Below are 55,692 nucleotides of genomic sequence, written 5' to 3' on the forward strand. Positions count from 1 at the left end.
CTGATCCACAGTTGCGGGAACGTTGGCCAATTGGCGTATTTCGGCAGTTCGGCACGGATGTCCGGATTCTGCAGAATGTCCACGTAGGCGAACTTCTGGCCGCAGCTCATCAGCGCCTGCACCGCCCGCGCGGAGAAACCGCACTGGGGCGCGTTCGGCGCTCCTTTCATGTAGATGAGAACCGGATGGGTAGTGATTTGCTCTTGAATGGTTTCAATGGTGCTCATGGAGGGTCCTCAATGACGTTGGTTGCCCGAAATGCGGCCAGTGTACCGCAAACTCCGGCGCCTTGCGCAATGACTGGCGCCGGGAAACTGAGCTGATTTGCGTTGCAGCGGATTTTCCCTATAAGATCCCTGCTTCTCACTTTTTCGGATATGGCTTTTACCGGTCGTCAGGTCACGGTAAGGCCCACTGTTTCCGGTCGACAGCCGACCGATGTAACCAGGTAGCACAACATGACTGTACGGCATTTTCTCTCGTTGATGGATTGTACCCCGGCAGAACTGGCTGGACTGCTGAAACGCGGCATCGAGCTCAAGTCTCTGCATCGTCAGGGGGTCATCTACGAGCCGTTGAAGAACCGTGTGCTGGGCATGATCTTCGAGAAGGCCTCCACTCGTACTCGGGTGTCCTTTGAGGCCGGCATGATTCAGTTGGGCGGTCAGGCCATCTTCCTGTCGCCGCGCGACACCCAGCTGGGCCGTGGCGAGCCGATCGAAGACAGCGCCCGGGTGCTGTCGCGCATGTGCGATGCGGTGATGATCCGAACCTTCGCCCATGCCACCCTGGAAACCTTTGCTGCCCATTCCCAGGTGCCGGTGATCAATGGTCTGAGCGATGACCTGCACCCTTGTCAGCTACTGGCCGACATGCAGACCTTTCTGGAGCATCGCGGCAGTATCAAGGACAAGGTCGTGACCTGGATCGGTGATGGCAACAACATGTGCCACAGCTACATCCATGCAGCCATCCAGTTCGATTTCCAATTGCGCATTGCCTGCCCTGAAGGCTTTGAACCGGATCAGGTATTTCTCGACAAGGCCGGCGAACGGGTTACTCTGGTACGCGACCCCAACGAGGCAGTGGCGGGTGCCCATCTGATCAGTACCGATGTATGGGCATCAATGGGCCAGGAAGACGAGGCCGAGGCGCGCATGCAGCGCTTCGCCCCCTATCAGGTCAACCCGGCGATGCTGGATCGCGCCGACGAGTCGGTGCTGTTCATGCATTGCCTTCCGGCCCACCGCGGCGAGGAAGTCTCCGCCGAACTGATGGATGATCCGCGCAGCGTGGTCTGGGATCAGGCGGAAAACCGCCTGCATGCCCAGAAAGCACTGGTTGAATTCCTGCTGACTGCTTGACGGTAACCCGATGTCCGATATTGTTCTAGAGCTGAATACCCTCGCCTGCGGCTATGGCGGACACAAGGTGGTGCAGGATCTGAGCATCCATCTGCGCGCCGGCGATATCGGCTGCCTGCTCGGCCCTTCGGGCTGCGGCAAGACCACCACATTGCGCAGCATTGCCGGTTTCGAACCGATCAGCGATGGGGAAATTCGTCTGGGCGGCAGGTTGCTGTCGAGCCAGACGCATAACGTACCGCCGGAACAACGGCGGATCGGTATGGTCTTTCAGGACTACGCCCTGTTTCCACACCTGACGGTGGCGCAGAACATCGCCTTCGGCATCAATAAGCATCCCAAGCGCAAACAGATCGTGGGCGAATTGCTGGAGCTGGTCAAACTCGGCAAGCTGGGCCAGCGTTATCCGCATGAGCTGTCTGGCGGCCAACAGCAGCGGGTGGCCCTCGCCCGGGCTCTGGCGCCTGAACCCGAGCTGCTGTTGCTGGATGAGCCCTTTTCCAATCTGGATGGCGAGTTGCGTCGCCGCCTGTCCGGCGAGGTGCGCGATATCCTCAAGGCGCGTGGAACCAGCGCCATGCTGGTGACCCATGATCAGAGCGAGGCCTTCGCCGTGTGCGACCAGGTCGGCGTGCTGCGCGAGGGCCGTCTGCAGCAGTGGGATACGCCCTATAACCTGTACCACGAGCCGGCCACGCCTTTCGTCGCCAGTTTCATCGGTCAGGGCTATTTCATCCGCGGGCAGTTACTGACCCCGGACACGGTACAGACCGAGCTGGGTGTGATTCGCGGCAACCGCGCCTATCAACTCGCGGCCGGCAGTGCGGTGGATGTGCTGCTGCGTCCCGACGACATTGTCGGCCAGGAAGGCAGCAGTCTGACGGCGATCATCACCGGCAAGGTATTCCTCGGCGCCAGCACCCTGTACCGCCTGCAGTTGCCCACCGGCAGCACGCTGGAAACCATCTTTCCCAGCCATGACGATCACCCCTTGGGCGAAGTACTGGGTATTCGCATCTCCGCCGACCACCTGGTGGTGTTCGCCGCGCAGGGCAGCGTCAATGTCAGCGCCCAGTTGCCGCTCGAACAGGTGCTGGAGATCAGCTCTTCGTCCTGAATGCCTGGATGCCCGCTTGGCAAGAGCCTGATGGCCCCGGATAATGATCGCCCCAACCAACCTGACGAGTCGCTTCATGCAGATTGCAAAAAATTCAGTGGTCGAATTCCACTACACCCTGTCCGATGCCAGCGGAGAAATTGAGAGTTCACGCCAGCATGATCCTGTCCTCTATCTGCATGGTCAGGCCGGCCTGCTTGATGGTCTGGTCGAGGCGCTGGAAGGTCGCGAAGCGGGTGATGTGTTCAGCATCGATCTGCCAGTCGACAAGGCCTATGGCCCGCGTCAGGAGAATGCCACGCAGAAGGTTCAGGTGAAGCATCTGCAGGGCGCAAAGAAGTGGAAGCCAGGCATGCTGGCAGTGATCCAGACCGAACAGGGTCCGCGCCAGGTCACTGTGATCAAGGTTGGCCTGTCCCAGGCCGTGGTGGATTCCAACCACCCGCTGGCTGGCCGCGATCTGACCTTTGACGTGGAAATCCTGTCGGTCCGCGCAGCCACCGAAGAAGAGCTGGCCCATGGTCACGCCCATGGCATTGGTGGCCACCAGCACTGATTAGCGCTGGCAGGCATCTTCTACCCGTTTCCGCCCGTTTTTGTACAGGGCGAAAACGGGTAGAAAAAAGCAACCAAGCATTATTGACAGATAAAGTGTATTATGGTTGTTTTTCCTGCCCAAAGGTGCAATTCATGTCGACCAAACCCGCCGCCAAGATCGTAGCCAAACCCAAAACCGCCCCCGCCAAACGCAAGGCCGATGCCGCTGTAGCCACCAGCGAATCGATCAATGATCAGATCAGCGCGTTCCTCGCTTCCGGCGGTGAAATTCAGAGCATCCCCAACGGCACCAGCGGCCAGACCTATGGCAAACCTGCCAGCAAGGCGCCAGCCAAGACCTGAACAGTCTGATCTCGGACGCAGAACCTGACGGCGGTCTCCACGGAGCTTAGCGGCGATTATTGCCCAGCAACTCCAGTTCCTCGCTATAGAGTGAGGTGAGCAGCGCAGTGCCGTCAGCTGCTACCCGAAAACCACCCCAGCGCGCGTTTTCATACAGCGCCGCCTGCCCCTCCTGAAAGAAGAATGCATTGGGCCCGAGACTAGCTCCACGCACTCCCGGCCGGATCCGCATGGACACCCTGCCCGGCTCAGTGGTCAGCGCATCGCCCATACCGGCAAAGCTTGTCCGCGATCCCGCGCCCAGTTGCAGGTAGGCATATTTCGGCCACTTGCCGTCTTCGGCACGCAGCTGCGCGTCCACCTCGAATCGCAATGCCATGTAGTCTCCCTGCATCAATGAACGCGGGTCCACCGGGGCCAGACGCAGCAGCACCAGTTGACCGTCGTGCAGAGTCTTTTCATGGTCCTGCACGGCATATACAGCCACTGCCATCACCAGCAACCAGGCGGCGATAATACCCACACGCGCCCTGCTCATGACGCTCTCCTCAACGGCGCTATCACCGCTGCGCGCAACACCAGCAGCAACAGACCGCTGGCCGCCAGCAATACGGATTTGGCCAGCAAGGTGATATGCAGGCTGTAATACAGATCCCCCAGATACAAGACAACACCCATGCCTACCAGCACACACCATAGGCGGTCGCAGGCATGAAATACCGCCAGCCACAAGGCTGCACCTATCAGCAACCCGGGGGCCTGAATGCATAACGCAATGAGGACCAAGGCGCCAGCCAGTGCAGCCACCCGAACCGCTAGCTGCACGTCCCGCAGCAACCGGACCAACGTCGCCAACAGCACGATCGCAGCGCCGGCAGGGTACAGCCACACCAGACGACCGGCGTCCGTTGCCACTGTACTCAACCAGGATGCAACATGCGCATAAGGCTGCCCGATAACACCGAGAACCAGCGCCACGAGTGTCGACGCGCCGGCCACAGCCCGAATCAATGCAGCTCGACGGGACGCAGCCCAACAGGCGCGTGCGAGCCACAAACAGACAGCGACCGCGGCCAGGGCTACGCCGTACAACGACAGCAGCGGGTTGTTGCCTACCAGTACTGCCAGGCTCACCAGAGCGATCAATGCACAAAAGAATCGATGTGCGGCACCGGCGATGGCCATTAACATGCCGCAGCTCAGCAGCAGGGCCGCCACTGCCGCGCTTCGCTCATTGGCACCCGTGTGCGGTCCCAGCTCGATAATGGCAAATACCAGCATGGCCTGTCCGAGTAGAGACAACGCCAACCCCAGCTGCATCACGAAGGCGCCCGAGCCACGCAACAACCAGATAGCCGACAACAGCAGGATGGCCGCAGCGAGCATGCTGGGGAGCGGGCTGGCGTCCGTCATGATCGTCCAGGCGCCCAGCAGCATCATTGCCGCAAACCAAGCCGCAATGGCGGACAGGATCATCACATACCACGGCGCATCTTCCTCAAACTGCAGCCGGGCCTGTGCGTCTGGCTGCAGTACTTGCCGTTGCACCAGCTCGTCCAGCAAGACCTGCTTCCATGGGACGCTCATACGCCCTCCTCCCGGTGCCAGCGCTGCAAGCAGACCGAAACCACGGCACTACCCAGCAGCAGGAACAGCCCCAGAGCCCAGAACTGCACGAAGCCATCGGTACCGTCCAGCAGGCGCGCCAATCCCGCGGCAAGCACGCCGACCAATGAGTACAGCTGCAAGGCAAGCATCAGCAAGTCGCGCCGCAGCCGCCGATAGATAGGTATGCCCAGTAGATAGGTGGCGCCCAGCACGCCCACCGGATAGATCTGCTCTGGATGCCACCAGGCAATCATCGCAGCCAGCGACAGAGCACTGAGCAACCCAGCGCCGGCCAGACGCTGCATGACCCGGGCTGTCTGCGGTAACCAGCTACTGCGAATCTCGAACAGCAGCAACAGCGCGATATTGAAAACAGCGATACCCATCAACGCCACCAGAGTTGTTGCGCCATCCCCGCTGAACCAGCCATTGCCCATCGCCAGATAACGCACCAGCGCCAGGTTGGCGACACCCCAGAACAACACCCAGCAGGCAACCGAGCGTGACAGCCATGCCCATGGCAGGATCAGTACCGCCCAGACCGCGAACAGTTGCCAGATATCGGCACCGGTCTGATAGGTCTGTCCGATCAACGCCAACAAACCACCGGTGGCCAGTGACGCCCCGAGCAGCGCGGCACGATAGGCCAACGAGCCGCTGGTAACAACCAGCGCTGCGCCGGCAAAACCGCTGAGGGCGAGCATTGCCAGACCCAGCTTGGCAAACCGGTGCAACTGCTCCCAGTTGAATGCAAAGAAGAAAATCACGCCGAGCGCCAGTAACAGGCAGCCGAAGAAAGCCAACACTCGATCAAGGACCTGCAGCCAATGCTGCGCAGTCGGTTGCGGCTGCTCGGGGGCCAGCGCACTATTCAGCTGGCCGGGCGTCAACAGCCCTCGCTCGGTCCAGCTGAGCAGTTGGTCGCGCCGACGTATCTCGTTCATCAGTTCCATTGGTTCACCCATACTTTCAGGCGCTCGGTGAATTCCGGCACAGCCAGGAAGAGATACAGACTGACCAGTACGTTCAGCACAGAGACCACCAGGAACAGCTGCGGAATACTGATCCCCACCACACCCAGCATCAACATGGCGAACACCGCCGATATCACCATCAACAGCGAATTGAGAATATTGTTTGCGGCGATGACTCGCGAGCGTTCACTGTCCCCGGTGCGGGCCTGAATCAAGGCGTACAGCGGCACTATATACAAACCGCCGAACATGCCCAGCCCAAGTATGCAGACCATGACTGCCCAGGCGGCCGGCTGCAGTAACAGCTGCAGCCAACCAAGCTGCCCGGCCTGCATATCGATGAAGCCCGCACCTCCCCATAGTAATAGCCCGAACAGCGTCAGGCCACAGGCGCCAAGCGGCACCAGACCCAGCTCCACAGTCTTGCGGGACAAGCGCTCGCAGAGCAGCGAGCCGGCGGCAATACCGATGGAAAAGACGGCGAGAATCAGCGTCACCACGGTTTCGTCACCGCCCAGGTAATCCCGGGTGAAGCCGGGAATCTGCGCCAGATAGGTCGCTCCGAGAAACCAGAACCAGGAGTTGGCCAGCAACGAACGGGAAACCGGTCTGGATTGCTGCACCAGCCCGAGATGAAGAATCCGTGCCGATTGACGCAGGATATTCCAATCCAGCTGCAGTCTCGGCAGCGCAGCGGCGGTTGGCGGAATCGCCAGACTGGCGAAAAAACCCAGCAGGGCCAGGCTGACGACGGCAATAGACACCCAGCTCGCCCACGCCTCGCCCGCCATCAACACACCAGCGAACAGGGTACCGCCGAGAATCGCCAGAAAGGTGCCCATTTCCACCAGCGCGTTGCCGCCGATCAGCTCCCGCTCCGCCAGATGCAGCGGCAGTATCGAGTACTTCACCGGACCGAACAGTGACGATTGCGCGCCCATGGCAAACAGCACCACCAGCATCATCGGCAGGCTACCCAGCAGCACGCTGGCGGCGCCCGTCAGCATGATGATGATTTCAGCGAACTTGATCAGGCGAATCAACACGTGCTTGGGAAATTTCTCCCCGAACTGACCACCCAGCGCGGAAAACAGAAAGAACGGCAGGATGAACAACAGCGCGCTGAGATTGATCAGCACATTGGGGTCGGCAGCCACCCCGATCTTGAACAGGATAGCCAGTACCAGCGCCTGCTTGAACACGTTGTCATTGAACGCACCCAGAAACTGGGTGATGAAATATGGCAGGAAACGCCTGCTGCGCATCAGGCTGAACTGAGACCGCTCAGACATTGCTGTCACCCTTCCCTTAACCTTCGCTGAAGAATGACAGCATAACGGAACAGGCCTTAATCCGCCTCGACGATCTGCAAGCGCACGTTGCGCCGCTGGATCCATTGGCGGATGCGTTCCTGCCGGTCGGAAGTCAGAGGGTACTTGCGAGCCAGCATGAAGGCGGTCATGTACATGAGCACCGGGCCGACGATGTAGAGCACCCGCAGGGACATCAGCTGTTGCTCGGTATGCACCGTCTGGGTGGCATCGAACCCGACCAGCGACAGCATGCCCAACGACAGTCCGAGGCCGATAGCCATGGCCATCTTCTGCGCCATGCCGGACATGGCGAAGAACAGTCCGGTGCGGTGCTCCTTGCTGCGCGCCGTATCCAGGTCAACGATATCCGCCAGCATCGACAACGGCAGAAACTGGAACGCAGCGAAGCAGAACCCCTTGATTGCGAACATGATGGCAAACGGCAGCAGCTGACCGGCCTGCAGGAAAAACATGCCGAGAATACTCAGGCTGGACAGGCTGACCGCCACACAGAAAGCCCGATGCTTGCCGATCTTGCGACCCAGCGCCAACCAGAACGGAATACCGGCAATACCTATACCGAAATACAACAGGTACATCATGCCGATGTGCGCCTGAATCTGGATGACATGCTGCATGAAGAACACTGACATGGCATTGCGAAACGACTCGCCGGTGATTACGATCAGCAGAATCAACATCAGCCGCTTGAACGGGCCGTTGTTCTTCATCACCCGCCATCCCTTCTTCCAATCGGTACGCTGTACCGATCGCGGCGGCGCCTCACGCACCCGTGTGACGACCAGCAGCACGGTAATCGGCAATAGAATCAGCAACAGCCAACCCATGGAAGCCAGAATCGGGCCGTAACCGATACCCAACTCACCATCACGCCCCACCAGCCAAACAGCGACACGCATCAACAGACTATCGGTGTCACCCGCGGCATAACGCGCGCCCAAGGCCTGGACGACCGCCGGTGCCAGCGCCGCAATGAACAGTCCCAGCAGAATGAAACCTTCGCGCGAGGCGGTCACCCGGCTGCGTTGATGATACTGCGTTGACAATTCAGCTCCCCAGGCGCCGTAGGGCAAGGTCACCATGGTCCAACCGAAGTACATCAACACAGTCCAGATCAACAGATGCAGGATGCCGGCCCCGTCCGGCGGCATGAAAATCATCACCGTGCCCAATAACATCAACGGCGTGCCCATGACCAACCAGGGCTTGCGCCGGCCAAAGCGCGTCTGCCAACGATCACTGAGCATACCGATAAGGGGATCGGTAAACACATCGGAGAACCGTGCGAGCACCAGCACCAGCGCCATCAACGCCATGTTCAGGCCCATTTCCTGGGCATAGAACGGCGGAAGATAAACCGCCAGCGGGTACCCGATGATGGCCAGGGGTATGCCCACCGAGCCGTGGATCAGGATGGTAGAACGCTTCAAAACACCGGACTGACTCATGGGGCGACTCCATTGGTCACGCAGGGACTCAGCCCCCGCCTCTGTTCTTGTAATTGTCGATTCGAGTCTATGCCAGTGGACTGCCGATATCCGAGCGCGATTTCATCCAGATGTAACCACAAATGACCAGCCCGCCGACCAGCACGCTTGCGCTTCAGGCACGGTGCGGCGTCCAGACATCATCAGGGTGGAAGATAGCGGATATTCAGCGCGCTGATGACCTTTTGATCAGCATCGCAGCCGGGAGCAAGCGGACCATTCGTCCCCTTGATGCGAATAACATCGATAGTTGTTTGACAACTATTCTCGTTACGATTAGCGTATAGCCATTCCTGACCGATCTTGGAGTGGCGCCGATGTATGTATGTCTTTGCAAGGGGATTACCGACACCCAGATTCGCGATGCGGTGACTGATGGCGCCTGCAGCATGCGTGATTTGCGCGAGCGCCTGGACGTGGCCAATCAGTGTGGTAAATGTGGCCGAGACTGCAAATCCATCATCAGCGAATACCGCGTGGCCGCTTCTGCCAGTTTCATCAACGCCGGTCAGTTCGCAATGGCCTGAATGCGTCTTGTATTCTGCCGAGAAACGTTTCTATCTATTTGATTTTCAAGGGCTGTATTTGACAGTCCGCCTTTCAAATAGCAAACTCAGTGGATTGATCCCGCACTGAGGAATTCCGTCATGAAAGGCGACGCACAGGCAATCCGCCATCTCAATATTCTGCTCGGTAACGAGCTGGTTGCCATTAACCAGTACTTTCTGCATGCGCGTATGCTGCAGGATTGGGGTCTGGATAAGCTCGGCGACCACGAATACCATGAATCCATCGATGAAATGAAGCACGCCGATGCCTTGACCAAGCGCATCCTGTTTCTCGAAGGCCTACCCAACCTGCAGGACCTCGGCAAGCTGATGATCGGCGAGAACACCCGCGAGATCCTCGAATGCGACCTGCGACTGGAAATGCAGGGCATCCCCGACCTCAAGGAGGCCATCGCCTACTTCGAGAGCATCGGCGATTACGGCAGCCGTGAGTTGGCAGAGGACATCCTGACGTCAGAAGAAGAGCACGTCGACTGGATCGAGACTCAGCTGGGCCTGATCGACAAGGTAGGTATCGAGAATTATCAGCAATCGCAGATCAGCTGATAGGTTTATGCTGGCACTGACTCAGGCCGCTTCACGTTTTGAGCTACCTTTGCAGCGGGAGCGGCCTGCGGGTTTAAATTCATCAGCCACACAGAGCATCGCAGAAGAGGTTGGCCGGCAGGGCCGTGCCGACCGTCGTGTCGCCATGGATGGCGACCGCGAGCTTACATGGATGTACTTGCAGCGTGTCGGCACGGACCTGCCGGCCAACCTGTTCCCAGCAGGCACCAGCAGACCCCAACAATCTTCTATCGCTTTCAGCTATTCAAACTTTCCAAAATAGCGGATAACACCGCAGCCGGATCCTCAGCGCGAGTGATGGGCCGGCCGATCACCAGATAGCTGCTGCCATTGTCCATCGCCTGACGCGGCGTGACGATACGCTTCTGATCATCGGCACTGGCATCATCCGGGCGGATACCCGGCGTCACCAGTTTGAAATCCTCATTCAGTGCGCTTCTGAGCGCCTTGGCTTCACGGGCCGAACAGACCACACCATCCAGTCCACAGTCCTGCGTAAGGCGTGCCAGGCGCTGTACCTGCACCATGGGTTCGATATCAATACCTACCTCCTGCAGATCCTCCTGCTCCAGGCTGGTCAGCACCGTGACCGCCGTCAGCAAGGGGCGCGGGCCCGAGCGGCGCTCGAGGATCTCGCGGCAAGCCTCCATCATGCGCCGGCCACCACCGGCATGCACGTTCACCATCCACACACCCAGCTCCGCAGCTGACCGCACCGCATTGGCCGTGGTATTGGGAATATCATGGAATTTGAGATCCAGGAAAACCTCGAACCCTTTGTCCTGAAGCGCCTCCACAACAGCCGGACCCGTTGCGGTGAACAACTCTTTGCCCACCTTGAGGCGGCACTGTGCCGGATCGAGACGGTCGGCCATCGCGACTGCTGATGCTGCGTCGGGGAAATCCAGAGCAACGATTATCGGGGTATTGCAGGGCATTTATCTTTCCTGTATCAAATGGGTCGCAGCGACGGATTGGCCACAGCCAAATCCCGCCCCTTTAAAGGTCGTATCGTCGACCATCCATGGCAAGTCGGGCATTGCCAGTGCAACTGCTTGCCGGAAAAGCCACAGGCCTGACAACAGAACCTGGGTTTATCGATCAACAGCGCTTCAACAATCCCGCGCAGAATCATGAGATTGGCATGACCTCGCGGCTCGACATTATCCTTGTGCAGATCGATCAGGTACAGCAATCCGCTCAATGATGGTTGCTGCTGCAGATGGGCAAGCACATATTCGCTGGTCGCAGCGAGCCCGGCACGCTTGTACAACTCATCGGCGCGCGCCAGCACCGTCGCCACTACCGGCGGATGTTTATTTGCCAGCACATCGTCAAGATAGGCCAATAGATCCAAGGCTCCGCTCTTGGCCAGCTGCCGGAGCAACGGCAGCGCCTGTGAAACGAAATCCGCATCGTGCGTTGCCAGCCGGCGCAACCACTTGAGTTCTTCCCGCTCACGCCCCTGCCCCGCCTCCAGCTCTGCCAACATCAACATGGCGCGGACACTGTCACGTTGAATGGCCAGGGCGTCCAGCAAATGGCGGCGCGCCTGCGGCCACTCCTTGCGTGCCTGCGCCTCGCGAGCCAGCTCGCAGTGATAATGCGCCAAGGTGACGGCGAAGGCCCCCCGCTGCTTGACCAGGCGCTGCCCGACGGCCACAGCACGCTGCCAGTCGCGCTCACGCTCATGGATGCGGACCAGGTCGGCCAGCGCGTCGGCGCCCAGACTTGACCCTGAATCTACCAGCTCATCCAGCAGGCGCTCGGCGCGGTGATGCAGACCCACTGCAAGATAATCGCGGGCCAGCTCGAACTGTACCCGGTCCGCCTGCAGGGAGGTGAGATTAGGCCGCGCCAACAGGTTCTGATGAACCTTGATGGCACGCTCCACATCACCGCGCTGACAGAACAGCTTGCCGATGGCTATGTGCGTTTCGACCGTTTCAGGGTTGACCTCAAGGGCCCGGATAAAGGTTTCGATCGCCTCGTCCGGCTGCTCGTTGAGCAGGTAGTTGAGACCGATGAAGTACTGCTTGTCGAGGGCACTGCCATGGGGAGCCAGCATGAAACCGACCTTGATGGCTTCCCGTCGCCCGAGGAACCAACCAATACCCAGCGCCCCCATGAATAGCCCGAGGAACAACAGCTCCTGCATAGTAATCAGCCTTTTACAGCCTGGGTACGCAGCTTGTCGACTTCCTTGCGATAGCGATTGAGCTCATTGCTCTGAACCATCATGCGCAGTCGCAGACGGGCCGTCAGCAGCCAGCCTATGAAGATCCCCAGCAGACTGCCGAGAATGAAGGCAATGACGATGAAAAGAGACACAGGCAATTCGGGGGAGGATATTTCGAGAAACTGCAACGCGATGTTCTGCTGATTCTCCAGCATGAAATCAATGGTTGCCAGTGCCACCAGTAATAGAACGATGATCAGCACCGCGCGTTTCAGCCATTGCATGCCACCACTCCCATCATTAAGCAGAGGGGCAGTATAGCGCAGCCTGACGATCAGTCATACCGCTTGAGTCAGGCGGTTTCCAGCGAGTCGTTGACCCGGTCGCGCAATTCCTTGCCTGGCTTGAAATGCGGAACGTATTTACCTTCCAGCTGTACCGAATCACCGGTCTTGGGATTACGGCCGATACGCGGCGCACGGTAATGCAGTGAAAAACTGCCAAAACCCCGTATTTCGATACGCTCGCCCGTCGCCAGCGCAGTAGACATGTGCTCCAGCATGGTCTTGATGGCCAACTCCACGTCCTTGGCTGATAACTGGCCCTGTTGCTCGACGATGCGTTCGATCAACTCCGACTTGGTCATGATTTTTCCCTTTTTATTCAATCGGCTAGGATCCGTTTTTATTGTTTGTACCATGCAGTCGCAGGGCGGGGCAAGCGGCACGCTCAAGCGGTTTTTACCAGGCAAAAAAAAGGAGCGACCGAAGTCGCTCCTTTTTCACTGCAAGGGCTGCTTAGTTGCCCTTGTTTTCCATCTGCTGCTTGATCAGATCACCAATGGTGGTCGGACCAGCGGCCAGCATTTCCTGCTTGCGCAGGTCCTGGATGGCTTCTTTCTCGTCTTCAACATCTTTCGCCTTGATCGACAGGCTGATGACGCGGCTCTTGCGGTCAACGCTGATGATCTTGGCTTCGACTTCGTCACCGACGTTCAGCACGTTACGCGCATCTTCAACGCGGTCACGGCTGATTTCGGAAGCTTTCAGAGTACCTTCGATCTCTTCAGCCAGGGTGATTACCGCGCCCTTAGCGTCAACTTCCTTGACGGTACCAGTGATGATGGTGCCTTTCTCGTTCAGAGAAACGAAGTTGGAGAACGGATCGTCTTCCAGCTGCTTGACGCCCAGGGAGATGCGCTCACGCTCTGGATCAACAGACAGGATGACGGTTTCGATCTCGTCGCCCTTCTTGAAACGACGTACGGCTTCTTCGCCAACTTCGTTCCAGGAGATGTCGGACAGGTGAACCAGACCGTCGATGCCGCCGTCCAGACCAATGAAGATACCGAAATCGGTGATCGACTTGATGGAGCCGGAGATCTTGTCACCCTTGTTGAACTTGCTGGAGAACTCTTCCCATGGGTTCATCTTGCACTGCTTGATGCCCAGGGAGATACGACGACGATCTTCGTCGATGTCCAGAACCATGACTTCCACTTCGTCGCCAACCTGAACGACTTTGGAAGGATGGATGTTCTTGTTGGTCCAATCCATTTCGGACACGTGAACCAGGCCTTCAACACCCTCTTCCAGCTCGGCGAAGCAGCCGTAGTCGGTGAGATTGGTGACCTTGGCGTTGACACGAGTGCCTTCTGGGTAGCGACCAGTGATGGCGACCCATGGATCTTCGCCCAGCTGCTTCAGACCCAGGGAAACGCGGTTGCGCTCGCGGTCGAATTTCAGCACCTTGACGTCGATTTCGTCGCCAACGTTGACGATCTCGGAAGGATGCTTGATGCGCTTCCAGGCCATGTCGGTGATGTGCAGCAGACCATCTACGCCGCCCAGGTCAACGAACGCACCGTAGTCGGTGAGGTTCTTGACGATACCTTTGACAACCTGGCCTTCCTGCAGGGTTTCCAGCAGGGCTTCGCGCTCGGCGCTGTTCTCGGCTTCGAGGACGGCACGACGGGAAACGACAACGTTGTTGCGCTTCTGGTCGAGCTTGATGACCTTGAATTCCAGTTCCTTGCCTTCCAGGTGCGCGGTGTCGCGAACCGGACGAACATCGACCAGAGAACCCGGCAGGAACGCACGGATGGTGTTGACGTCGACGGTAAAGCCACCTTTGACCTTGCCGTTGATGACACCCTTGACGATTTCTTCTGCGGCGAAAGCTGCTTCGAGGACTTTCCAGGATTCGGCGCGCTTGGCCTTCTCACGGGACAGTTTGGTTTCACCGAAACCGTCTTCAACGGCTTCCAGTGCAACGTGTACCTCATCACCCACGCTGATGGTCAGCTCGCCCTGATCGTTCAGGAACTGCTCGCGCGGAATGACACCCTCGGATTTCAGGCCGGCGTGAACGGTGACCCAGTCGGAGTCGATGTCCACAACAATACCGGTGATGATGGAGCCTGGCTCCATATCAAGGGTTACTAGGCTTTCTTCAAAAAGTTCGGCAAAGCTTTCGCTCATTTGGATTCCTGTCAATGTTTAATAAGGCAGTAACCGCCTGGCCGCTCTACTGCGCGCCCTGCAGCCAACTTGCCCGCCACGCCACCAGCTTGCGTGGGTTGATTATAAATACACCTTTGCCGGTGGTGCTGGTTACCCGGCAAAAGACTCGCCTGATCAGCCCAGCAGGTTGCGTTTGCGCGCTTCCAGCTGAACTGTTTCAAGTACATTTTCGATGCTCATATGCGAAGAATCGATCAGGATGGCGTCCTCAGCCGGCCGCAATGGCGCGATGCTGCGATTCATATCCCTTTCGTCCCTGGCGGTAATCTCATCGAGAAGACCCGCAAGATTAGCAGTTTCGTCCTTTTCGAGCAACTGCCGGTAGCGGCGCTCAGCACGGATTTCCGGGCTGGCGGTCAGAAAAATCTTCAGCTGGGCATCCGGAAACACCACGGTACCCATGTCACGCCCATCCGCCACCAGCCCGGGCGCCTCGCGAAACGCCTGCTGGCGTGCCAGCAACGCCTGACGAACGGCAGGCAGCGCAGCGATCTGGGAGGCGCCGGCACCGGTGGCTTCGGTACGGATTCCCCGCGTCACATCCTCACCTTCGAGAATGATGCACTGCTCCCTGTCACTGTCCCCGGCAATAAAACGCACATCCAGATGCGCCGCCAGGTTGGTGAGGATTTCCTCGTTGGTCAGGTCCGCTCCGTGGTTGCGGGCGGCGAAGGCCAGCACCCGGTACAGCGCGCCGGAATCCAGCAGATGCCATCCCAGGCTGGCAGCCAGCATACCGGTCAGTGTGCCCTTGCCGGAGCCACCGGGGCCATCGATGGTAATGACCGGGGCTATCTCTATATCAGCACTCACGCGTTATCCTCCTGACGGATATTGATGCCCACCGAACGCGCCAGGTCGATAAATCCGGGGAACGAGGTGGCCACATGGATGCAGTCGGTGATGCAGATGTCGGCGGTGGCGCGCAACGAGGCGATGGCAAAAGACATGGCGATGCGGTGATCCATATGGCTGTCGACGGTAGCGCCGCCCATGACGCCACCCTCGATGATGATGCCATCGGAAGTCGGCTCGGCCTTGATGCCCAGCAGCTGCAGACCATCGGCCATGACCTGGATACGGTCGGATTCCTTGACCCGCAATTCTTCAGCGCCGCGCAGAATGGTGCGCCCTTCGGCGCAGGCAGCAGCAATAAACAGGACCGGGAATTCGTCGATCGCCAGCGGCACCTGATCTTCTGGAATCTCGATCCCCTTCAGCGGCGCATAGCGCACTCGCACATCCGCGACCGGCTCACCGCCCACTTCGCGTTCGTTGCTCAGGGTGATGTCACCACCCATGGCCCGCAGGATGTTGATCACGCCGATACGGGTGGGGTTGATGCCTACGTGTTCCAGGGTCAGATCCGAGCCTTCGGCGATGCTGGCGGCGACCATGAAGAATGCCGCTGAGGAGATATCTGCCGGCACGTCGATCTTGCAACCGGTCAGCTTGTGGCCGGAGTCAACGGTGGCCGTGGCCCCCTCGACCTGTACCGGGTAACCAAAACCCTTGAGCATGCGCTCGGTGTGATCGCGCGTCGGCGCCGGCTCGGTCACCGAGGTGCTGCCTTCGGCATACAGGCCAGCCAGCAGCAGACAGGATTTGACCTGGGCACTGGCCATGGGCATGACATAGTCCATACCCTTCAAATGGCTCTCGGCACCCTTGATATGCAACGGCGGACGACCCTCCTCGCCGGTATCGATATTGGCGCCCATCTCGCGCAACGGATTGGCGACACGACCCATGGGCCGCTTGGTCAGGGACGCATCACCGGTCAATTCGGTGGTGAACGTCTGCCCCGCCAGCAAACCGGCCAGCAGACGCATCGAGGTGCCCGAGTTACCGACGTAGATGGGTCCCGGAGGAGCCTGCAGACCATGCAGGCCGACACCGTTGATGGTGACGCGCCCATGGTCCGGCCCCTCGATAACCACGCCCATGTCGCGAAATGCCTGCAAGGTGGCCAGGCTGTCCTCGCCTTCCAGGAAACCCTCCACTTCAGTCACGCCTTCGGCCAACGAGCCGAGCATGATCGAACGATGGGAAATAGACTTGTCGCCAGGTACACGAATACGGCCTTGTACGCTGGCACCGGGATTGGCAATGAAGTTGATCGATTGAGTCTGCATGGGTTCCATATAAGCCCTGCGGGCCAAAATCTTGCTGAAATGCTCGCGTGCGGATCGGGCTCGGGTGAAGACGCCCAGCAGAGCGTTGGCATCACCTTCCTCAACCGCCGCACGCAAGCGGCTTAAATCATGGGTGAAATCATCCAGGCTGCGCAGTACCGCATCACGGTTGGCCAGGAATACATCCCGCCACATGACGGGGTCGCTGGCAGCGATCCGGGTGAAATCTCGAAAACCACCGGCAGCATAGCGGAATATCTCCAGATTTTCGCTGCGCGAGGCCAGCGTATCCACCAGCGAAAAGGCCAGTAGATGCGGCAGATGGCTGGTAGCAGCCAGGACCTCATCGTGATCAGCCAGTCGCATATCCTCGACATCCGCGCCCACCGCCTGCCAGGCACGACGCACAAGCGCCAGCGACGTTTCAGCGGTTTCTTCCAGCGGTGTCAGGATTACCTTGTGATTGCGAAACAACCCGGCGTCCGCCGCTTCAACACCACTGCGTTCAGAGCCGGCAATCGGATGCCCGGGCACGAAGTGTGGCGGAATCCGGCCGAAGGCGTTGCGCACCGCATCCACTACTGCACTCTTGGTACTGCCGGCGTCGGTGATCACCGCCTGCCCGATATCCAGTGTCGCGAGCTGACCCAGCACCCGTTCCATGGCCAGCACCGGAACCGCCAGCATGATCAGATCTGCGCCCTGCACTGCCTCGGCCAGGTCATCGGTCATGATATCGACGATACCCAGCGACACAGCCACTCGGCAAGTCGCCGGGTCGGGATCGCAACCCACCACCTCATGACACAATCCCGACTGGCGCAGCCCCTTGGCAAAGGAGCCGCCAATCAGGCCAAGACCGATTACCGCCAGGCGACCAATTATCGGCGCCTTGGATGACATCGTGGTTACATCCCTATTCACCGGTCAGAACCCGCCCCAGGGCTTCGAGGAAGCGCTTGTTTTCCTGGGGCAGGCCGATGGAAACGCGCAGATGGTTGGGCATGCCGTAGCCCGCTACCGGACGAACAATCACACCTTCGCGCAGCAAGCCCTGATATACCGGCGCGGCTTCGCGCCCCAGGTCCACCGCGACGAAGTTGCCGCGGGAAGCAATCCAGCCCAGCCCCAGCGCACGGAAACCCTGCTCCAGCTGCAACATGCCTTCGCGGTTGGCGCGCCGACTTTCCGCCAGATAGGCGTTGTCCTGCAGGCTGGCTACCGCAGCCGCCAATGCCAGACTGTTGACGTTGAAGGGCTGACGCACGCGATTGATCACATCGGCTACCTGTGGATGGCTGATGCAATAGCCGACCCGCAACGCTGCCAGGCCATAGGCCTTGGAAAAGGTACGTGACACGATCAGATTGGGGTAACGCGCCACAAAGTCAAAACCATTGAGCGCGTCTTTGGCATCCACGTACTCGGTGTAGGCCTCGTCCAGTACCACCAGCACCTGCGCCGGCACGCGCTCCATGAAGGCCTCGAAATCAGCCCGCTCGATCCAGGTGCCGGTCGGGTTGTTGGGGTTGGCGATGAACACCAGCCGTGTCGCCGGGGTAATGGCCGCCGCCATCGCCTCCAGATCATGCCCCCACTCCCGGGCGGGCACTTCCACTGCGGTGGCGCCCACCGCCTGGGTGACGATGGGATAGACGGCAAAGGCGTGCTGACTGAACACAACCTCATGCTCAGGCAGGACAAAAGCGCGCGTCAGCAGTTCGAGAATGTCATTCGAGCCGTTGCCCAGCGTGATCATCGTCAGGTCGAAACCGAAGTGCCGGGACAGCGCCTGCTTCAGGGTGAAGCCGTTGCCATCGGGATAACGGGTCAGTTCCGGCAGAGCTGCCTGAATGGCCTTGAGCGCCATGGGTGCTGGACCGAGGGGGTTTTCATTGCTGGCCAGCTTGATGATCTCATCCGGATCCAGGCCGAACTCCCGAGCCAGCTCTTCCACCGGCTTGCCGGGAACGTAAGGGGACAGTTTTTGCACACCCGGCAGCGCCAGGCTCAGAAAATCGCAACTCATGACAAAGCCTCAAGCTTCGAGCACAAGCCACAAGCAACACCTACTCTGCTGAACCGCTTGCAGCTTGCCGCTTGCAACCTGTCGCTACAGTTAAAGAACCGCCTTTGGGTAAGAACCCAGTATCTTCAGCGCCACCGCTTCCTCGCGAATCTTTTCCAGCGCGCCTTTGATCAGCGGATCATGCTGATGGCCGAAGAAGTCGATGAAGAATACGTAGGTCCATTTGCCGCTGCGTGAAGGACGGGTTTCAATACGGGTCAGGTCGATGCCGTTCTCGTGGAACGGCTGCAACAGATGGTGCAGCACCCCCGGACGGTTGTTCATCGAGACGATGATCGAGGTCTTGTCGTCGCCGGTCGGCGGCACTTCCTGGTTGCCGATCATCAGGAAGCGCGTGGAGTTATCCGGGCGGTCCTCGATCTTCTCGGCAATACGGGTCAGGCCATAGAGCTCGCCGGCGATATCACCGGCGATGGCTGCGGAGTTCCACTCGCCTTTGACCCGGCGCGCCGCCTCGGCGTTGCTGGCCACCGCGACCCGCTCGACGTTGGGATAATGCGCATCCAGCCACTTGCGGCACTGAGCCAGTGACTGCGCATGGGAGTAAACCCGGGAGATTTTGTCGGTACGGGTATTCTCGCCCACCAGCAGATGGTGATGAATACGCAGCTCCACCTCGCCGCAGATGGCCAGGTCGTGTTCGAGAAAGCTGTCGAGGGTATGGTTGATGGCGCCCTCGGTGGAATTTTCCACCGGGACCACACCGAAGTGCACCGCACCGGCTGCCACTTCACGGAAGATTTCGTCGATCGCCGCCATCGGCACGCTGACCACCGAGTGGCCGAAATGCTTCAACGCAGCCGCTTGGGTGAAGGTGCCTTCCGGCCCCAGGTAGGCCACCCGCAGGGGCTCTTCCAGCGCCAGACAGGCGGACATGATCTCGCGGAACAGTCGCGCCACCTCTTCGTTGTCCAGCGGCCCCTTGTTCAGCTCCATGATGTGCTTGAGCACCCAGGCTTCCCGTTCGGGCCGGTAGAACACCGGCTTCTCGCCCTCGGCCAGCGTCTTCTGCTTGACCTCGGCCACCGTCTGGGCGCAGCGGGCGCGCTCGCTGATCAGCTCCAGAACCTTCTCGTCGATCGAGTCGATCCGGTTGCGCAGAGCTTTGAGTTGCGCTTCATCTGACATGATTGTTCAACCGTGCTGTTTCTCGAATTCGGCCATGTAGGCCACCAGCGCATCCACTGCCGCTTCCGGGACTGCGTTATAGATGGAGGCACGCATGCCGCCCACCGAACGATGCCCCTTGAGGTTGAGCAGTCCCCGTTCCTCGGCACCCGCCAGGAAAGGCTTGTCCAGACGATCATCGGCCAGACGGAAGGGAATATTCATCCACGAACGATCTGCGACGTTGATCGGGTTGCTGTACAGCTCGCTGGCATCGATCGCCGTATACAGCTTGCGCTGTTTGGCGTCGTTAATGCGCTCCATGGCATCGAGACCACCCTGCGCCTTGAGCCACTTGAACACCAGCCCGGACAGGTACCAGGCAAAGGTCGGCGGTGTGTTGTACATGGAGCCGTTCTTTGCCGCGACGCTGTAGTCGAGCATGGTCGGACACTTGCTGTGTGCCTTGCCGAGCAGGTCTTCGCGAACGATAACCACGGTCAGGCCGCTGGGGCCGATGTTCTTCTGCGCACCGGCGTAGAGCAGACCGAAGCGCGACACATCCAGCGGACGCGAGAGGATGTCGGATGACACGTCCGCCACCAGCGGCTTGTCACCCACCTCAGGGATCCAGTTGAATTCCACACCACCGATGGTTTCATTCGGTGTGTAGTGGACATAGGCCGCATCAGCGGACAAGGTCCATTCGTTCTGCCCGGGAATGGCGAAATAATCGTATTCCTTGCCCGAGGCAGCCGCATTGACGTGGCCGTAACGGGAGGCTTCTTCCATCGCCTTGCGTGACCAGATGCCGGTATCGATATAGTCGGCACGGCCATCCTCGCCCAGCAGATTCAGCGGAATCTGGGCGAACTGCTGGCTGGCGCCACCTTGCAGGAACAGTACCTTGTAGTCCGACGGAATATTCAGCAGCTCGCGCAGGTCCTGTTCGGCCTGCTCGGCGATGCCGACAAACTCGTCACTGCGGTGACTCATTTCCATGACCGACAGGCCTTTGCCATGCCAGTCCGTCAGCTCGTCCCTGGCCGTCTGCAATACTGCCTCCGGCAATGCGGCCGGACCTGCACAGAAGTTGAACAGTCGCTTGCTCACCTTAACCTCTACTCTTGATCGTCAGTGGTCCCGGTGCTGTCATCAGCCGCCCCGGTGTCGGTCTCGCCAGCCTCATCGGCGTCGTCTTCACCTTCCTCGTCGGAAGGCTCCTGCACCCGCTCCAGACCCACCAGCTTCTCGCCATTGGCCAGCTTGATGAGGGTCACACCCTGGGTGTTGCGGGACAGGCTGGATACTTCGGAAACACGGGTACGCACCAGGGTGCCCTGGTCGGAAATCAACATGATTTCCTCGCCATCGACCACCTGCACGGCGCCAATCAAAGGCCCGTTGCGCTCGCTGGTGACCATGGCGATAACGCCCTGACCACCGCGCTTGTACTGCGGGAAGTCTTCTACCGGTGTGCGCTTGCCGTAGCCGTGCTCGGACGCCGTGAGGATCTGGCTGCCCTCCTCGGCAATCAGCATCGACACCAGGCACTGCCCTTCGCCCAACCGCATGCCGCGCACACCCCGAGCGGTACGACCCATGGCACGCACGTCGGTTTCATTGAAGCGGGTTACCTTGCCACCATCGGAGAACAGCATGACCTGCTTGTTGCCATCGGTCAGGGCGGCGCTGATCAGCGTATCGCCCTCGTCCAGATCCAGCGCGATCAGGCCGACACTGCGCTGACGACTGAACTGCGGCAGCGGGGTTTTCTTCACGGTGCCGTTGGCGGTGGCCATGAAGATGAACCAGCCTTCGGTGTATTCCTCGATCGGCAGCATGGTGGTGATGTACTCACCTTCATCCAGCGGCAACAGGTTGACCAGCGGACGGCCGCGCGCGGTACGCGAGGCTTCCGGAATTTCGTAGGTCTTCAGCCAGTACACCTTGCCCTTGCTGGAGAACAGCATCAGCGTGGTGTGGCTGTTGGCGACCAGCAGATGCGATACGTAATCTTCATCCTTGACGCCGGTGGCGGCCTTGCCGCGACCGCCGCGACGCTGGGCGTTGTAATCGGCGAGCGGCTGGCTCTTCGCGTAACCACCGTGGGAAATGGTCACCACGCGCTCTTCTTCGGTAATCAGATCGGCAATGCTCAGATCCATACGTGAAGCGACAATTTCGGTGCGCCGCGCGTCGCCGAAATTGGTTCTGATGTGCTCCAACTCCTCGACGATGACTTCCATCAACCGCTGTTCGCTGTTCAGAATCCGCAGCAGCTCGCCGATCTGGGTCAGGATCTCCTGGTACTCGGACAACAGCTTTTCGTGCTCCAGACCGGTCAGGCGGTGCAGACGCAGATCCAGAATGGCCTGGGCCTGCTCTGGCGACAGATGGTATTTACCGTCGCGCAGACCATACTGCTCGGGCAACTCGTCCGGGCGGCAGCTGTCTGCCCCGGCGCGCTCGACCATCTCGATCACCGTACCCGGCTCCCAGGCTTCGGCCAGCAGACGCTCGCGCGCTTCGGCTGGTGATGGCGAAGCCTTGATCATGGCGATGACCGGATCGATATTGGACAGCGCAACTGCCTGACCTTCCAGAATATGCCCGCGCTCACGCGCCTTGCGCAGCTCATACACGGTCCGGCGGGTAACCACCTCGCGGCGGTGGCGGATGAAGGCATCCAGCAGCTCGCGGAGGTTGAGGATGCGCGGACGACCGTCCAGCAAACCCACCACGTTGATGCCGAACACGTTCTGCATCTGGGTCTGGGAATAGAGATTGTTGAGAATCACCTCGGCCACTTCGCCGCGGCGCAGCTCGATGACCACGCGCATGCCGTCCTTGTCGGACTCATCGCGCAGCTCGGAAATACCCTCGAGCTTCTTCTCCTTGACCAGTTCGGCAATCTTCTCGATCAGCCGCGCCTTGTTCACCTGGTAAGGCAGCTCGTGGATGAGAATCTGCTGGCGACCGCCGACCTTGTCGATGTCTTCGATGGTGCAGCGGGCACGTACATAGATACGGCCACGACCGGTCTTGTAGGCTTCGACGATACCGGCGCGGCCATTGATGATACCGGCGGTGGGGAAATCCGGGCCGGGGATGTGCTCCATCAGTTCTTCGATGGTCATATCCGGGTTTGCAATCAGCGCCAGACAACCGTTGACGACTTCGGTGAGGTTGTGTGGCGGAATATTGGTGGCCATGCCCACGGCGATACCACTGGAGCCGTTGACCAGCAGGTTCGGCACCCGGGTCGGCAACACCTCAGGGATCTGTTCGGTGCCATCGTAGTTGGGCACCCAGTCGACCGTTTCCTTGTCCAGATCGGCCAGCAGCTCATGGGCCAGCTTGGTCATGCGGATTTCGGTGTAACGCATGGCCGCGGCGCTGTCGCCGTCGACCGAACCGAAGTTGCCCTGACCATCCACCAGCAGATAGCGGAGCGAGAACGGCTGCGCCATACGTACGATGGTGTCGTACACCGCGGAGTCGCCATGCGGGTGATATTTACCGATAACGTCACCGACCACACGGGCGGACTTCTTGTACGGTTTGTTCCAGTCGTTGTTGAGCTCGCTCATCGCGAACAGCACGCGACGGTGCACAGGCTTGAGGCCGTCGCGCACATCAGGCAGAGCCCGCCCGACGATCACGCTCATGGCGTAGTCAAGGTACGATTGCTTCAGCTCATCTTCGATATTGACTGGAAGAATTTCTCTGGCCAGCTCACCCATGAAACGGCATTCCTTTTATTGTTGGCAACCTGACGGCGCCAAGGCGTACGCAACGCGGAACGGGCCCCGGTTTCGGGGCCGGATCAAAGCCGGGAATGATACCACACCGCAGAATTCCGCGGGAGCGGAAGAACAGACCCTGGTCACACTTCTCCGTGCAAACACCGGCGACACATCTCAGTGCAGCCGACGGTGACTGAGCAGCTCTGCGAGCCGGGGTTGATCGGGGCGCTCGACGATACCCTTCTCGGTGACGATCACATCAATCAGATCCGCTGGTGTCACATCAAACAACTGCTGCCCACCCTGCCCTGGCGACGGCTGGCCGAGATCAACCTCATCGGCCGTCTCCAGGCTCAGATCGACACTGGAACTCGGCGCCACCACCATGAACCGCAAGCCGTGGTGCATCGCCAGTATCGCCAGCGCATAGGTGCCGATTGCACTGACCACGTCGCCGTTGGCGGCAATGTATTCGGCACCCACCACCACCCAGCTCAGATTCTCCGATTTCATCAGATGACCGGCGGCAGCATCGACGTGCAGCTTGACGGGTAGCTCATCCTGGGTCAGTTCCCACAGGGTCCGCTGTCCAGCGCGCCCGGGACGGGTTTCACAGGCATGCAGCTCGGCGACCAGTCCGGCGGCATGGGCGGCGCGAATAACGCCCAGCGCGCTGCCGTAACCGCCACCCGCCAAGGCCCCGGCATTGCCGAAAGTCAGCATATTCTGCGGCTGCCGATCATGTCGACGGATGACCTGCATACCCAGCTTGCCCATGGCAAGGTTGGCCTCGCGGTCGCTGACATGTATCGAAATGGCCGCCTGGGCCAGCAGCTCGGGTATATTCGCAGCCACACCCAGAGGGCGACGCAACCGCTCACGCAGCATGCGCAGCGCCCAGCGCAGATTGGCTGCCGAGGGGCGAGCGGCGCTCAGCAGGGCAAAATCCGCCTCCAGCGCCGCCGTCCAGTCTTGCGCCTGGCCAATGCGCCTGGCGGCGAGAGCAATACCATAAGCCGCGGCGATACCCACCGCTGCCGCGCCCTGCACCACACCAGTGCGAATGGCCTCGGCAACCTGCACCGCGTCCTGACACTCGACCCAGTTGCCTTCCTCGGGCAAGCGCCGCTGATCAAGAAGGCGCAAACTGCTGCCGCACCACTCCATGGCCTGAACACCGCTCAGGTCGGCGGCTTGGGGTTGAAACTGCATGAACGACTCCAACGCGAAAACGCCATTATACCCAGACGACTTCACGGCGTGATCAAATGTCGCTGCAAGTGGTGAAAACCAAAGGGTATACTGCCGCTCATGACACATATGCCAAGGTCCGGACATGGGCAAGGCAGACTCAACGAGGGGATCATGATGACGCTTAATGTCGACCGGGCGGAAGTCGCCAAATTCGAAGCCCTGGCCAGCCGCTGGTGGGATCGCGAAAGCGAATTCAAGCCGTTGCATGAGATCAACCCGCTGCGCACCAACTGGATTGACGAGAAGTCCGCGTTGGCCGGCAAGGAAGTGCTGGACGTCGGTTGCGGCGGCGGCATTCTCTCCGAGGCCATGGCCCAGCGTGGCGCGCGCGTCACCGGCATCGATATGGGCGAAGCGCCGTTGGCTGTCGCCCGGCTGCACCAGCTGGAATCCGGCGTCGAAGTGGAGTATCAGCAGTGCACCGCAGAAGAAATGGCCGAGCTGCACCCGGGCCGTTTCGACGTGGTGACCTGCATGGAGATGCTGGAACACGTCCCCGACCCGGCGTCGGTGATCCGCGCCTGCGCCACGCTGGTGAAACCGGGCGGTCACGTGTTTTTCTCGACCATCAACCGCAACCCCAAGGCCTTCGCTCTCGCCATCGTTGGTGCGGAATACGTACTGCGCATGCTGCCGCGCGGCACCCATGAATATGCCAAGTTCATTCGCCCAGCCGAGCTCGGCACCTGGACCCGCGACGCCGGCCTGGACATGCAGGACATCATCGGCATGACCTACAACCCACTACTGCGTCATTACAAGCTGGCCCAGGATGTAGACGTGAACTACATGATCCACTGCCAGCGCGGAGCCTGAGCATGCTCGACAGCGTACTCTTCGATCTGGACGGCACTCTACTGGATACCGCAGACGATTTTCTCGCCATCATCCAGAGCATGCGCGAGGAGCGCGGCCTGCCTGACTCGTCGCTGCACCTGATTCGCTCGACGGTGTCCGATGGTTCCGCCGGAATGCTCTGCGCAGCCTTCTCCATCACACCCGAACACGCCGATTTCGCTGAGCTGCGCGATGATTTTCTGGACCGCTATCAGGATCAATTGGCAGTGCATACGCGTCCCTTCCCAGGCATTCCCGAGCTGCTCGACTGGCTGGATGCCGAGGGACTGCCATGGGGCGTGGTGACCAACAAGATGAGCCGCTTCAGCATTCCCTTGCTGGAAGCCACCGGCCTGGCCGAACGCTGCGCCAGCCTGGTCTGCCCGGATCAGGTTCAGCACGGTAAGCCGCACCCCGAACCGCTGCTCAAGGCCTGCACGGAAATGGGCGTTGACCCGGCGCGCAGTGTCTTTGTCGGTGATCACCTGCGCGACATCCAGGCCGGACAGGCTGCCGGTATGCGCACCGTCGCCGCACTTTACGGCTACCTGCCGACGGGCGATGATCCGCAATTATGGAATGCCAGTTTCAGTATCGAGAATGCCGCTGCTCTACGCCCCTGGCTGGAGCAGCAACGGACCCAGGAGTTTTCCCATGTTTAACTACAGCGCCCCCGCCGACCTGCTGCTGGGACGAGTGATTCTGGTAACCGGTGCCGGCGATGGCATCGGCAAGGCATGCGCCCTGAGCTGCGCCGCCCATGGCGCGACCGTGGTATTGCTGGGCCGGACCCTGAGCAAGCTGGAGGCGGTCTACGATGAGATCGAAGCCGCCGGCCACCCTCAGCCCGCCATCTGCCCGCTGAACCTGGAAACCGCCGTGGAGAAGGACTACAACGACCTGGCCGACCAGCTGTTCGATACCTTCGGCAAGCTCGACGGCCTGGTACACAACGCCGCCCAGCTCGGCCCGCGCACCCTGATCGACAACGTCAAGAATGAAGCCTGGCTGGAGCTCATGCAGGTCAACGTCAACGCGCCTTTCTTCCTGAGCAAGGCGATGTTCCCGCTGCTGCGCGCCGCACCCGACGCCTCGGTGGTCTTTCTCTCATCCACCGTGGGCCGCAAGGCGCGCGCCTATTGGGGCCCCTACGCCGTTACCAAGTTCGCCATCGAAGGGTTGATGCAGGTGATGGCCGACGAACAGGATGGCACCAGCGAGATCCGCGTCAACAGCGTCAACCCCGGGGCCACCCGTACCGCCATGCGCAAGGCCGCCTACCCCGCAGAAGAACCGGAGAAGAACCCGGTGCCCGCGGATATCATGCCGGTGTTTCTGTACCTGCTCGGACCGGACAGCAAACACATCAACGGCCAGGCGCTCGACGCCCGAGGCTGAGGCGGCGCCCGATACCGTATCGGTAGGAGCGGCCTCGGCCGCGAGGCTTTCTGCCCGCCCCTTCGCGGGCAGGAGACACGCGTTATTTGCGTGTGCGGTCGCTGCCTTTGAATTTGTTCTGGCGAACGACGCGGGCCTGGTGCATGGAGGGCTTGCGGGCCTGGCGCTTCTGCTTTTCCTTCTGCGCGACCGTGACTTCCGGCAGGCGTATTGGCGTCAGGCCGACCTCTTCGCTCAGGATATCCAATTCCTTCTGGTTCATATCCCGCCAGCGACCGACCGGCACCTCGGCACCGAGAAACACCGGTCCGAAGCGAACCCGCTTGAGCCGATTCACGCGCACGCCCTGGGACTCCCACAGGCGCCGCACTTCGCGATTGCGGCCTTCCATCAGACAGACGTGATACCAGCGGTTGATACCTTCGCCACCGGAACTGACTACATCGGTGAACCTGGCCGGGCCGTCGTCCAGCATGACACCCGTCTTCAGTCGCTCGATCATGTTCTCATCGACTTCGCCCATGACCCGTACCGCATATTCGCGGTCCATCTGCCAGGACGGATGCATCAGCCGGTTGGCCAGCTCGCCATCGGTGGTAAACAGCAGCAGGCCGGAGGTGTTGATATCCAGGCGTCCGACATTGACCCAGCGCCCCTGCTTCAGACGCGGCAACTGCTCGAACACGGTCGGCCGCCCTTCTGGATCGTCACGGGTGCAGACTTCACCTTCGGGCTTGTTGTAGATCAGGACGCGGCGGACCACTTCCGTGTTCAGGTCACGCTTGAGCGGACGGCCGTCGACCATGATCTGGTCCAGGCTGTCGACCCGGCAACCCAGCTGCGCGGCCTCGCCGTTGACGGTGACGCGACCGGCACCGATCCAGCCTTCGATCTCGCGGCGTGAACCAAGTCCCATGCGCGCCAATACTTTCTGCAGCTTTTCCCCGGCGACCGGTACTTCCTGGGTCTCTGGGTTTGTGGGTTGATCTGTCATGCGTGGCACCTCCCGGTGTGGTAAAAAATGATTTGAGAATCTGGTCGCGCAGAATAGCACCGACCTCGCCTGTCAGCTAGTCGGCAACAGAGCCAGAACATCACGTATCTGCGTCCGGCTCCATATCATCGACGGACGGCGGTAACAGATCATTGAAATCGGTTTTCAGATCGGTTTCCATGGCATTGAGCTCTTCCAGCAATGCCCCGAAATCACCCGCACCGACCTGATCAGTTGCGGCCAACGGCGTCACTGGCATCCATTCCGGTGCTGTTTCCCCGGCGGCTTCACCAGCAGCTGCCGGCGGCAAGTCATCGCTGATTTCACGCAACTCAGCCAGCGGCGGCAGATCCGCGAGGCCGCACAGATTGAAATAATCGAGAAATTGCCGCGTGGTGGCATACATCGCCGGACGCCCCGGAACCTCTCGATGCCCAACCACCCGTACCCATTCACGCTCGAGCAAGGTGCGGATAATCTGGCTGCTGACCGCGACACCGCGGACATCCTCGATTTCACCGCGGGTGATGGGCTGCCGGTAGGCAATCAGCGACAGGGTTTCCAGCAGCGCCCGGGAGTAGCGTTGCGGGCGCTCTTCCCATAGACGGCTGACCCAGGGCGAATGTTCGTCACGTACCTGCAGTCGCCAGCCGCTGGCTACCTCGCGCAGTTCCACCGAGCGCTCCGCGCAATCATCTGCCAGCCGCGACAGGGCCTTACGCAGCGTGTCCAGCGACGGTGCCGGGTCATCAAGCAGCTCACGCATGCGCTCCAATGACAGGGGTTTGGTGGAGGCCTGCAGCAGCGCCTCGAGAATCCGTTCAAGCGGTGGTCGGGTCATCGCTTTTCACCTTGACGTGAATGGGAGCAAGAGGTTCGCTCTGCACCAGATCGATCAGTTGCTCCTTGACCAGTTCGAGTACCGCCATGAAGGTGACCACCACTCCGAGCCGGCCTTCGCTGACCTGGTAGAGACTGATGAACGGGACGAACTGCCCGCCCTTCAACCGCTCCAGCACCTCGGCCATGCGCTCGCGGGTGGACAGTGTCTCGCGGCTGACCTGGTGACTCTCGAACATGTCGGCGCGCCGCAGCACCTCGGTGAGCGCCAGCAACAGTTCGTTCATGCTCACATCCGGGTGCGCGGCGCGTGCCTCCACAGCTGGCGGCGCCGCAGCCGCCAGGGTTATATCTCGCCCAACCCGCGGTAGCGCATCGAGATCTTCCGCCGCCTGACGAAACCGCTCATATTCCTGCAGCCGACGAATCAGCTCGGCGCGCGGATCGTCGTCGTCAAAGTCACCACCATGGTCCTCCTCATGGCGCGGCAGCAACATGCGCGACTTGATCTCGGCCAGCATGGCGGCCATGACCAGGTATTCTGCCGCGAGCTCCAACCGCACTGCCTGCATCAGCTCGACATAGCCCATGTACTGGCGAGTGATTTCAGCGACGGGGATATCGAGGATATCGAGATTCTGCCGACGGATCAGATACAACAGCAGATCCAGCGGCCCTTCGAAGGTATCGAGAAAGACTTCGAGCGCCTCGGGAGGAATGTACAGATCCTGAGGCATCTCGGTAACCGGCTGACCATTGACAACGGCCAGCGGCAATTCATGCTGTACGGGACCCGGCAGCTCGGCAGCCGACTCGCTCTGCGCCAACTGCTCTGGTTCCCGGGCGTTCATCAGCCGCGACGGTAGTTCAGGCCGATGGCCTGGCGTACTTCGGCCAGGGTATCGCGCGCCGCATCGCGGGCGCGCTCGGCACCTTCAGTGAGGATCAGGCGCACGGCATCCGGGTTGTTCTCATACTCCACAGCCCGCGCCTGCATCGGTGCCAGCTCGGTGCAGATGGCATCGATAACCGGCTTCTTGCAATCCAGACAACCGATACCCGCGCTGCGGCATCCCTGGTTCACCCAGTCATGGGTGGCCTTGTCGGTATAGACCAGATGCAGCTGGTAGACCGGGCACTTGTCCGGGTCACCCGGGTCGGTACGGCGTACCCGTGCCGGGTCAGTCGGCATGCGTCGAACCTTCTCGCTGACCTCATCGGTGGTGTCACGCAGAGTGATGGTATTACCATAGGACTTGGACATCTTCTGCCCATCAAGACCGGGCATTTTCGATGCCGGGGTCAGCAATGCCTGGGGCTCGGGGAGGATAACCTTGCCGCCGCCTTCGAGGTAGCCGAACAGCCGTTCCTTGTCACCCAGAGTGATGTTCTGCTGCTCCTGCAGCAGCGCGCGGGCGGTGTCCAGCGCCTCGGCGTCGCCCTTTTCCTGATAGGCGGTGCGCAGATTGCTGTACAGTTTGGCAGCCTTCTTGCCCATCTTCTGAATGGCGGCGCGTGCCTTGTCTTCAAAGCCCGCCTCCTTGCCGTACAGATGGTTGAAGCGGCGCGCCAGCTCACGGGTGATCTCGACATGGGACAGCTGGTCGGCACCGACCGGCACCAAGCCGGCACGGTAGACGAGGATGTCCGCACTCATCAGCAACGGATAACCGAGGAAGCCGTAGGTGGCCAGATCCAGGTCGCGGAGTTTTTCCTGCTGATCCTTGTAGGTCGGCACCCGCTCCAACCAGCTCAGCGGCGTGGACATGGACAGCAGCAGATTCAGCTCGGCGTGTTCGGGCACTTGCGACTGAATGAACATGGTCGCGGAGGTGCCACTGACACCGGCAGCCAACCAATCGATCATCATATCCCAGACGTTCTGTTCGATATCCTGCGGGGTCTCGTACAGGGTGGTCAATGCGTGCCAGTCGGCTGCAAAGAAGAAGCACTCATACTCATGCTGCAGCTTTACCCAGTTCTTGAGCACGCCATGATAATGACCTAAATGCAGGCGGCCGGTGGGGCGCATGCCCGATACTACCCGGCGCTGGGATTCAACGGAACTCAAAGGTAACTCCTGATTGTCTGGTGATACGTCATGTTGGCAATGGGGTATTTATTATGTCATTCACGGCTGACGCCGAAAGGTTCCGGGTCGCCGCGACCGATGCGGCGCACTTCGGTTTCGCCATTGAGCAGCGCGACCACTGTGGTTGGTTCGATGGTGCATGCGCCGCTGTCGATGATCAGATCGACATGCTTGTCCAGACGTTCGCGAATATCGTCGGGATCGGTCAACGGCAAATCGTCGCCGGGCATCAGCAGGGTCACGCTCATCAATGGCTCCCCCAACTCTTCAAGCAGCGCCAGGGTAATCTGGTGATCGGGAATGCGCAGCCCTATGGTCCGCCGCTTGGGGTGCAGCAGGCGCCTGGGCACTTCACTGGTGGCGTGCAGAATGAAGGTATAAGGCCCCGGTGTGTTGCCCTTCAGCAACCGAAAGGTGGCATTGTCGACCTTGGCATAGACGCCCAGCTCCGACAGGTCACGGCAGACCAGAGTGAAGTTGTGCTTGTCATCCAGTTGACGCAGGCGACGAATACGCTCCAACGCGCTCTTGTCACCCAGATGACAGCCCAGAGCGTAGGCCGAATCGGTCGGGTAAGCGATCACTCCACCGTTGCGCACGACGTCCGCCGCCTGACTGATCAGACGCGATTGCGGATTGTCCGGGTGAATCTGGAAATATTGGCTCACGGCTGCATTCTCGTTCAGTTTCCCGGCAGTCTAGAGTCTGTGGCCGCCATATCGCAAGCTGCGTCGCCGGGGAACCGCGCATCATGCCACACCGGCGCACAGTCCGCGGGCAAGGGCGTCATTTTACCCAGCGCCATCCACGGCGAATCAGGATGATGGAAGTCGCTGCCACAACTGGCCAGAAAACCGAATTCGCTACTCATCCGCGCCAGCACCGCCACCTGTTCCGGCGCCTGCTTGCCATTGGACACCTCAATGCCACGCCCACCGGCCTGGGCAAAGTCACGCAGCAGCCGGCGGATACGGGTGCGAGTAAAGCCGTAATGCCAGGGATGCGCCAGCACCGCAATGCCGCCAGCGGCACGCAGTTGTTCCACCGCTTGCTCCAGTTCCGGCCAGTGCTGTTTGATATCTCCCAGCTTGCCCGCTCCCAACCACTTGCGAAAGGCTTCGGCGCGATCGCGCACATACCCGGCCTGCACCATCCAGTCGGCAAAATGCGGGCGCGCCGGAGGGCTGCCCGGATCACTGCCGGTCGCCTGCTGCACTGCCAGTGCGCCTTCCAACGCACCGGGCATGCGCTTGGCGGCCAGCCGGGTGGCAATCTGCTCGGCACGCTGCCAACGCCCATCGCGCACAGCGGCCAGCGCTTCCAGCAGCGTCGGCGACTGCATATCAAAGCCGTAACCGAGAATATGTATAGTGTGGCCCTGCCATTGCGCGGACAACTCGACGCCACTGACCCAGCGCATGCCATGGGCCACCGCAGCCTGCTGCGCTTCAGCCAGGCCATCGACACAATCGTGGTCGGTCAATGCCACCAGATCGATCCCGGCCGCCGCTGCCCGCGCCATCAGCTCTGCGGGCCCAAGGGCGCCGTCCGAGGCCGTACTGTGCATGTGCAGATCCGCTAACAAGGTGTCTCCCGGGTCATCAACTGAAAGAATTTGGTTATTATGCCGTCTGGGCGCTGACAATGCCTAACCGATGGCATAACTTACTGCATTGTTTACCGCCCAAAGTCATCATTCCCAAGGAACCGACATGTTATACGCCATCATGGCCAGCGATGCCCCCGGTACGCTTGACGCGCGGCTGGCAGCCCGCTCCGAGCACCTTACCCGTCTTCAGCAATTGCAGGATGCAGGCCGCTTGCTGCTGGCAGGGCCACATCCGGCGATCGACTCGAATGATCCCGGCAGCGCCGGGTTTACCGGCAGCCTGGTGGTGGCCGAATTCGCTTCCCTGGAGGACGCGCAAAGCTGGGCTGACAGCGATCCTTATATTGCCGCCGGGGTTTACGATCAGGTTCTGGTGAAACCTTTCAAACGTGTCCTGCCGGCCTGACGAGGAGAGTCCCGAATGTCGATCCGCACTCTGATGCTACCTTTGCTTCTGCTACTGCCACTGGCATCGCAGGCCCAGCAAGCCGACGCCCCGCCTGAACAGGACGCCGCTGTTGTCGAGCTGGATGCCGTGCAGGATGTCGGCACCCTGCAAGCCGAGTTGGCCAAGGTGGAAGCCGAGCGCCAGCGGCTGGCCGATGAACTGGCCAATACCGTCGATCATGCCGAGGTCGAACAACTCAACAGACAGAATCTGGCCCTGCGTGATCGTCTGTCGGCCATGGAACAGGTTGCCGACAATAACCAGGCTGAACAACAGCGCAAGTGGTTCATCATTGGTGGCGCAACCGTCGCCGGCAGTCTGATACTGGGCTGGCTGCTGGCCCAGCTCGGTGGACGTCGCAAACGCAACGAGTGGCTGAATTGAGTCAGACCGTACTGATGATCGACGATGACCAGGAGCTCTGCGAGCTGCTGGGCTCCTGGCTGGCGGCCGAAGGTTTCTCCCTGACCAGCGTGCACGATGGCGCCGCCGGACTCGACGCCGCCCGCGCCGGCAGCTACGAGGCCATCGTGCTGGACATGATGCTGCCCAGCATGAACGGGCTGGAGGTGCTGCGCGCCCTGCGCCAGACCTGCAATACCCCGCTGCTGATGCTCAGCGCGCGCGGCGAACCTGTGGATCGCATTCTCGGCCTCGAGCTGGGTGCGGATGATTATCTGGCCAAACCCTGCGACCCGCGTGAACTGGTAGCCAGACTGCGGGCGCTGCTACGTCGCGCTGCACCCGCACCCGACGACCAGGCCCTGCTACTTGGCGACCTGCGCATGGACACCGGCAGCCTGATGGTCTGGCAGAACGATGAACTCCTGACCCTGACCCAGACCGAGGCGCTGATCCTGCGCGAATTGCTGGAACGTCCCGGCCAGCTGATCGATCGACAGAACCTGTCGCGTCAGGCCCTGGGCAAACCGCTCGGCCCGCATGACCGCAGCCTGGACATGCACATGAGCAATCTGCGACGCAAACTCGGCCCCCATGCCGACGGGCGCCCGCGCATCCAGTCGATCCGCGGACGCGGCTATCTGTACAGCTGAGCGGATTTACATTGCCTTTACCATCCACCAGCCCTGACTGACAACTCGGCAGCTAGACTGGTTACCACTGGCCGGACACTCCGGTCATGTGCAAACCAGGAGATACCCCATGAAAAAGACATTGATTGCAGGTCTGTTCACCTTTACCACCGCTGTATCCTGCGCGGCACTCGCCATGCCCGGCAATGACAAGGACATGGAAAAGTACCACGAGAAGCATTTGGACCGGATTGCCACTGAACTGGAGCTGACCGCCGAGCAGAAAGAACAGATGCGCAGCGTGCACGAAGAGCAGTTCGAGAAAATGAAAGCGCTGCATGAAGAAAAACAAGAGAAGGTTGATGCCATTCTCACCGATGAACAGCGCGAAAAAATGCAGGAAATGCGTGAAGAGAAACGCGAGAAAATGAAGCAGCACATGAAGGATCGCAAAGACCACAAAGGCGACAAACCCGACGACTCTCACTCATCTGACGCCAACTGATACGCATGCGGCTGTTCTGGAAAGTCTTTGCCGTTCTCTGGCTCGCCACTCTGCTGGTTGGCGGCTCGGGATTTCTGATCAGCCGCGCGCTGCAGCAGGACTGGATGCTGCTGCAGTTCCATCCCAAACTGCGTGACTTCAGCGAACAGCTGGTCACAGTATATGAACAGCAGGGCCCGGACGCGGCCCAGCTGTGGCTGGAAGGTCAGCGCAGAGACAACCGTCTGCGTGCACAGCTGTTTGATGCCCAGGGGCAACGCCTGATTGACGGCACCCTGCCCACTCTCCCCCGTTTTGATACACCGGACCAGAGCGGACCGGAGCGCACCCGGCACGGGCGATTGTTCCAGCTGGCCTGGGATTCCGAGCGAGCGCAATATCAGCTGCTGCTGCATGTGCCCTCCACCGAGCTGTTCCGCTGGCAGCACACCCCCTTTGCAATGATCACCAATGTCAGCATCGCCCTGCTCTTGCTGGCACTGGTGAGCCTGCTGCTCAGTCGCTACCTGACCGGCCCGCTGAGAAAGCTCGGCGTCGCCGCTCAGGATCTGGCGCAAGGCCGGTTCGACGATAAGACCCTGGCAGATATAGGCGCACGCCGGGATGAAATCGGCGACCTGTCGCGACGTTTCCGCAGTATGGGCAACCGTGTACAGAGCCTGCTCGACAGTCAGAACCAACTGATGCGCGACATCTCCCATGAGTTGCGCTCTCCGCTGGCGCGACTGCGCATCGGACTGGCGCTGGGCAATAAACAGGGTCTGGAGGTGGATGACCCCCTGTGGCCCAGACTGGACCGCGAATGCAGTCGGCTGGACAGCCTGATCGACGACATCCTCACGCTCAGCCGCCTGGATGCCCAGAGCGTCCCACTGGAAGTGATTGATCTGGACCGGCTGATCAGTGACGCCGTGGAGGATGCGCGCTTCGCCGCCGACCGGCAGCGCCTGAAGATACAGGGCGCGACGGGTCGCACGGTCAACGGCTGGCCGGATCAACTGGCCAGCGCGCTCGACAACCTCTTGCGTAATGCTCTGCGTTTTTCACCCAGCGACGGGCTGATCAGTATCGAGCTGTCAGCCAACGCGCAGGGCAGTGATATTCGCGTGACCGATGAAGGCCCCGGTGTACCTGAGGAGTGGCTCCCGCGACTCGGCGAGCCCTTTGCTCGCGTACCGGGGCAGCCAGCAGACAGCGGCCACGGCCTTGGCCTGGCGATTGCCCGCCGAGCAGTTGCCCGACATGGCGGCACGCTCGACTTCAGCCTGGGCAAATCAGGCGGCCTGAGCGCCCATATCCATCTGCCGCATCAGCTCTCCGGCCAGCGTCGGAAGAAATCGCGGGGTTCCAGTTCCGGCGCCGCCCTGTCGGGGGTCATTGACTGACCGAGATACAGAAAGGCAATGATCTTCTCGTGCGCCTGCAAGCCCAGCCCTTCCCGCACCAGCGGATCATAGGCCAGCTCACCGGTACGCCATACCGCGCCCAGCCCCAGGGCATGGGCCGCGACCAACATGTTGCCGACCGCAACCGCGCAGGACATATCCTGCTCGATTTCCGGAACCTTGGGATGTACTCGCGCACTGCTGATGGCGATGATGATCATCGGTGCCCGCTGCGGCAGGCTGGGCGCGCGCAGTACTTCAGCCGCGTTCGGGTCACCGGTCCTGTTCAGGGCGGAGACAGTGAAGAGCTCGCCCAGCCGTTCCAGTCCCTGACCTTCCAGGACCAGAAAGCGCCATGGCCGCAGGCGAGCGTGGTCCGGCGTGCGCAGCGCGGCCTGGAAGAGCGCCTCCTGCTGCTCGGGGGTCGGGGCCGGCCCGATCAATCGGGGCATGGAAACCCGGTTGTGCAATGCGGTCAGTGCGTCCATTATCATCAGACTCCAGATACATGAGAGTCGGATCATACCAAAGTCGGCCAGCTGACCGGCTCTGCCAGTGGCCGCCGCGATGACCACCCGCAAAAATAAAAAGGAGAGCGTCATGCCCATCACCGAAACATCCAGTCAGACTCGCGAATTCCACTCGTTTGCCGAGTTCTATCCGTTCTACCTCAGCGAGCACAGCAATGACACCAGCCGGCGCCTGCATTACATCGGCAGCAGTCTGGTATTGCTGGTCCTGCTCGTGGCCGTTGTCAGTGGCAACGCCTGGTGGTTGCTGGCCATCCCCCTGGCAGGCTACGGCTTCGCCTGGGTCGGGCATTTTTTCTTCGAGAAGAACCGGCCTGCCACCTTCAAATACCCGCTCTACAGCTTCATGGGTGACTGGGTCATGCTCAAGGATATGCTCACCGGGCGAATCCGCTTCTGACCGGTGGCAGATTGTCGAGCCGCCGACAGTCGCACCGCCAGCTGCGGTGTAGCATCCGGCGTATAACGATAATCACAGGAGATATGCCATGAGCGAGCAACGTGCCACTTTCCGTGCCATGCAGGAAGGCACCGCCGAGGACTGGAGCCTCATAGCCGGTCACTTCCGCCCCTTTGCCAAGCAATTGCCCGACCGCATCCTGACCCACCTGCGCCTGCTCGACGGCGACTTCGGCGGTTTTCCCATCGACCGTCTGCAACACTCCCTGCAGACGGCCACCCGCGCGCACCGCGATGGACGCGACGAAGAGTACGTCATCTGCGCCCTGCTGCACGATATCGGCGATACCCTTGGCAGTTACAACCATCCCGATATCGCCGCCGCCATGCTCAAGCCCTTCGTCTCGGAAGAGAATCTGTGGATGGTGGAAAAACACGGTGTATTCCAGGGCTATTACTTTTTCCATCATCTGGGAATGGACCGGCATCTGCGCGAGCAATTCAAGGACCACCCCTTGTATCAGCGCACCGCCGAGTTCTGCGCGCTGTACGATGCCCCGGCCTTCGACCCCGAGTATGCGACCGAACCCCTGAGCTTTTTCGAGCCCATGTTGAGACGGGTATTTGCCCGCCCGCGCCAGTCCATGTACGCCTGAGCTTTTCAGCGCCTGCCTTGCATACTATGATCGGTCTGGCATACCGGACCGATCAGCTTCACCCCTGATCAGCATCGCCGGACCATCAGGCCAGGGAAAGACTGATCATGACGTTGCAAACCCGCATACAACCAGTACGTCCGCCCTTGGAGGGCTACTACTCCAGAATCATGGCCTATTTCTGTGTCGCCGTGATTTTCGCCGCCATTGCCCATGAGCAGTCATCGCCGTCGCCGTTGAACATCGGCGTGATCATCTATGCACTGCTGTATCCCCATCTGATCCAGTTGCTATCCAAATTCCAACGCAAGACCGGCGCGCGTACGCAACGCCTTGGATTGCTCGGGCTGGACGCGATACATACCGGCATATTCATCACCCTGTGTCAGTTCAGCATGGTTCCCAGTCTGGTCTTCATACTGCTGATCAGCTTTGCCAGCATCATTATTGGCGGGCCGCTGTATCTGTTCGCTGCAGGTTTGCTGACGCTGGCCGGGTGCATGCTCTCGGCAGCCGTTCTCTCCCCCGACCCGCAGTTCGCCAGCAGCCAGCTACTGGCCTTCTGCAGTCTGGTCAGCGGCGGCGCCTTCACCGTGATCATCGCCGCCTTCGTCTATCGCCAGGGGCGACATCTGGAACATGCGCAGCACCTGATCACCGCCGAACAGGAAAAAACCGCAGAGCTGGCCAGCAATCTGGCCAAATACCTGTCACCACAGGTATGGGAGTCGATCTTCTCCGGCAACCAGCGGGTGACCCTGGAAACCCGCCGCAAGAAGCTGACCGTGTTCTTCTCCGACATCCGCGGCTTTACCGAGCTGGCCGAGGAAATGGAAGCCGAAGCCCTCACCGACCTGCTGAATAACTATCTCAACGAGATGTCGCGCATCGCCCTGCAGTACGGCGGCACCATCGACAAATTCATCGGTGACAGCGTCATGGTGTTCTTCGGTGATCCGGTCAGCCGGGGAGCCAAACAGGATGCCGAGGCCGCCGTGTCCATGGCCATTGCCATGCGCAAGCACATGAAGGTCCTGCGCCAGCAGTGGCGCAGCCAGGGCATCACCCGGCCGCTGGAAATCCGCATGGGCCTGAGTACCGGCTATTGCACGGTGGGCAACTTCGGCGCCGACATGCGCATGGATTACACCATCATCGGCCGCGAAGTGAATCTGGCCAGCCGCCTGGAAAGCGCTGCTGAAGCCGGTGAAATCCTGATCCCCCATGAAACCTGGTCGCTGATCAAGGACCTGATCATGTGTCGCGACAAAGGCCGCATCGAGGTCAAGGGCTTCGGTCGGCCGGTACAGATCTATCAGGTGGTGGGATTGCGCCGCGATCTGGGCGCGGCGCCGACCTTTGTTGAACATGAACTGCCGGGCTTCTCCATGTATCTGGACACCAGCGGCATTCGCAATTACGACAAGGAAGATATCGTCCGCTCGCTGGAGCTGGCCGCTCGCAAGCTGCGCGACAAGGTGATCATTTAAGGTGTCGCGGAATTGGCGGGCAGCGGCAACGCCTGCTGTGCCGACTTCTCGGGGGCGGCCACCTCGGCCCAGGTGTACTGTTCGATACTGCCATCCCAGTGCTCGATCAACGCCGTGCAGGATTCCACCCAGTCACCACAGTTGTGATAGCTGATGCCGTCAACCTCGCGGATTTCCGCATGATGGATATGCCCGCATACCACGCCCTGAAAATCACGCTTGTGACACTCATGGGCCAGTGCGCCCTCGAACTCACTGATGAAATTGACGGCCTTCTTCACCCGGTGCTTGAGATAGCCGGACAGTGACCAGTAGCCGTAACCGCAACGGCTGCGCCAGTAGTTGAGCCAGCGGTTCAGCCGCAGGCTGAAGCCATAGGCATGGTCGCCCAGAAAGGCCAACCAGCGGTGGCAACGGGTGATCACATCGAACTGATCACCGTGAATGACCAGCAGTTTTCTGCCGTCAGCGGTTATATGCTCAGCTTCGCCCACCAACAGAATGTTACCGATACTCAGCGTGGCGTAACGGCGCAGAAATTCATCGTGATTGCCGGTGACATAGGTCACCCGCGTGCCGCGCTTGCTCATGGTCAGGATGCGGCGCACCACATTGGTGTGCGACTGCGGCCAGTATATGCTCTTGCGCAGGCGCCAGCCGTCGATGATGTCGCCGACCAGATACAACTGATCGCACTCGTACTCCTTGAGAAAGCTGGCCAGCTTCTCGGCCTGACAATCACGCGTTCCCAGATGCACATCGGAAATCCAGATAGTGCGTACCCGTTGTTTCCCGACCGCCGAAAAGTCCTCTGCCTGGCTCATTCGCTTCTCCCCTCGCAGTAACTGCTGCCAACCTAATCCCACGGCGTGAATACCTGATGACAGTTGTATTACCGCTGGATGACAGACCACCGATCCAAGGAACACTGCCGTTTGCACTTCGGCCTCGTATACAATGTCCGGCCGATCGGTCCTTTCGCTCATACTAGTCAGGCTCTTGCCATGTTCAGATGTGTTCTTCTCCTGCTGCTGGCCCTGCTCACGCCGCTGGCCGCCGCGCAGCCCAGCACCTCCGCCGAGCCACGTACCGGGCTGGTACTGTCCGGCGGTGGCGCCCGGGGTCTGGCCCACATCGGCGTGCTGAAACAGATCGAGGCGATGAACATTCCCATCCATGCAATTGCCGGCACCAGCATGGGTGCGGTCATCGGCGGCCTGTATGCGGCCGGCTACAGCGCGGATGAGCTGGAGAAAATCGCCCTGGAGCTGGACTGGCCAGCGGCGCTGAGCGACGCCCCGCTGCGCGAGGACATCCCCTACCGCCGCAAGCAGGATGATCGGGATTTTCTGGTCAAGCAGCGGCTGTCGTTCAAGGAAGGCAAGCTCAGTTTCCCGCTGGGCATCCTGCAGGGCCAGAATCTCGGCCTGGTACTGGAAAGCCTGCTGGTGCATACCAATGACATCGATGAGTTCGACCGGCTGCCGATTCCATTCCGCGCCGTCGCCACCGATATCGCCACCGGCGATGCGGTGGTGTTCAAGAGCGGACACCTGCCGCAGGCCATCCGCGCCAGCATCGGCTTGCCCGGCTTCTTCGCTCCGGTGATGGTCGATGGCCGCATGCTGGTGGATGGGGTGCTGTCGAAGAACCTGCCAGTGGATGTAGCCCGGGAGATGGGTGTGGACAGAGTCATCGTGGTGGATATCGCCACCCCGCTGAAGCCGGCCAGCGATATGCACAGCATTCTCGACATCATGGATCAGACCACCACCCTGTTGACGCGCAACAATACCCAGGAGCAACTGGCGACTCTGACCGAGCACGACATGCTGCTGCAGCCCGAGCTGGGCGCCATTGCCTTCAGCAGCTTTGCCGAAACCGATCAGGCCATCGCCGCCGGTGAGCAGAGCCTGTTGCAATCCACTGTACTGAACGCCTTTGCACGCCCCGCAAGCCTGCAGCAACCGGGCGGCAACCTGGCGAGCAACCGCCCGCACCGCCAACCGATCATCCATGATATCCGCGTTATCAACAGCGGCAAGGTGGATGACCAGGTAGTGCGCAGCATGGTGCGTCAGCAGCTCGACGAACCCTTGAATACCGACCACCTGGCAAAGGACATGGGCACCATCTACGGCACCGATTATTTCAGTCAGGTCAATTACGAGATTCTGCACGAGGAAGACAGGAATACCCTGCTGATTCGCACCAGCGGGCGGGAGACCGGCACCGACTATCTGCGCCTGGGGTTGAATCTGGTGGATGATTTCGAAGGGGGCAGCCAGTTCACCATCGGCGCCAGCTTCCGCGTCAACGGCGTCAACCCGTTGGGCGCCGAATGGCTCACGCGCCTGCAGCTGGGCGAGCATCAGCAGCTGTACAGCGAGTTCTATCAACCACTGGATTATGGCTCACGCTACTTCATCGCGCCCTTCGTCGATGCTGAAGCGCAGAATGTCGAGGTGATTCTGGATAATGATCCCGTGGCCGATTACCGCCAGCAGCGCTACGGCGCGGGCCTGAATGTCGGCCGGCAGATTGCCAATAACGGGGAGGTTCGTTTCGGCCTGTCGCGTTATTGGGGGGAATCCGAAATCCGCGTGGGTGATCCGGAACAGCCGACGCTGGAGTTCGATGAGGCCTTCTATTCGCTGCAGGTCGATCGCGACACTCTGGATAACGTCAACTTCCCCCGCTCCGGCGATGCTGCGCGCATACTCTGGCGCCAGTCGGAGCCGGATCTGGGGGCAGATGCGCGCTATCAGCAGTTGGAGATCAGAGCCAACAAGGCGTTTGCCAGCGGGCCACACAGTTTTCAACTGGGCGCGTTCATCGGCCGCACCGACAGTGATGTGAGCGTTGCGCAAAGCAGTTTCATCCTCGGCGGTCCCGGCGAGTTCTCCGGTTTCCGGCAGGGCGGCCTTGCCGGGCAGAACTACAACCTGGCACGTCTGGTTTACTACCGGCAGCTGAATCCCGCCAGCACACCGCTGACCATGCCGATCTATCTGGGCGGCACCCTGGAATATGGCCGTGTCTACAACAAGGGCGATGATGCGCTGGATACCGGTTATATGGGTGCCAGCAGTATCATGCTGGGCATGGATACCTTCCTTGGCCCGCTGTTCTTCGGCATCGGCGCCAACCAGGAAGGCGAGCGCGCGCTGTACATGAATCTGGGGCAGACGTTCTGAGTCATCCTTGTGCACGTACTTTCTGTAGGAGGGCTGTCAGGCGGCGGGCACTTTCAGCCATCCCGCCCCGAACTCAGCCACTGATCTCCAGCACCAGCGCCGCGCGGATGCAGTGCAACACGCCCTCTTCCACCGGCTCATCCAGCTCCCTGGCCACGGCGCGCACGCCAGGCAGATCTTCTTCCGCTTCGTTGAGGAAGAGGTCCTGGATACGATCCAACTGCCCCGGTGGCAGATCGATAGCCTGATGCAACTCCAACTGTCCGGTACTGATAGCCTGAGCCAGCTTCTGATAGACCTGCCTGATCGGCAGGCCGGTCTGCTGGGCAATCTGCTGTGCGTCCATACCGGCCTGAGCCAACGCCTGGACCTCATGCGCCTGATGCACCGGCGTCGCTGCTGCTGCGCCACTCTCTTCGAGCATGACCTGCAGGAAATCCGCACCGTAACGCTCCAGCTTGTGTGCGCCGATACCACTGACCAGCGCCATATCCTGCAATGTCGTCGGTCGCTGACGCAGCATGTCGACCAGCGTCGAATCGGCAAATACCACATAGGGCGGCACGCCATGCGCCTCGGCCAGGCGCTTGCGCAGCGCGCGCAGGTTTTCCCACAGCGGCTTGTCGGCATCGGCAATCACCGGCTTGTCGCCGGACCTGCTCGGCAGGCTGGTCGCACGGGACACATCCTTGCGCAGGGCCAGGGACTCCTCACCGCGCAATAACGGACGGCAGCTGTCAGTCAGCCGCAGGCTGCCAAAGCCATCCAGGTCAATTTCGACCAGACCACGGGCGATCAGCTGGCGAAACACCGAGCGCCAGTCCTGCTCGTTCAGTTGCTTGCCTATGCCATAGGTGGACAGATGCTGATGACCGGCTGTACGGATTTTCTCGTTATCGCGGCCCAGCAGGATATCCACCAGATGCCCGACGCCGTAACGCTGGCCACTGCGGTAGACGGTGGACAAGGCCATTCGCGCCGCCTCGCTGCCGTCCCAGGTAGCCACCGGCTCCTGACAGTTGTCACAATTGCCGCACGGCTGATCCAGGGTGTCGCCGAAGTAGCCCAGCAGTGATTGCCGTCGGCAGGTAGTGATTTCACAGAGTGCCAGCATGGCGTCGAGCTTGTGCCGCTCGATGCGCTTGTGCCGCTCGTCGCCATCGGAGTTGGCGAGAAACTGGTTGAGCATCAAAAGATCCTGCAGTCCGTAGGCCATCCAGGCATCCGCGGGCAATCCGTCGCGACCGGCGCGGCCGGTTTCCTGATAGTAGGCCTCGATGCTTTTCGGCAGATCCAGATGCGCGACGAAACGCACGTTGGATTTGTCGATGCCCATGCCGAAGGCAATGGTCGCCACCATGATCAACCCTTCCTCGTTGAGAAAGCGCCGCTGATTGCTGGCCCGCAGCTCGGCGGACAGCCCCGCATGGTAAGGCAGCGCCGGCCAGCCCTGCTCGCTGAGCCACTGCGCGGTATCCTCGACTTTTTTCCGCGACAGGCAGTAGACGATCCCGGCGTTGCCGCGCTGCCCCTTGAGGAACGCCTGCAGCTGCTGACGTGGCCGGTCCTTGGGCACGATGCGATAGAAGATATTCGGTCGATCGAACCCGGAAACGAAACGCGCGGCATTCTCCAGCATGAGCCGCTGGGCAATCTCCTCCCGGGTGCGTTCATCCGCCGTGGCGGTCAGTGCCATGCGCGGTACGCCGGGGAACAGCTCGGCGAGCTGGCCCATCTGCAGGTATTCCGGACGGAAATCATGCCCCCACTGGGAGACACAGTGCGCTTCGTCGATGGCAAACAGAGCAATGTTCAGGCTTTGCAGGAACTGCAGCGTGCGCGGCTTGAGCAGCCGTTCCGGTGCCAGATAGAGAAAGTCCATCTCGCCCCGGCGCAGCCGGTGGGCAATATCGCGCCGGTTCGCCTCGTCCAGCGTGGAATTCAGCGCCGCCGCTCGCAGCCCCAGCTCGTTGAGGGTGGCAACCTGGTCATCCATCAGGGCGATCAGCGGCGACACCACCACGGTGAGCCCATCACGCAACAAACCCGGAATCTGATAGCACAGCGACTTGCCGCCGCCGGTCGGCATCAGCACCAGCGCATCACCACCGCGGGCGACCTGGTCGATGATATCCGCCTGATGCCCGCGAAATTCGCCGTAACCGAATATGTCCCGTAGCCGCTGTAAGGCTTGCTCGCGCATGATTCTCCTTGCATGATTGCATTCGGGCGGCCGATATCGACCTGCAGAAAAAGGCTGATTATATCAGCGCAAGCCGTGGACGCCTTGAAATCCGCTGTGACCCGTGCCACAAAGATCAATGCTTTGGCATAAATCCGGCCAGGTGCGTACAATGCTGACGATTATCCATGATGAGGTGTGCCATGTCCTTCGCCGACCAGCTCGAGCGCTTGCAGCAGTTTCTCGATGCCGATGATCTGCACGATGAAGCTCTCGATTATCTTGCCGGACATGGGTTCCTGACGGCCCTGTCCATCAGCCCTGCCGAGGTTCCGGAGCAGGAGTGGATGTTCGAACTCTTCGCTGAAGATCCGAAATATACCGACGATGCCCAGAAAATCGATATCGAGAACACGCTGCGTGAACTCAAGGCGTTGATCGAGCGCATTCTCGCCAGCGATGAAGAGCTGGAGCCACCGTGCGAACTGACCCTGGGCGACGAGCCGGATCTGTCCGACCTGCGCAGCTGGTGTGTCGGCTTCCTCGAAGGCGTGTTTCTGCGCGAAGAAGACTGGTTCTCCCAGGATGAGGAAACCGTCAGCGAGTTGTTGTTGCCGATCATGGTCGGCTCCGGCCTGTTTGAAGACCAGCCCGAGTTCGCCGATATTGCCAAAGACGAAGAAATGGTCCAGGACATGCTCGACCACATCCCCGACGTACTGACCCAGCTGTACCTGCTGTTCCAGGCCCCGGAAGAAAAGGCCCGTCCTGCCCTGCTCGATCCGCGTCACTGATCCGAGCGCTGCGCAACTGCAGATTGCCGGCCCTTGCCCCTCGGGCAGGACCGGCAATCTTAATTCAGTTATCCCGCTTCACATCACCCGCAAGCGCTGCTTCCCCCGCATCCACCCAACGTTTCAACAGCGGAAGAATATTGTCTGCGGGTTGATACCCATTGGACAGCAAGGCCAGCATGCCGTCACGTTCGGCGAGCAAGGTTGGAAAGCCGCTGATACCCAGATCACCAACCCACGCAAAGTCAGCCTTGATCGCTGAGTGAGCCTCTTCGGCAACAAAGGCCTCATTGAATGTCTTCCGGTTGTACCCTGCCTGCTCGGCCAGATCGAGCAATGTCGAACTGTGGGTGACATCTGCCGCCTGAGCGTAGAAGGCATACTGTATGGCCTTGACCAGTAACCACACCCGCTCGGCATTCAACTGCCGGGCCACCACAATTGCGCGGCAGGCCGGCTCGGTGTTGTAGATGAAGTTGGCGGGCAGTGCCTGCGGCGTCAACAGCGGTTGGTTACTGGTTTGCTGTACCCTCTGCCAATGCTCTGCCAGTACACGGCGCGCGGCGTCCGGCATCGGATCGGTCACGCCAGGGCGCAGACCACCGGCAACCAGATGCAGCGGCAATTGCGGGAAACTCTGTTGAATGGCGTCGATGACCGGAGCAAATCCCCAGCACCATGAACACATCGGGTCCATCACATAGATCAGGCGCTGGGACATGGAAGGCCTTTCTCGGTTGACTTATTTCGCGTTGGGCGTTGCCAGTTCCTGCGGCAAACCTATCGGGTGCGGTTGATTACGCAACTTGGCCAACTGCACCTGACGCTGGCGCTCTTCGGCGCGGCGGCGGGTTTTTTCCGGCAGGCTGGCGTAACAATGCGGACAGCTGATGCCTTCTGCATATTCCGGTGACGCCATATCCTCGGCAGACACCGGATGACGGCAGGCGTGACACTGGTCGAAGGAGCCCGGTGCGAGGTCGTGCCGCACGGTTACCCGGTTATCGAACACGAAGCACTCACCATCCCACTTGCTCTGCTCGGCCGGCACTTCCTCAAAGTATTTCAGAATACCGCCCTTGAGATGATAGACCTCGTCAAAACCTTCCTTGAGCATGAAGCTGGAGGCCTTTTCACAACGAATGCCGCCGGTGCAGAACATGGCGACCTTCTTGTGCTTCTGTGGATCGAATTGCTCACGCACGTAGTCGGGAAACTCGCGGAAGGATTTGGTCTGTGGGTCGATCGCGCCCTCGAAGGTGCCGATCGAGACTTCGTAATCGTTGCGCGTGTCGATCAGCAGTACTTCCGGGTCGCTGATCAGATCATTCCAGTCCTGCGGTTCGACGTAGGTGCCCACCTTCTCGTTGGGGCTGATGCCGGGTACGCCGATGGTGACGATTTCCTTCTTCAGCTTGACCTTGGTGCGGTAGAAGGGCATCTCGTCACAGCGCGATTCCTTCCAGTCCAGATCGCTCAGCCGCGGGTCGCTGCGCAGCCATTCGAGCAGCGCTGTAGTGCCGGCGCGAGACCCGGCGACCGTGCCGTTGATACCTTCCAGCGCCAGCAACAACGTGCCTCTGACGCCATGTTCCATCATGGTGTCATGCAGCGGCTGACGCAGGGCTTCAAAATCTTCCAGGGTGACGAACTTGTACAGTGCCACCACGACAATATTGGACATGCAGTTTCTCTTTTCGGTAATCGCCCACGTAAAGGGCGCACTTTGGGGAGCGCGAGTTTAACAAAGATGACAGGGCGCAGGCATGCAGATTATCGGCATGCCCGGCTCAATTTCATTGATCGGCCTTGCTGCCACCCATGCAATCGGGTGAGGCTGGCGCCAGACCGCTGGCCTGCCATTCGGCAGACGTATAGGTGTGCAGAGCCAGGGCGTGGATCCGCTGCATCAGATCGCCCAGCGTGCGATAGACCGCCTGATGGCGCTTGACTGCATTCAGGCCCTGGAATTCGTCGCTGACAATGACCAGCTTGAAATGCGATTCAGAGCCCGGCGGCACATTGTGCATATGGCTTTCGTTGAGCAGTTCCAGATGGGTTGGGGCCAGGCCTTGCAGTGCCTGTTCCAGCGCTGCCTGAGTGGTGGTCATGGTTGTGTCTCCTTGTTTGATGGGCCTATTGTATCTGGCTCGACGGGTTTTGAGTGACGGTAGCTATGGCGTAGCGCAGGGCGCGCGCCACCCCCCGAAAAGCCGCTCAACGCGACCCCGTCTGACGCTCCTCGACCTCGGCCGTCATTTGCTCCAGCAACTGTTCCAGTTTCGGCGAGATATGCTGTTCGACACGCTCCTGGGTGATCGCCATGGAAGCATGGGTCAGCTGCGGCAGATGCTGCATCAGTTTGCTGCCCGCTGGCGAGCTGTAGAACGCGGCCAGTTGCTCGAATTCCGCTTCATTGAATATCGGCAGATACAGATCCGCCAGCTCGCCGCGCATGGCCTCCCAGCTCAGCTGTGCATCCAGCAATGCCCGCGCCTGCTGCTGATAGCTGCGCAGAACCGCCTCATGCTGCATCGAGCCACCCATCTGCGTGAAGCGAGCCGTCAGCAATTGTTCGACCTGCGAATAGATGGGCGCGGTCATGCCTTCGGCATTGGCCAGCTTGAGAAAACGCTCGGCACTGGCTCGGTGCGAGCCCTCGTCGGCATGGACCAGTTGCGAGATGAAAAGACAACAAATGACAAGGCCCGATAGTAAGCGCATGGACGGGGCGACTCCGATGGTTGAACGGGCACCTATACTGGCAGGTCAGATAACTATTCTCCACACTACAGGAGCGATCATGAGCACACGTATCGAATCGGACAGCATGGGCAACATCGAGGTGGCAGAAGATCGTTATTGGGGTGCCCAGACCCAACGCTCGCTGCAGAATTTTGCTATCGGTGAGGAGCGCATCCCCCTCGCGGTGGTGCACGCTCTGGCGCTGATCAAGAAAGCCGCAGCACACAGCAATCGGCAGCTGGGCAATCTGGAGCAGTCAGTGGCCGATCTGATCGGCCGGGCCGCCGACGAAGTGATTGCCGGCCAGCTCGACGAGCATTTCCCGCTGTCCGTATGGCAGACCGGCAGCGGTACCCAGAGCAACATGAATATCAACGAGGTGATCGCCAACCGTGCCAATGAACTGGCCGGCAAGCCACGCGGGAGCAAGGAGCCGGTGCACCCGAACGACCATGTCAATCGCTCGCAGAGCTCCAACGACACCTTTCCCAGCGCCATGCATGTGGCTGCCGCGACTCAGGTTCGCCAGCAACTGTTACCGGCTGTACAGGCCCTGCGCGACAGCCTGGATGAACAGGCCCGCCGTCACGCCGATCTGATCAAGATTGGCCGCACCCATCTGATGGACGCCACTCCGGTGACTTTCGGCCAGGAACTGTCTGCTTTCGTTGCCCAGCTGGATATGGGCATCAATGCCGTGGAACAGGCACTGCCCGCCATATTGGCCCTGGCGCAGGGCGGCACCGCAGTCGGCACCGGCTTGAATACGCCGCCACGCTTTGCCGAGGTGCTGGCAGCAGAGGTGGCCAATCTCAGTGACCTCCCCTTCACCAGTGCTGCCAACAAATTCGCCGCCCTGAGCGGTCATGAACCCTTGGTGCAGCTGCATGGCGCCTGCAAACAGCTGGCCGTCACGCTGATGAAACTGGCCAATGATCTGCGCCTGCTGGGCAGCGGCCCGCGCGCCGGCTTCGCCGAAGTGCGCCTGCCGGCCAATGAGCCGGGCAGCTCGATCATGCCCGGCAAGGTCAACCCGACCCAGTGCGAGGCACTGTCGATGATCGCCTGTCAGGTACTGGGCAATGATGTGACTCTGGGCATGGCTGCCAGTTATGGCCAGCTGCAACTGAATGTGTTCAAACCGGTGATCATCCACACTCTGTTGCAGTCAGTACGTCTGCTGACCGACGGTTGCGACAGCTTCCGCAGCCACTGCGTGGACGGCATGCAACCGGACGCCCAGCGCATGCGCGAACACTTGGACAACAGTCTGATGCTGGTCACCGCGTTGAATCCGGTCATCGGTTATGACAAGGCCGCGGATATTGCCAAGAAAGCCTACGCAGAAGGTACCTCGCTGCGCCAGGCGGCGCTGGCACTGGGTTACCTTGATGAGCAGGCGTTCGATCAGGCGGTACGGCCAGAGGGCATGCTCGGCAATTCGGTGCTCAGCCCCTAAGGCGCTCTCGTTATTCCAGCGGCGGATTGACGGTCAGCCGCCGCAGGCGGCGATTCTTCAATTGCTGCAGGACACTGGGTGCCAAGGCAATCAATGCCGAGCCCGAGACCACCAGCAGCGCGCCGAGGTAAGCGAGACTGTTCAGCAACTCGGGTTTGATGAATGCCGGCCACAGCATCGAACCCAGCGCAACCATGGCAAAGGTGAACAGTGGGGTGGCTGCGACGGTGGCACTGACCCGGGAGGCTTCCCAGTGCACCAACGCCTCGGCAAACGCGCCATAGGCGACCAGCGTGTTCAGGCAACAGCTCAGCAACAGCCAGCGCTGCAGCACACTCAATTGCAGAACTTGCACGGGCGTGGCCAATGGCGTCAGCAGCACGGCGCACGACAGATAGATCACCATCATGATAGTGACCGACGACCAGATGGTCAGCAGCTGCTTCTGCGCCAGACCATACAGGGCCCAGGCAAAGGCCGCAGCCAGGGTAATCAGAATACCCATGGTGTAGTCGCTCAGCTGGGTGAACAGCTCCACCAAGCGTTGGTTGAAGAACAGTCCGAAGCCGAGTATCAGAACCGCCAGCCCGAGCAACTGGCCAATACCGAAGCGCTCCTTGAACACCAGCATGCTGCCCAGCATCAGCATGATCGGCGCTATCTGAATCATCAGTTGCATGGTGCCGGGCGTCAGTCTGTCCAGCGCCAGCACATAGAGCACGTAGTTGAACGCCAGGCCGAGCACCGAGACCACCACCAGCCAACGGTTACGCGGGGACAACGCCCTTATCGAAGGCAGGCGCCGGCGCAACGCCAGCCACAGGAGCAGCACCAGCCCGGATGACAGCATGCGGTACCAGGACACAGTGAAGGCATCCATGCCATTCAATACTTCCTTGAGCATGATCGGCAATACACCCCACAGGGTAGTTGTCGTCAATGCCAACAGAAATCCGTACAACCAGCGACCGGATGCCACGTGCATGAGTGTTCTCGAAAAGAGTAAGCGGAAGGAAGGGGCATTGTAGAACGCGGCGTGAATGCTGAACAGCGGCGCGATGGGAACTTACCGGCTGGACTCACAGAAACTAGCGGCAAGTTACATGTAGCCAATTCGTCTAACAGTGCGTCTCAGCTGATCTAACATGGGGCAAGGACGTTGAAATCCTTTCTCAGATCATTGCGGCCCACCCGGTCGCACACATACACTGTTTGGGCGTCTTACCCGACGCGAACAGCGGGGTTGCCTACAAGGAAGCCTGCGCACACAAAAATAAAAGGTGTTGCCATGAAATTTGATCTCAAGGGCAAATTGCCCAGCGTTGCTCTGGTTTTTCTCGCCACTTGGCTATTGCTGATTCTGCCCAATATGGGGTGATGGCTGTTTCACGATACAATCCGCGGCTTCAGTTTGTGCCGGAGCTATTGTGAAATCCTCACCACCCTTTGCAGAATTGAGCTGGTCCGATGATGGCCAGCCTTTTTCCACCCATTTCGGCGATGTGTATTTCTCTCGCGAATCGGGCCTGGAAGAAACCCGCCATGTGTTTCTGCACCATAACGACCTCCCCCAGCGTTGGTCCGCTCTTTCCGGGAACGCCCGTTTCTGCATAGGTGAAACCGGTTTCGGCACCGGGCTGAACTTTCTCTGTGCCTGGCAATTGTGGGACGAGCTGGCACCTGCCGGCGCGCACCTGCATTTTGTCAGCAGCGAAAAACACCCCTTGGCCACAGGCGATATGCAACGTGCCCTTGCATTGTGGCCCGAGCTTCAGCCGTGGGCTGAGCAACTGTTGGCCCAATATGGCGATCTGGCACCGGGCTGGCAGCAGTTCTCCCTGGCGGGTGGGCGCGTCACTCTGACCCTGCTGATCGGCGATCTGCTGGACACCCTGCCGCAGCTGGATGCCAGTGTCGACGCCTGGTTCCTCGACGGCTTCGCTCCGTCCAAAAACCCCGACATGTGGCAAGCTGCGCTCTACCAGCAGATGGCTCGCCTGTCCCGCTCGGATGCCACGGTAGCGACCTTTACCAGCGTCGGTGAAGTACGCCGCGGATTGCAGGCCGCCGGTTTCACCATGAGCAAGGTCAAGGGTTTTGGTCGCAAGCGGGAGATGCTGGCCGGACGGATGAATGCTTTACCGGACAGGGAATGGACTGCGCCCTGGTACCAGCGCCCCGCCGCGCCGCCCAGCAACGAGCGTACGGCGCTGGTCGTTGGCTCCGGGCTGGCCGGCTGCAGCACCGCCTTCGCGCTGGCGCGACGCGGCTGGCAGGTGACCGTGATAGAGCGTCACCCTACCCCGGCAGCGGAGGCATCCGGCAACGCTCAGGGCATTCTCTATTGCAAGCTGTCCCCACATCAGACGCTGCTGTCACGCTTCGTGCAAACCAGCTATGCCTACTGTCTGCGTCTGTTGCATGAAACCCTGGTTCAGTCCGAGAGCACCTGGACCGCCTGCGGCGTCCTGCAGCTGAGCGCCGACCAGAAGGAACGCCAACGGCAACAGGCGCTGGCCGAGCAAGCCTACCCGCACAGCTTCCTGCATAGCGTCGACGCCGAGCAGGCCAGTGCGATTGCCGGGCTGACAGTGCAACGGCCAGGGCTGTTCTTCCCTTCAGCAGGCTGGGTCAACCCGCCGAGCCTGTGCCAGGCTCTGCTGCAACACCCGAATATCCGCCTGCAGACCAACCGCGAAGCCCTGCAGCTGGAGCAGCGGGACGATCAATGGCACGCCCTGGATGGTCAGGGGCGCTCCATCGCACATGCTGCTATCGCCGTCATCTGCAGCGCGGCGGACAGTCTGCGTTTCAGTCAGAGCAGCCATCTGCCGCTCAAGTCCATTCGCGGACAGATCACCCATTTGCCGGCCACTACACAAAGCCACCAGCTGCAGACGGTCCTCTGCGCCGAAGGCTATATCTCGCCCGCCCGCCATGGCGAGCATCATCTGGGGGCGAGTTTTCGTTTTGATCGGCTCGACAGCCAGCCCAGCGCAGAGGAGAACGTCGAGAATCTTAAGTTGCTGAACAAGCTCTCGCCGGCGCTGGCCGATGCCCTCCAGCCGAACACACATGACCCGGCTACGCTGACTGCCCGCGCCTCTCTGCGCTGCACCTCGCCGGATTACCTGCCGCTGATCGGCCCGCTGAACGATGCGCAGGCCTTTGCTGAAGACTATGCAGTGCTGGGCAAAGATGCTTCGAAGAAACCGCAGGTTCCGACGGCCTGGTATCCGGGGCTGTATATCAACGCCGCCCATGGATCGCGCGGTCTGGTCAGTTGCCCGCTGAGTGGAGAGTTGATCGCCGCCTGGATCGATAACGAGCCCTTGCCGCTGCCGCGCGATGTCGCCGAAGCGGTCCACCCCAGCCGCTTCCTGCTACGCCAATTGATTCGCGGACAGTGATATACCGCCGCTCAGAACCACAACATGCGGATACCATCGAACAGCAGCTTGCAACCGGTGAAAAACAGGAAGATATAGCACAGCCGGTAGATCAGCTCCTGATTGCTGCGTTGCAGCAACCAGAACCCCATACGGATGCCGATGGGCGCCAGCGGCAGCAAAACCAGGGCGGTCAGCAGCTTGCCGCTATCGAACTGCCCAAGCTGGATGTACGCCGGCACCTTGGCCAGGTTGACCACGGCAAAGAACACCGCGATGGTGCCCATCAATAGGGTCTTTTCCATCTTCTGCGGTAACAGATAGATATTGATGGGCGGCCCGCCGGCATGGATGCCGAAGCTGGTGAAACCGGCCACCGCACCCCAGAAACCGCCGCGCAAAGTGCTGACCCCGCGTGCCGGCGGCTCCCTTTTGCGCAACCAGATATTCAAGGTGAACACCACCGCAATCACCCCGACCATCAGGCGGATATGCCCATCACTCATCCAGCGGAAACTCCACCAGGCCAGCAGCGTCCCCAATAGCGCAGCCGGAATGATGATGCGCAGGTTGGGCAAGCTCCAGCGGCCACGGAAGGTGCGCAGCGCGACCAGATCCATGGTGCAGAGGATCGGCAGCAGAATGGCAGCCGCCTCCTGTGGTGGCATGACCAGTGACATCAGCGGCACCGAGAGGATGGCAATATTGCCACCAAAGCCGCCCTTGGCGATGCCATACAGCAACACCGCAGGAATCGCACAAAGATAGAACAGAGGGTCAGTAATCATCGGAACCGTGGCGAATCAGCAAAGCCGGCAGTGTATCATTGAGGACCATCAGACAGTCATCCGGGAAGTAGACACCATGCTGATACCCCATACCTTGCTCGACCCCGAGATCCTTCAGCGCATGCTGGAAGACTTCGTCACCCGCGACGGCACCGATAATGGCTATGACGACACCCTGACGCAGCGCGTCGAGCGGCTGCGACGGCTGATCGAACGCGGTGAAGTGCTGATCGTATTCCATCCCGAGACAGGTGATACCAGTCTGGCGCATCGCCCGGACGTACCGCCAGAGCTGTTGCGTGAGGCGGCTGCCGATCAGGGTTGACAGCCCGGCGCCTGCTTCAGGGTGACGCAGCAACGCCAAGGCGCTTGGAGGATGCCGAGCGAAGGTCTAAGATAGAGGTCTTTATACCCTTGCGGGTTCGACGAGGTAAACGATGAAACTGCGCTCTCCCCTGATTATTGCCGCCCTGCTGGGCTGCGCCGCCACCGCTTCGGCCCAGACCGTTGTATGCACGCCGGAAGAAGCTCTGAGAAAGGCCGAAGAAACAGCCGTCACCATCAACCGCCTCGCCGCCGGCAACCCGGAGAAGGCCGCCCGGCTGCACGAGCAGCTGAAAGCACTTCAAGAGCGCGACCCTACTCGTAGCCATCATGGTGCCTGCGAAGCCTATGAGCGCATCATCAGCGAACTCAATCGTCAGGACGCCGCCAACGGCGACTGAGGATGTGAAAGACCGCTCCTACAAAAACAGCCTGCTGCAGGAGCGGTAGCCCTCTCCCGCATCAGCTGATCAGCGTTCGCCCTGCCAGTGCATGCGACAGGGTGCCGCCATCAATGAACTCCAGCTCGCCACCCAGCGGCACACCGTGGGCAATCCGTGACACTTTGATGCCCAGCGGTTTGAGCAAGCCGGCGATGTAATGCGCCGTCGCCTCACCCTCCACCGTCGGGTTGGTCGCGAGAATCACCTCACTCACCGCGCTGCCCTCCACCCGCTCCAGCAGCGCAGGAATACCGATCTCGTCCGGACCCAGCCCATCAATGGGCGACAGATGCCCCTTGAGCACGAAATAACGACCGCGGAAGCTGCCGGCCATTTCCACTGCCCAGACATCCGCTGGACTCTGCAATACGCACAGCAGAGCATCATCACGCCGCTGGTCATCACATAACTCGCAGATGTCGGTTTCGCTCAATGTCCGGCAACGGCTGCAATAGCCGACACCATCCATTGCCGACTCCAGCACCTGTGCCAGATGCCGGGCCACGTCACGATCGCGCTCGAGCAGGTTCAAAGCCATGCGCTGTGCGGTTTTCGGCCCGACACCGGGCAACCCACGCAGCGCATCAATCAATTGGCGAATCAGAGGGCTGAAGCTCATATCTTATGAACCACTCTGATCAGAACGGCATCTTGAAGCCGTCAGGCAGATTCATGCCGGCGGTCATGCCAGCCATCTTCTCCTGATTCTGCTGCTCCAGTTTGCGCACAGCATCGTTGAATGCAGCGGCAATCAGGTCTTCCAGCACGTCCTTGTCTTCGCTCATCAGGCTGTCATCGATGGCGACGCGGCGCACATCGTGACGACCGGTCATGACCACGGAGACCAGGCCGGCACCGGATTGTCCGGTAACCTCGGCGTTGGCCAGCTCTTCCTGCATCTTCTGCATTTTTTCCTGCATCTGCTGAGCCTGCTTCATCAGGCCTGCCATGCCACCTTTCATCATGGTTGTATCCTCACAAGATTGTTCAAGCATCAAGCGGGCGGATGCTGTCATCACAGATCTGCGCCGCAAAGTCATTGATCAGCGCCTGCACCAGCGGGTCGCCCTGAATACTCTGTTCCGCTTCCTTCTGCCGCGCCACCCGTCGCCGAGCCGCAGCCACGGCGGGAGTTTCCTGGGTCGGCGCCTGCACGGTGACGGCCACCGTTACCGGCTGGCCCTCCAACGCGGCAATGG

The 55,692-nt window shown here is 60.3% G+C and carries 58 protein-coding genes and 1 pseudogene (2 of these 59 running past the window's edge); 23 read left to right on the forward strand and 36 right to left on the reverse strand.

All coding sequences use genetic code 11. The annotated features are described in order from the left end of the window. Positions 1-227: the 5' portion of a Grx4 family monothiol glutaredoxin gene (grxD, locus tag BLU11_RS10285; protein ID WP_090273255.1), read on the reverse strand. It extends 91 nt beyond the left edge of the window; 227 of the gene's 318 nt are visible here — the first part of the coding sequence; the start codon lies at positions 225-227; its stop codon lies off the left edge, out of view. Positions 228-458: 231 nt separating this feature from the next. Here grxD and argF point away from each other — a divergent pair, with 231 nt between their 5' ends. The 4 genes from argF to BLU11_RS10305 all read left to right on the forward strand — a co-directional run bounded on the left by argF (position 459) and on the right by BLU11_RS10305 (position 3,381). Next, positions 459-1,364, forward strand: coding sequence for an ornithine carbamoyltransferase (gene argF, locus BLU11_RS10290; protein ID WP_090273256.1), 906 nt, complete (start codon positions 459-461; stop codon positions 1,362-1,364). A gap of 10 nt (positions 1,365-1,374) precedes the next feature. After that, positions 1,375-2,481: an ABC transporter ATP-binding protein gene (locus BLU11_RS10295; RefSeq protein ID WP_090273257.1), complete on the forward strand. Its 1,107-nt coding sequence runs from the start codon at positions 1,375-1,377 to the stop codon at positions 2,479-2,481. A 76-nt stretch (positions 2,482-2,557) separates the two neighbouring features. Then, positions 2,558-3,037: an FKBP-type peptidyl-prolyl cis-trans isomerase gene (locus tag BLU11_RS10300; RefSeq protein ID WP_090276403.1), complete on the forward strand. Its 480-nt coding sequence runs from the start codon at positions 2,558-2,560 to the stop codon at positions 3,035-3,037. A gap of 134 nt (positions 3,038-3,171) precedes the next feature. Further along, a complete protein-coding gene (locus BLU11_RS10305; protein ID WP_231702191.1) occupies positions 3,172-3,381 on the forward strand; it encodes a hypothetical protein in 210 nt (69 codons plus the stop codon). A gap of 46 nt (positions 3,382-3,427) precedes the next feature. On the opposite strand, the gene BLU11_RS10310 is transcribed toward BLU11_RS10305, so the two are convergent. From BLU11_RS10310 to BLU11_RS10330, 5 genes are read right to left on the reverse strand one after another with little or no spacing between them, the layout of a single operon-like run. Then, a complete protein-coding gene (locus BLU11_RS10310) occupies positions 3,428-3,919 on the reverse strand; it encodes a GDYXXLXY domain-containing protein (protein WP_090273258.1) in 492 nt (163 codons plus the stop codon). Then, positions 3,916-4,968: a DUF4401 domain-containing protein gene (locus BLU11_RS10315; protein ID WP_090273259.1), complete on the reverse strand. Its 1,053-nt coding sequence runs from the start codon at positions 4,966-4,968 to the stop codon at positions 3,916-3,918. The genes BLU11_RS10310 and BLU11_RS10315 overlap by 4 nt, the downstream gene beginning before the upstream one ends. Beyond that, a complete protein-coding gene (locus tag BLU11_RS10320) occupies positions 4,965-5,933 on the reverse strand; it encodes a DUF2157 domain-containing protein (protein ID WP_157718657.1) in 969 nt (322 codons plus the stop codon). The genes BLU11_RS10315 and BLU11_RS10320 overlap by 4 nt, the downstream gene beginning before the upstream one ends. Then, a complete protein-coding gene (locus BLU11_RS10325) occupies positions 5,933-7,255 on the reverse strand; it encodes an MFS transporter (protein WP_090273261.1) in 1,323 nt (440 codons plus the stop codon). The genes BLU11_RS10320 and BLU11_RS10325 overlap by 1 nt, the downstream gene beginning before the upstream one ends. A gap of 56 nt (positions 7,256-7,311) precedes the next feature. Further along, a complete protein-coding gene (locus BLU11_RS10330) occupies positions 7,312-8,745 on the reverse strand; it encodes an MFS transporter (protein WP_090273262.1) in 1,434 nt (477 codons plus the stop codon). Between the two features lie 356 nt (positions 8,746-9,101). Between BLU11_RS10330 and BLU11_RS19680 the strand changes: the two genes are divergently transcribed. Both BLU11_RS19680 and bfr read left to right on the forward strand, forming a co-directional pair. Next, on the forward strand, positions 9,102-9,311 hold the full coding sequence (locus tag BLU11_RS19680; RefSeq protein WP_090273263.1) for a bacterioferritin-associated ferredoxin: 210 nt from the start codon (positions 9,102-9,104) through the stop codon (positions 9,309-9,311). Positions 9,312-9,431: 120 nt separating this feature from the next. Beyond that, the gene (gene bfr, locus BLU11_RS10340) at positions 9,432-9,899 is read left to right on the forward strand and encodes a bacterioferritin (protein WP_090273264.1); all 468 of its coding nucleotides are present in this window, start codon (positions 9,432-9,434) and stop codon (positions 9,897-9,899) included. A 257-nt stretch (positions 9,900-10,156) separates the two neighbouring features. Here the strand turns inward: bfr and pyrF are convergent, their stop codons facing one another. The 12 genes from pyrF to mtnA form a co-directional block, all read right to left on the reverse strand. Beyond that, on the reverse strand, positions 10,157-10,858 hold the full coding sequence (pyrF, locus tag BLU11_RS10345) for an orotidine-5'-phosphate decarboxylase (RefSeq protein WP_090273265.1): 702 nt from the start codon (positions 10,856-10,858) through the stop codon (positions 10,157-10,159). 14 nt (positions 10,859-10,872) lie between these two features. Next, on the reverse strand, positions 10,873-12,078 hold the full coding sequence (gene lapB, locus BLU11_RS10350; RefSeq protein ID WP_090273266.1) for a lipopolysaccharide assembly protein LapB: 1,206 nt from the start codon (positions 12,076-12,078) through the stop codon (positions 10,873-10,875). Positions 12,079-12,083: 5 nt separating this feature from the next. Further along, positions 12,084-12,383 (reverse strand): lipopolysaccharide assembly protein LapA domain-containing protein, encoded by a 300-nt coding sequence (locus BLU11_RS10355; protein ID WP_090273267.1) that lies wholly within the window; start codon positions 12,381-12,383, stop codon positions 12,084-12,086. A gap of 68 nt (positions 12,384-12,451) precedes the next feature. Beyond that, positions 12,452-12,745, reverse strand: coding sequence for an integration host factor subunit beta (gene ihfB / locus BLU11_RS10360; RefSeq protein ID WP_090273268.1), 294 nt, complete (start codon positions 12,743-12,745; stop codon positions 12,452-12,454). 151 nt (positions 12,746-12,896) lie between these two features. Then, entirely contained in the window at positions 12,897-14,579 is a 1,683-nt protein-coding gene (rpsA, locus tag BLU11_RS10365) for a 30S ribosomal protein S1 (protein WP_090273269.1), read from the reverse strand. A gap of 156 nt (positions 14,580-14,735) precedes the next feature. Next, on the reverse strand, positions 14,736-15,434 hold the full coding sequence (gene cmk / locus BLU11_RS10370; RefSeq protein WP_090273270.1) for a (d)CMP kinase: 699 nt from the start codon (positions 15,432-15,434) through the stop codon (positions 14,736-14,738). After that, positions 15,431-17,659 (reverse strand): bifunctional prephenate dehydrogenase/3-phosphoshikimate 1-carboxyvinyltransferase, encoded by a 2,229-nt coding sequence (locus tag BLU11_RS10375; RefSeq protein WP_090273271.1) that lies wholly within the window; start codon positions 17,657-17,659, stop codon positions 15,431-15,433. The genes cmk and BLU11_RS10375 overlap by 4 nt, the downstream gene beginning before the upstream one ends. Before the next feature lie 13 nt (positions 17,660-17,672). Next, positions 17,673-18,785, reverse strand: coding sequence for a histidinol-phosphate transaminase (hisC, locus tag BLU11_RS10380; RefSeq protein ID WP_090273272.1), 1,113 nt, complete (start codon positions 18,783-18,785; stop codon positions 17,673-17,675). A gap of 90 nt (positions 18,786-18,875) precedes the next feature. Then, entirely contained in the window at positions 18,876-19,973 is a 1,098-nt protein-coding gene (gene pheA, locus BLU11_RS10385) for a prephenate dehydratase (protein WP_090273273.1), read from the reverse strand. Between the two features lie 6 nt (positions 19,974-19,979). Further along, positions 19,980-21,065, reverse strand: a complete 1,086-nt coding sequence (serC, locus tag BLU11_RS10390; RefSeq protein ID WP_090273274.1) for a 3-phosphoserine/phosphohydroxythreonine transaminase — start codon at positions 21,063-21,065, stop codon at positions 19,980-19,982. Positions 21,066-21,073: 8 nt separating this feature from the next. Beyond that, entirely contained in the window at positions 21,074-23,698 is a 2,625-nt protein-coding gene (gene gyrA / locus BLU11_RS10395) for a DNA gyrase subunit A (RefSeq protein WP_090273275.1), read from the reverse strand. 177 nt (positions 23,699-23,875) lie between these two features. After that, a complete protein-coding gene (gene mtnA / locus BLU11_RS10400; protein WP_090273276.1) occupies positions 23,876-24,913 on the reverse strand; it encodes an S-methyl-5-thioribose-1-phosphate isomerase in 1,038 nt (345 codons plus the stop codon). Positions 24,914-25,069: 156 nt separating this feature from the next. Between mtnA and ubiG the strand changes: the two genes are divergently transcribed. From ubiG to BLU11_RS10415, 3 genes are read left to right on the forward strand one after another with little or no spacing between them, the layout of a single operon-like run. Then, complete coding sequence (gene ubiG, locus BLU11_RS10405) at positions 25,070-25,771, forward strand: bifunctional 2-polyprenyl-6-hydroxyphenol methylase/3-demethylubiquinol 3-O-methyltransferase UbiG (protein WP_231702327.1); 702 nt, start codon at positions 25,070-25,072, stop codon at positions 25,769-25,771. 2 nt (positions 25,772-25,773) lie between these two features. Beyond that, complete coding sequence (locus BLU11_RS10410; RefSeq protein ID WP_090273278.1) at positions 25,774-26,454, forward strand: HAD-IA family hydrolase; 681 nt, start codon at positions 25,774-25,776, stop codon at positions 26,452-26,454. Then, positions 26,447-27,190 (forward strand): YciK family oxidoreductase, encoded by a 744-nt coding sequence (locus tag BLU11_RS10415; RefSeq protein ID WP_090273279.1) that lies wholly within the window; start codon positions 26,447-26,449, stop codon positions 27,188-27,190. The genes BLU11_RS10410 and BLU11_RS10415 overlap by 8 nt, the downstream gene beginning before the upstream one ends. A 121-nt stretch (positions 27,191-27,311) precedes the next feature. Here the strand turns inward: BLU11_RS10415 and rluB are convergent. The 6 genes and pseudogenes from rluB to BLU11_RS10445 form a co-directional block, all read right to left on the reverse strand. Continuing rightward, positions 27,312-28,184, reverse strand: a pseudogene (gene rluB, locus BLU11_RS10420) (23S rRNA pseudouridine(2605) synthase RluB); the annotation flags it as partial. Between the two features lie 100 nt (positions 28,185-28,284). Then, positions 28,285-29,025, reverse strand: coding sequence for an SMC-Scp complex subunit ScpB (scpB, locus tag BLU11_RS10425; RefSeq protein ID WP_090273281.1), 741 nt, complete (start codon positions 29,023-29,025; stop codon positions 28,285-28,287). Continuing rightward, positions 29,006-29,875 carry a segregation and condensation protein A gene (locus BLU11_RS10430; RefSeq protein WP_090273282.1) on the reverse strand — a complete coding sequence of 290 codons (870 nt, stop codon included), beginning with the start codon at positions 29,873-29,875 and terminating at the stop codon, positions 29,006-29,008. The genes scpB and BLU11_RS10430 overlap by 20 nt, the downstream gene beginning before the upstream one ends. Continuing rightward, positions 29,875-31,095: a tryptophan--tRNA ligase gene (locus BLU11_RS10435; RefSeq protein WP_090273283.1), complete on the reverse strand. Its 1,221-nt coding sequence runs from the start codon at positions 31,093-31,095 to the stop codon at positions 29,875-29,877. Before BLU11_RS10435 ends, BLU11_RS10430 begins: the two co-directional genes overlap by 1 nt. Before the next feature lie 56 nt (positions 31,096-31,151). After that, positions 31,152-31,784, reverse strand: a complete 633-nt coding sequence (locus BLU11_RS10440; protein ID WP_090273284.1) for an L-threonylcarbamoyladenylate synthase — start codon at positions 31,782-31,784, stop codon at positions 31,152-31,154. 14 nt (positions 31,785-31,798) lie between these two features. After that, positions 31,799-32,701, reverse strand: coding sequence for a PHP domain-containing protein (locus tag BLU11_RS10445; protein ID WP_090273285.1), 903 nt, complete (start codon positions 32,699-32,701; stop codon positions 31,799-31,801). Positions 32,702-32,828: 127 nt separating this feature from the next. On the opposite strand from BLU11_RS10445, the gene BLU11_RS10450 reads away from it, so the two are divergent. From BLU11_RS10450 to BLU11_RS10470, 5 genes are all read left to right on the forward strand, one after another. Next, a complete protein-coding gene (locus tag BLU11_RS10450) occupies positions 32,829-33,131 on the forward strand; it encodes a YciI family protein (RefSeq protein WP_090273286.1) in 303 nt (100 codons plus the stop codon). Positions 33,132-33,146: 15 nt separating this feature from the next. Continuing rightward, a complete protein-coding gene (locus BLU11_RS10455) occupies positions 33,147-33,557 on the forward strand; it encodes a hypothetical protein (RefSeq protein ID WP_090273287.1) in 411 nt (136 codons plus the stop codon). Positions 33,558-33,571: 14 nt separating this feature from the next. Then, positions 33,572-34,228, forward strand: coding sequence for a response regulator transcription factor (locus BLU11_RS10460; RefSeq protein WP_090276407.1), 657 nt, complete (start codon positions 33,572-33,574; stop codon positions 34,226-34,228). Between the two features lie 109 nt (positions 34,229-34,337). Then, positions 34,338-34,712: a hypothetical protein gene (locus BLU11_RS10465; protein WP_090273288.1), complete on the forward strand. Its 375-nt coding sequence runs from the start codon at positions 34,338-34,340 to the stop codon at positions 34,710-34,712. Between the two features lie 5 nt (positions 34,713-34,717). Continuing rightward, positions 34,718-36,097 (forward strand): sensor histidine kinase, encoded by a 1,380-nt coding sequence (locus BLU11_RS10470; protein WP_090273289.1) that lies wholly within the window; start codon positions 34,718-34,720, stop codon positions 36,095-36,097. On the opposite strand, the gene BLU11_RS10475 is transcribed toward BLU11_RS10470, so the two are convergent. Further along, on the reverse strand, positions 36,022-36,585 hold the full coding sequence (locus BLU11_RS10475; RefSeq protein WP_090276409.1) for a nitroreductase family protein: 564 nt from the start codon (positions 36,583-36,585) through the stop codon (positions 36,022-36,024). The two genes, BLU11_RS10470 and BLU11_RS10475, sit on opposite strands and share 76 nt — an antisense overlap. Before the next feature lie 112 nt (positions 36,586-36,697). Between BLU11_RS10475 and BLU11_RS10480 the strand changes: the two genes are divergently transcribed. The 3 genes from BLU11_RS10480 to BLU11_RS10490 all read left to right on the forward strand — a co-directional run bounded on the left by BLU11_RS10480 (position 36,698) and on the right by BLU11_RS10490 (position 39,172). Continuing rightward, positions 36,698-37,027, forward strand: coding sequence for a DUF962 domain-containing protein (locus tag BLU11_RS10480; protein ID WP_090273290.1), 330 nt, complete (start codon positions 36,698-36,700; stop codon positions 37,025-37,027). An 88-nt stretch (positions 37,028-37,115) separates the two neighbouring features. Beyond that, entirely contained in the window at positions 37,116-37,682 is a 567-nt protein-coding gene (locus tag BLU11_RS10485) for an HD domain-containing protein (protein ID WP_090273291.1), read from the forward strand. A gap of 107 nt (positions 37,683-37,789) precedes the next feature. Next, positions 37,790-39,172: an adenylate/guanylate cyclase domain-containing protein gene (locus tag BLU11_RS10490; protein ID WP_090273292.1), complete on the forward strand. Its 1,383-nt coding sequence runs from the start codon at positions 37,790-37,792 to the stop codon at positions 39,170-39,172. Here BLU11_RS10490 and BLU11_RS10495 read toward each other — a convergent pair. Further along, positions 39,169-39,996: a UDP-2,3-diacylglucosamine diphosphatase gene (locus BLU11_RS10495; RefSeq protein WP_090273293.1), complete on the reverse strand. Its 828-nt coding sequence runs from the start codon at positions 39,994-39,996 to the stop codon at positions 39,169-39,171. The two genes, BLU11_RS10490 and BLU11_RS10495, sit on opposite strands and share 4 nt — an antisense overlap. A gap of 180 nt (positions 39,997-40,176) precedes the next feature. Here BLU11_RS10495 and BLU11_RS10500 point away from each other — a divergent pair, with 180 nt between their 5' ends. Then, positions 40,177-42,369, forward strand: a complete 2,193-nt coding sequence (locus BLU11_RS10500; protein WP_090273294.1) for a patatin-like phospholipase family protein — start codon at positions 40,177-40,179, stop codon at positions 42,367-42,369. 73 nt (positions 42,370-42,442) lie between these two features. Here BLU11_RS10500 and recQ read toward each other — a convergent pair whose 3' ends face one another. Beyond that, a complete protein-coding gene (recQ, locus tag BLU11_RS10505) occupies positions 42,443-44,572 on the reverse strand; it encodes a DNA helicase RecQ (RefSeq protein ID WP_090273295.1) in 2,130 nt (709 codons plus the stop codon). A 182-nt stretch (positions 44,573-44,754) separates the two neighbouring features. Between recQ and BLU11_RS10510 the strand changes: the two genes are divergently transcribed. Next, positions 44,755-45,345: a UPF0149 family protein gene (locus tag BLU11_RS10510; RefSeq protein ID WP_090273296.1), complete on the forward strand. Its 591-nt coding sequence runs from the start codon at positions 44,755-44,757 to the stop codon at positions 45,343-45,345. Positions 45,346-45,409: 64 nt separating this feature from the next. On the opposite strand, the gene BLU11_RS10515 is transcribed toward BLU11_RS10510, so the two are convergent. The 4 genes from BLU11_RS10515 to BLU11_RS10530 form a co-directional block, all read right to left on the reverse strand. After that, the gene (locus tag BLU11_RS10515) at positions 45,410-46,066 is read right to left on the reverse strand and encodes a DsbA family protein (protein WP_090273297.1); all 657 of its coding nucleotides are present in this window, start codon (positions 46,064-46,066) and stop codon (positions 45,410-45,412) included. Positions 46,067-46,087: 21 nt separating this feature from the next. Then, on the reverse strand, positions 46,088-47,029 hold the full coding sequence (gene trhO, locus BLU11_RS10520; protein WP_090273298.1) for an oxygen-dependent tRNA uridine(34) hydroxylase TrhO: 942 nt from the start codon (positions 47,027-47,029) through the stop codon (positions 46,088-46,090). 112 nt (positions 47,030-47,141) lie between these two features. Continuing rightward, a complete protein-coding gene (locus tag BLU11_RS10525; protein ID WP_090273299.1) occupies positions 47,142-47,456 on the reverse strand; it encodes a BolA family protein in 315 nt (104 codons plus the stop codon). Between the two features lie 106 nt (positions 47,457-47,562). Further along, positions 47,563-48,069, reverse strand: coding sequence for a DUF2059 domain-containing protein (locus BLU11_RS10530; protein ID WP_090273300.1), 507 nt, complete (start codon positions 48,067-48,069; stop codon positions 47,563-47,565). Between the two features lie 79 nt (positions 48,070-48,148). Here BLU11_RS10530 and fumC point away from each other — a divergent pair, with 79 nt between their 5' ends. Beyond that, entirely contained in the window at positions 48,149-49,549 is a 1,401-nt protein-coding gene (gene fumC / locus BLU11_RS10535) for a class II fumarate hydratase (RefSeq protein ID WP_090273301.1), read from the forward strand. A 10-nt stretch (positions 49,550-49,559) separates the two neighbouring features. On the opposite strand, the gene BLU11_RS10540 is transcribed toward fumC, so the two are convergent. Beyond that, a complete protein-coding gene (locus BLU11_RS10540; RefSeq protein WP_090273302.1) occupies positions 49,560-50,534 on the reverse strand; it encodes a DMT family transporter in 975 nt (324 codons plus the stop codon). Between the two features lie 442 nt (positions 50,535-50,976). Between BLU11_RS10540 and mnmC the strand changes: the two genes are divergently transcribed. Next, positions 50,977-52,959 carry a bifunctional tRNA (5-methylaminomethyl-2-thiouridine)(34)-methyltransferase MnmD/FAD-dependent 5-carboxymethylaminomethyl-2-thiouridine(34) oxidoreductase MnmC gene (mnmC, locus tag BLU11_RS10545; RefSeq protein ID WP_090273303.1) on the forward strand — a complete coding sequence of 661 codons (1,983 nt, stop codon included), beginning with the start codon at positions 50,977-50,979 and terminating at the stop codon, positions 52,957-52,959. A gap of 11 nt (positions 52,960-52,970) precedes the next feature. Here mnmC and BLU11_RS10550 read toward each other — a convergent pair whose 3' ends face one another. Next, positions 52,971-53,726, reverse strand: coding sequence for a sulfite exporter TauE/SafE family protein (locus BLU11_RS10550; protein WP_090273304.1), 756 nt, complete (start codon positions 53,724-53,726; stop codon positions 52,971-52,973). 76 nt (positions 53,727-53,802) lie between these two features. Here BLU11_RS10550 and BLU11_RS10555 point away from each other — a divergent pair, with 76 nt between their 5' ends. Further along, positions 53,803-54,051, forward strand: coding sequence for a YheU family protein (locus tag BLU11_RS10555; RefSeq protein WP_090273305.1), 249 nt, complete (start codon positions 53,803-53,805; stop codon positions 54,049-54,051). A 112-nt stretch (positions 54,052-54,163) separates the two neighbouring features. After that, positions 54,164-54,451, forward strand: coding sequence for a hypothetical protein (locus BLU11_RS10560; protein ID WP_090273306.1), 288 nt, complete (start codon positions 54,164-54,166; stop codon positions 54,449-54,451). A 61-nt stretch (positions 54,452-54,512) separates the two neighbouring features. On the opposite strand, the gene recR is transcribed toward BLU11_RS10560, so the two are convergent. The 3 genes in view from recR to dnaX are tightly spaced (at most 22 nt apart) and all read right to left on the reverse strand, a layout consistent with a single transcriptional unit that may run on beyond the window. Continuing rightward, a complete protein-coding gene (gene recR / locus BLU11_RS10565) occupies positions 54,513-55,112 on the reverse strand; it encodes a recombination mediator RecR (RefSeq protein ID WP_090273307.1) in 600 nt (199 codons plus the stop codon). A gap of 19 nt (positions 55,113-55,131) precedes the next feature. Then, a complete protein-coding gene (locus BLU11_RS10570; protein WP_090273308.1) occupies positions 55,132-55,458 on the reverse strand; it encodes a YbaB/EbfC family nucleoid-associated protein in 327 nt (108 codons plus the stop codon). Positions 55,459-55,480: 22 nt separating this feature from the next. After that, positions 55,481-55,692 carry the 3' end of a DNA polymerase III subunit gamma/tau gene (gene dnaX, locus BLU11_RS10575; RefSeq protein WP_090273309.1) on the reverse strand. The gene runs 1,786 nt beyond the window's last position, so the window shows 212 of its 1,998 coding nt (coding positions 1,787-1,998); the start codon falls outside the window, past its right edge — the gene reads right to left on this strand; the stop codon is at positions 55,481-55,483.

Origin of the sequence: Halopseudomonas litoralis (assembly GCF_900105005.1) — a bacterium.
GTDB lineage: Bacteria > Pseudomonadota > Gammaproteobacteria > Pseudomonadales > Pseudomonadaceae > Halopseudomonas > Halopseudomonas litoralis.

Excerpts from the sequence above, each read along its gene's own strand:
- argF (WP_090273256.1), top strand. The coding sequence starts at position 459 with ATGACTGTACGGCATTTTCTCTCGTTGATGGATTGTACCCCGGCAGAA.
- BLU11_RS10295 (WP_090273257.1), top strand. The coding sequence starts at position 1,375 with ATGTCCGATATTGTTCTAGAGCTGAATACCCTCGCCTGCGGCTATGGC.
- BLU11_RS10300 (WP_090276403.1), top strand. The coding sequence starts at position 2,558 with ATGCAGATTGCAAAAAATTCAGTGGTCGAATTCCACTACACCCTGTCC.
- BLU11_RS10305 (WP_231702191.1), top strand. The coding sequence starts at position 3,172 with ATGTCGACCAAACCCGCCGCCAAGATCGTAGCCAAACCCAAAACCGCC.
- BLU11_RS10310 (WP_090273258.1), bottom strand. The coding sequence starts at position 3,919 with ATGAGCAGGGCGCGTGTGGGTATTATCGCCGCCTGGTTGCTGGTGATG.
- BLU11_RS10315 (WP_090273259.1), bottom strand. The coding sequence starts at position 4,968 with ATGAGCGTCCCATGGAAGCAGGTCTTGCTGGACGAGCTGGTGCAACGG.
- BLU11_RS10320 (WP_157718657.1), bottom strand. The coding sequence starts at position 5,933 with ATGAACGAGATACGTCGGCGCGACCAACTGCTCAGCTGGACCGAGCGA.
- BLU11_RS10325 (WP_090273261.1), bottom strand. The coding sequence starts at position 7,255 with ATGTCTGAGCGGTCTCAGTTCAGCCTGATGCGCAGCAGGCGTTTCCTG.
- BLU11_RS10330 (WP_090273262.1), bottom strand. The coding sequence starts at position 8,745 with ATGAGTCAGTCCGGTGTTTTGAAGCGTTCTACCATCCTGATCCACGGC.
- BLU11_RS19680 (WP_090273263.1), top strand. The coding sequence starts at position 9,102 with ATGTATGTATGTCTTTGCAAGGGGATTACCGACACCCAGATTCGCGAT.
- bfr (WP_090273264.1), top strand. The coding sequence starts at position 9,432 with ATGAAAGGCGACGCACAGGCAATCCGCCATCTCAATATTCTGCTCGGT.
- pyrF (WP_090273265.1), bottom strand. The coding sequence starts at position 10,858 with ATGCCCTGCAATACCCCGATAATCGTTGCTCTGGATTTCCCCGACGCA.
- lapB (WP_090273266.1), bottom strand. The coding sequence starts at position 12,078 with ATGCAGGAGCTGTTGTTCCTCGGGCTATTCATGGGGGCGCTGGGTATT.
- BLU11_RS10355 (WP_090273267.1), bottom strand. The coding sequence starts at position 12,383 with ATGCAATGGCTGAAACGCGCGGTGCTGATCATCGTTCTATTACTGGTG.
- ihfB (WP_090273268.1), bottom strand. The coding sequence starts at position 12,745 with ATGACCAAGTCGGAGTTGATCGAACGCATCGTCGAGCAACAGGGCCAG.
- rpsA (WP_090273269.1), bottom strand. The coding sequence starts at position 14,579 with ATGAGCGAAAGCTTTGCCGAACTTTTTGAAGAAAGCCTAGTAACCCTT.
- BLU11_RS10375 (WP_090273271.1), bottom strand. The coding sequence starts at position 17,659 with ATGTCATCCAAGGCGCCGATAATTGGTCGCCTGGCGGTAATCGGTCTT.
- hisC (WP_090273272.1), bottom strand. The coding sequence starts at position 18,785 with ATGAGTTGCGATTTTCTGAGCCTGGCGCTGCCGGGTGTGCAAAAACTG.
- pheA (WP_090273273.1), bottom strand. The coding sequence starts at position 19,973 with ATGTCAGATGAAGCGCAACTCAAAGCTCTGCGCAACCGGATCGACTCG.
- gyrA (WP_090273275.1), bottom strand. The coding sequence starts at position 23,698 with ATGGGTGAGCTGGCCAGAGAAATTCTTCCAGTCAATATCGAAGATGAG.
- mtnA (WP_090273276.1), bottom strand. The coding sequence starts at position 24,913 with ATGCAGTTTCAACCCCAAGCCGCCGACCTGAGCGGTGTTCAGGCCATG.
- ubiG (WP_231702327.1), top strand. The coding sequence starts at position 25,070 with ATGACGCTTAATGTCGACCGGGCGGAAGTCGCCAAATTCGAAGCCCTG.
- BLU11_RS10410 (WP_090273278.1), top strand. The coding sequence starts at position 25,774 with ATGCTCGACAGCGTACTCTTCGATCTGGACGGCACTCTACTGGATACC.
- BLU11_RS10415 (WP_090273279.1), top strand. The coding sequence starts at position 26,447 with ATGTTTAACTACAGCGCCCCCGCCGACCTGCTGCTGGGACGAGTGATT.
- scpB (WP_090273281.1), bottom strand. The coding sequence starts at position 29,025 with ATGACCCGACCACCGCTTGAACGGATTCTCGAGGCGCTGCTGCAGGCC.
- BLU11_RS10430 (WP_090273282.1), bottom strand. The coding sequence starts at position 29,875 with ATGAACGCCCGGGAACCAGAGCAGTTGGCGCAGAGCGAGTCGGCTGCC.
- BLU11_RS10450 (WP_090273286.1), top strand. The coding sequence starts at position 32,829 with ATGTTATACGCCATCATGGCCAGCGATGCCCCCGGTACGCTTGACGCG.
- BLU11_RS10455 (WP_090273287.1), top strand. The coding sequence starts at position 33,147 with ATGTCGATCCGCACTCTGATGCTACCTTTGCTTCTGCTACTGCCACTG.
- BLU11_RS10460 (WP_090276407.1), top strand. The coding sequence starts at position 33,572 with ATGATCGACGATGACCAGGAGCTCTGCGAGCTGCTGGGCTCCTGGCTG.
- BLU11_RS10465 (WP_090273288.1), top strand. The coding sequence starts at position 34,338 with ATGAAAAAGACATTGATTGCAGGTCTGTTCACCTTTACCACCGCTGTA.
- BLU11_RS10470 (WP_090273289.1), top strand. The coding sequence starts at position 34,718 with ATGCGGCTGTTCTGGAAAGTCTTTGCCGTTCTCTGGCTCGCCACTCTG.
- BLU11_RS10475 (WP_090276409.1), bottom strand. The coding sequence starts at position 36,585 with ATGGACGCACTGACCGCATTGCACAACCGGGTTTCCATGCCCCGATTG.
- BLU11_RS10480 (WP_090273290.1), top strand. The coding sequence starts at position 36,698 with ATGCCCATCACCGAAACATCCAGTCAGACTCGCGAATTCCACTCGTTT.
- BLU11_RS10485 (WP_090273291.1), top strand. The coding sequence starts at position 37,116 with ATGAGCGAGCAACGTGCCACTTTCCGTGCCATGCAGGAAGGCACCGCC.
- BLU11_RS10490 (WP_090273292.1), top strand. The coding sequence starts at position 37,790 with ATGACGTTGCAAACCCGCATACAACCAGTACGTCCGCCCTTGGAGGGC.
- BLU11_RS10495 (WP_090273293.1), bottom strand. The coding sequence starts at position 39,996 with ATGAGCCAGGCAGAGGACTTTTCGGCGGTCGGGAAACAACGGGTACGC.
- BLU11_RS10500 (WP_090273294.1), top strand. The coding sequence starts at position 40,177 with ATGTTCAGATGTGTTCTTCTCCTGCTGCTGGCCCTGCTCACGCCGCTG.
- recQ (WP_090273295.1), bottom strand. The coding sequence starts at position 44,572 with ATGCGCGAGCAAGCCTTACAGCGGCTACGGGACATATTCGGTTACGGC.
- BLU11_RS10510 (WP_090273296.1), top strand. The coding sequence starts at position 44,755 with ATGTCCTTCGCCGACCAGCTCGAGCGCTTGCAGCAGTTTCTCGATGCC.
- BLU11_RS10515 (WP_090273297.1), bottom strand. The coding sequence starts at position 46,066 with ATGTCCCAGCGCCTGATCTATGTGATGGACCCGATGTGTTCATGGTGC.
- trhO (WP_090273298.1), bottom strand. The coding sequence starts at position 47,029 with ATGTCCAATATTGTCGTGGTGGCACTGTACAAGTTCGTCACCCTGGAA.
- BLU11_RS10525 (WP_090273299.1), bottom strand. The coding sequence starts at position 47,456 with ATGACCACCACTCAGGCAGCGCTGGAACAGGCACTGCAAGGCCTGGCC.
- BLU11_RS10530 (WP_090273300.1), bottom strand. The coding sequence starts at position 48,069 with ATGCGCTTACTATCGGGCCTTGTCATTTGTTGTCTTTTCATCTCGCAA.
- fumC (WP_090273301.1), top strand. The coding sequence starts at position 48,149 with ATGAGCACACGTATCGAATCGGACAGCATGGGCAACATCGAGGTGGCA.
- BLU11_RS10540 (WP_090273302.1), bottom strand. The coding sequence starts at position 50,534 with ATGCACGTGGCATCCGGTCGCTGGTTGTACGGATTTCTGTTGGCATTG.
- BLU11_RS10550 (WP_090273304.1), bottom strand. The coding sequence starts at position 53,726 with ATGATTACTGACCCTCTGTTCTATCTTTGTGCGATTCCTGCGGTGTTG.
- BLU11_RS10555 (WP_090273305.1), top strand. The coding sequence starts at position 53,803 with ATGCTGATACCCCATACCTTGCTCGACCCCGAGATCCTTCAGCGCATG.
- BLU11_RS10560 (WP_090273306.1), top strand. The coding sequence starts at position 54,164 with ATGAAACTGCGCTCTCCCCTGATTATTGCCGCCCTGCTGGGCTGCGCC.
- recR (WP_090273307.1), bottom strand. The coding sequence starts at position 55,112 with ATGAGCTTCAGCCCTCTGATTCGCCAATTGATTGATGCGCTGCGTGGG.
- BLU11_RS10570 (WP_090273308.1), bottom strand. The coding sequence starts at position 55,458 with ATGATGAAAGGTGGCATGGCAGGCCTGATGAAGCAGGCTCAGCAGATG.